The 56,072-nt window shown below is 61.4% G+C and carries 56 protein-coding genes, 1 tRNA gene and 1 riboswitch (2 of these 58 only partly in view); of the genes, 27 read left to right on the top strand and 30 right to left on the bottom strand.

The annotated features are described in order from the left end of the window. The 3 genes from EE36_RS11565 to EE36_RS11575 form a co-directional block, all read left to right on the top strand. Positions 1-657: the 3' portion of a carboxylesterase gene (locus tag EE36_RS11565; RefSeq protein ID WP_039911826.1), read on the top strand. The gene continues 93 nt to the left of window position 1, outside the view; 657 of the gene's 750 nt are visible here — the last part of the coding sequence; the start codon falls outside the window, past its left edge; it ends in the stop codon at positions 655-657. A gap of 35 nt (positions 658-692) precedes the next feature. Continuing rightward, positions 693-1,307, top strand: coding sequence for a hypothetical protein (locus EE36_RS11570; RefSeq protein ID WP_039912253.1), 615 nt, complete (start codon positions 693-695; stop codon positions 1,305-1,307). A gap of 65 nt (positions 1,308-1,372) precedes the next feature. After that, positions 1,373-2,083, top strand: a complete 711-nt coding sequence (locus EE36_RS11575) for an alpha/beta fold hydrolase (RefSeq protein ID WP_005852432.1) — start codon at positions 1,373-1,375, stop codon at positions 2,081-2,083. 21 nt (positions 2,084-2,104) lie between these two features. Here EE36_RS11575 and EE36_RS11580 read toward each other — a convergent pair whose 3' ends face one another. Then, on the bottom strand, positions 2,105-2,695 hold the full coding sequence (locus EE36_RS11580; protein WP_005852433.1) for a DUF6151 family protein: 591 nt from the start codon (positions 2,693-2,695) through the stop codon (positions 2,105-2,107). Beyond that, a complete protein-coding gene (phaZ, locus tag EE36_RS11585; protein WP_005852434.1) occupies positions 2,695-4,011 on the bottom strand; it encodes a polyhydroxyalkanoate depolymerase in 1,317 nt (438 codons plus the stop codon). Before phaZ ends, EE36_RS11580 begins: the two co-directional genes overlap by 1 nt. 104 nt (positions 4,012-4,115) lie before the next feature. Between phaZ and phaC the strand changes: the two genes are divergently transcribed. The 3 genes from phaC to phaR all read left to right on the top strand — a co-directional run bounded on the left by phaC (position 4,116) and on the right by phaR (position 7,216). Next, positions 4,116-5,921 carry an alpha/beta hydrolase gene (gene phaC / locus EE36_RS11590; RefSeq protein ID WP_005852436.1) on the top strand — a complete coding sequence of 602 codons (1,806 nt, stop codon included), beginning with the start codon at positions 4,116-4,118 and terminating at the stop codon, positions 5,919-5,921. A 151-nt stretch (positions 5,922-6,072) separates the two neighbouring features. Then, on the top strand, positions 6,073-6,516 hold the full coding sequence (locus EE36_RS11595) for a phasin family protein (protein WP_005852437.1): 444 nt from the start codon (positions 6,073-6,075) through the stop codon (positions 6,514-6,516). A 133-nt stretch (positions 6,517-6,649) separates the two neighbouring features. Beyond that, on the top strand, positions 6,650-7,216 hold the full coding sequence (gene phaR, locus EE36_RS11600) for a polyhydroxyalkanoate synthesis repressor PhaR (RefSeq protein ID WP_005852439.1): 567 nt from the start codon (positions 6,650-6,652) through the stop codon (positions 7,214-7,216). Positions 7,217-7,322: 106 nt separating this feature from the next. Here phaR and EE36_RS11605 read toward each other — a convergent pair whose 3' ends face one another. The 16 genes from EE36_RS11605 to EE36_RS11680 form a co-directional block, all read right to left on the bottom strand. Next, on the bottom strand, positions 7,323-8,501 hold the full coding sequence (locus EE36_RS11605) for a DegT/DnrJ/EryC1/StrS aminotransferase family protein (RefSeq protein WP_005852441.1): 1,179 nt from the start codon (positions 8,499-8,501) through the stop codon (positions 7,323-7,325). Between the two features lie 95 nt (positions 8,502-8,596). Then, the gene (locus EE36_RS11610) at positions 8,597-9,901 is read right to left on the bottom strand and encodes an FAD-binding oxidoreductase (RefSeq protein ID WP_005852442.1); all 1,305 of its coding nucleotides are present in this window, start codon (positions 9,899-9,901) and stop codon (positions 8,597-8,599) included. Positions 9,902-9,974: 73 nt separating this feature from the next. After that, positions 9,975-11,333: a glutamine synthetase family protein gene (locus tag EE36_RS11615; protein WP_005852444.1), complete on the bottom strand. Its 1,359-nt coding sequence runs from the start codon at positions 11,331-11,333 to the stop codon at positions 9,975-9,977. Beyond that, positions 11,333-12,013 carry a type 1 glutamine amidotransferase gene (locus EE36_RS11620; RefSeq protein WP_039911830.1) on the bottom strand — a complete coding sequence of 227 codons (681 nt, stop codon included), beginning with the start codon at positions 12,011-12,013 and terminating at the stop codon, positions 11,333-11,335. The genes EE36_RS11615 and EE36_RS11620 overlap by 1 nt, the downstream gene beginning before the upstream one ends. A 13-nt stretch (positions 12,014-12,026) precedes the next feature. Then, the gene (locus EE36_RS11625; protein WP_005852447.1) at positions 12,027-13,361 is read right to left on the bottom strand and encodes a glutamine synthetase family protein; all 1,335 of its coding nucleotides are present in this window, start codon (positions 13,359-13,361) and stop codon (positions 12,027-12,029) included. A 97-nt stretch (positions 13,362-13,458) separates the two neighbouring features. Further along, positions 13,459-14,265, bottom strand: coding sequence for an ABC transporter permease (locus EE36_RS11630; protein ID WP_005852449.1), 807 nt, complete (start codon positions 14,263-14,265; stop codon positions 13,459-13,461). Beyond that, positions 14,262-15,143 carry an ABC transporter permease gene (locus EE36_RS11635; RefSeq protein WP_081781238.1) on the bottom strand — a complete coding sequence of 294 codons (882 nt, stop codon included), beginning with the start codon at positions 15,141-15,143 and terminating at the stop codon, positions 14,262-14,264. Before EE36_RS11635 ends, EE36_RS11630 begins: the two co-directional genes overlap by 4 nt. Before the next feature lie 109 nt (positions 15,144-15,252). Continuing rightward, positions 15,253-15,987: a transporter substrate-binding domain-containing protein gene (locus tag EE36_RS11640; protein ID WP_005852453.1), complete on the bottom strand. Its 735-nt coding sequence runs from the start codon at positions 15,985-15,987 to the stop codon at positions 15,253-15,255. Positions 15,988-16,023: 36 nt separating this feature from the next. Further along, positions 16,024-16,800, bottom strand: a complete 777-nt coding sequence (locus EE36_RS11645) for an ABC transporter ATP-binding protein (protein ID WP_005852455.1) — start codon at positions 16,798-16,800, stop codon at positions 16,024-16,026. Between the two features lie 127 nt (positions 16,801-16,927). After that, positions 16,928-17,368: a TerB family tellurite resistance protein gene (locus EE36_RS11650; RefSeq protein WP_005852457.1), complete on the bottom strand. Its 441-nt coding sequence runs from the start codon at positions 17,366-17,368 to the stop codon at positions 16,928-16,930. Positions 17,369-17,405: 37 nt separating this feature from the next. Further along, a complete protein-coding gene (locus EE36_RS11655; protein WP_005852459.1) occupies positions 17,406-17,843 on the bottom strand; it encodes a TerB family tellurite resistance protein in 438 nt (145 codons plus the stop codon). A 149-nt stretch (positions 17,844-17,992) separates the two neighbouring features. Continuing rightward, a complete protein-coding gene (locus tag EE36_RS11660) occupies positions 17,993-18,286 on the bottom strand; it encodes a DUF1330 domain-containing protein (RefSeq protein WP_005852461.1) in 294 nt (97 codons plus the stop codon). Between the two features lie 10 nt (positions 18,287-18,296). Continuing rightward, positions 18,297-19,079 (bottom strand): 23S rRNA (adenine(2030)-N(6))-methyltransferase RlmJ, encoded by a 783-nt coding sequence (rlmJ, locus tag EE36_RS11665; protein ID WP_005852463.1) that lies wholly within the window; start codon positions 19,077-19,079, stop codon positions 18,297-18,299. 24 nt (positions 19,080-19,103) lie between these two features. Then, positions 19,104-20,753, bottom strand: coding sequence for a CTP synthase (locus EE36_RS11670; RefSeq protein ID WP_005852465.1), 1,650 nt, complete (start codon positions 20,751-20,753; stop codon positions 19,104-19,106). Between the two features lie 177 nt (positions 20,754-20,930). Continuing rightward, positions 20,931-21,299 (bottom strand): preprotein translocase subunit SecG, encoded by a 369-nt coding sequence (secG, locus tag EE36_RS11675; RefSeq protein ID WP_005852467.1) that lies wholly within the window; start codon positions 21,297-21,299, stop codon positions 20,931-20,933. 119 nt (positions 21,300-21,418) lie between these two features. Further along, positions 21,419-21,814 (bottom strand): DUF6524 family protein, encoded by a 396-nt coding sequence (locus EE36_RS11680; protein WP_005852469.1) that lies wholly within the window; start codon positions 21,812-21,814, stop codon positions 21,419-21,421. Between the two features lie 215 nt (positions 21,815-22,029). Here EE36_RS11680 and EE36_RS11685 point away from each other — a divergent pair, with 215 nt between their 5' ends. Further along, positions 22,030-23,325: an adenylosuccinate synthase gene (locus EE36_RS11685; protein WP_005852471.1), complete on the top strand. Its 1,296-nt coding sequence runs from the start codon at positions 22,030-22,032 to the stop codon at positions 23,323-23,325. A 54-nt stretch (positions 23,326-23,379) separates the two neighbouring features. Beyond that, positions 23,380-23,610, top strand: coding sequence for a DUF2842 domain-containing protein (locus tag EE36_RS11690; protein WP_005852473.1), 231 nt, complete (start codon positions 23,380-23,382; stop codon positions 23,608-23,610). Between the two features lie 105 nt (positions 23,611-23,715). Here the strand turns inward: EE36_RS11690 and EE36_RS11695 are convergent, their stop codons facing one another. Continuing rightward, positions 23,716-25,965 (bottom strand): hypothetical protein, encoded by a 2,250-nt coding sequence (locus tag EE36_RS11695; protein ID WP_005852474.1) that lies wholly within the window; start codon positions 25,963-25,965, stop codon positions 23,716-23,718. A gap of 137 nt (positions 25,966-26,102) precedes the next feature. Between EE36_RS11695 and EE36_RS11700 the strand changes: the two genes are divergently transcribed. Next, complete coding sequence (locus tag EE36_RS11700) at positions 26,103-26,795, top strand: thiamine diphosphokinase (RefSeq protein ID WP_005852476.1); 693 nt, start codon at positions 26,103-26,105, stop codon at positions 26,793-26,795. Here the strand turns inward: EE36_RS11700 and EE36_RS11705 are convergent. Then, positions 26,728-27,654 (bottom strand): DMT family transporter, encoded by a 927-nt coding sequence (locus tag EE36_RS11705; protein ID WP_037944977.1) that lies wholly within the window; start codon positions 27,652-27,654, stop codon positions 26,728-26,730. The two genes, EE36_RS11700 and EE36_RS11705, sit on opposite strands and share 68 nt — an antisense overlap. A gap of 108 nt (positions 27,655-27,762) precedes the next feature. After that, positions 27,763-29,178 carry a diguanylate cyclase gene (locus tag EE36_RS11710; protein ID WP_005852480.1) on the bottom strand — a complete coding sequence of 472 codons (1,416 nt, stop codon included), beginning with the start codon at positions 29,176-29,178 and terminating at the stop codon, positions 27,763-27,765. 89 nt (positions 29,179-29,267) lie between these two features. Between EE36_RS11710 and EE36_RS11715 the strand changes: the two genes are divergently transcribed. The 5 genes from EE36_RS11715 (at position 29,268) to EE36_RS11735 (ending at position 34,011) form a co-directional block, all read left to right on the top strand. Next, positions 29,268-29,561, top strand: a complete 294-nt coding sequence (locus EE36_RS11715) for a DUF3572 domain-containing protein (RefSeq protein ID WP_005852482.1) — start codon at positions 29,268-29,270, stop codon at positions 29,559-29,561. Continuing rightward, complete coding sequence (locus EE36_RS11720) at positions 29,552-30,271, top strand: HAD family hydrolase (RefSeq protein WP_005852484.1); 720 nt, start codon at positions 29,552-29,554, stop codon at positions 30,269-30,271. The genes EE36_RS11715 and EE36_RS11720 overlap by 10 nt, the downstream gene beginning before the upstream one ends. 118 nt (positions 30,272-30,389) lie before the next feature. Next, complete coding sequence (locus EE36_RS11725; protein WP_005852486.1) at positions 30,390-30,986, top strand: heme NO-binding domain-containing protein; 597 nt, start codon at positions 30,390-30,392, stop codon at positions 30,984-30,986. 44 nt (positions 30,987-31,030) lie between these two features. Next, the gene (locus EE36_RS11730) at positions 31,031-32,032 is read left to right on the top strand and encodes a GGDEF domain-containing protein (protein ID WP_005852488.1); all 1,002 of its coding nucleotides are present in this window, start codon (positions 31,031-31,033) and stop codon (positions 32,030-32,032) included. A gap of 230 nt (positions 32,033-32,262) precedes the next feature. Then, positions 32,263-34,011: a sugar phosphorylase gene (locus EE36_RS11735; protein WP_005852489.1), complete on the top strand. Its 1,749-nt coding sequence runs from the start codon at positions 32,263-32,265 to the stop codon at positions 34,009-34,011. A gap of 24 nt (positions 34,012-34,035) precedes the next feature. Here EE36_RS11735 and EE36_RS11740 read toward each other — a convergent pair whose 3' ends face one another. Both EE36_RS11740 and EE36_RS11745 read right to left on the bottom strand, forming a co-directional pair. Next, on the bottom strand, positions 34,036-35,256 hold the full coding sequence (locus EE36_RS11740; RefSeq protein WP_005852492.1) for a glycosyl transferase: 1,221 nt from the start codon (positions 35,254-35,256) through the stop codon (positions 34,036-34,038). A 13-nt stretch (positions 35,257-35,269) separates the two neighbouring features. Then, positions 35,270-36,049 carry a mannosyl-3-phosphoglycerate phosphatase gene (locus EE36_RS11745; protein ID WP_156785532.1) on the bottom strand — a complete coding sequence of 260 codons (780 nt, stop codon included), beginning with the start codon at positions 36,047-36,049 and terminating at the stop codon, positions 35,270-35,272. Between the two features lie 367 nt (positions 36,050-36,416). Between EE36_RS11745 and EE36_RS11750 the strand changes: the two genes are divergently transcribed. From EE36_RS11750 to EE36_RS11780, 7 genes are all read left to right on the top strand, one after another. Continuing rightward, positions 36,417-37,007: a helix-turn-helix domain-containing protein gene (locus EE36_RS11750; RefSeq protein ID WP_005852495.1), complete on the top strand. Its 591-nt coding sequence runs from the start codon at positions 36,417-36,419 to the stop codon at positions 37,005-37,007. 70 nt (positions 37,008-37,077) lie between these two features. After that, positions 37,078-38,667, top strand: coding sequence for an ABC transporter substrate-binding protein (locus tag EE36_RS11755; protein WP_005852497.1), 1,590 nt, complete (start codon positions 37,078-37,080; stop codon positions 38,665-38,667). A gap of 92 nt (positions 38,668-38,759) precedes the next feature. Further along, on the top strand, positions 38,760-39,869 hold the full coding sequence (locus EE36_RS11760; RefSeq protein ID WP_005852499.1) for a Xaa-Pro peptidase family protein: 1,110 nt from the start codon (positions 38,760-38,762) through the stop codon (positions 39,867-39,869). Beyond that, complete coding sequence (locus tag EE36_RS11765; protein ID WP_005852501.1) at positions 39,863-40,870, top strand: ABC transporter permease subunit; 1,008 nt, start codon at positions 39,863-39,865, stop codon at positions 40,868-40,870. Before EE36_RS11760 ends, EE36_RS11765 begins: the two co-directional genes overlap by 7 nt. A 1-nt stretch (position 40,871) precedes the next feature. Further along, positions 40,872-41,777 (top strand): ABC transporter permease subunit, encoded by a 906-nt coding sequence (locus EE36_RS11770; RefSeq protein ID WP_005852503.1) that lies wholly within the window; start codon positions 40,872-40,874, stop codon positions 41,775-41,777. Positions 41,778-41,780: 3 nt separating this feature from the next. Beyond that, positions 41,781-42,758 (top strand): ABC transporter ATP-binding protein, encoded by a 978-nt coding sequence (locus EE36_RS11775; RefSeq protein ID WP_005852505.1) that lies wholly within the window; start codon positions 41,781-41,783, stop codon positions 42,756-42,758. Next, complete coding sequence (locus EE36_RS11780) at positions 42,755-43,726, top strand: ABC transporter ATP-binding protein (RefSeq protein WP_005852507.1); 972 nt, start codon at positions 42,755-42,757, stop codon at positions 43,724-43,726. Before EE36_RS11775 ends, EE36_RS11780 begins: the two co-directional genes overlap by 4 nt. Before the next feature lie 39 nt (positions 43,727-43,765). On the opposite strand, the gene EE36_RS11785 is transcribed toward EE36_RS11780, so the two are convergent. Next, on the bottom strand, positions 43,766-44,653 hold the full coding sequence (locus tag EE36_RS11785) for a 2-dehydro-3-deoxygalactonokinase (protein ID WP_005852509.1): 888 nt from the start codon (positions 44,651-44,653) through the stop codon (positions 43,766-43,768). Between the two features lie 172 nt (positions 44,654-44,825). On the opposite strand from EE36_RS11785, the gene EE36_RS11790 reads away from it, so the two are divergent. The 6 genes from EE36_RS11790 (at position 44,826) to panC (ending at position 50,542) form a co-directional block, all read left to right on the top strand. Then, the gene (locus tag EE36_RS11790) at positions 44,826-45,749 is read left to right on the top strand and encodes a choline ABC transporter substrate-binding protein (RefSeq protein ID WP_005852512.1); all 924 of its coding nucleotides are present in this window, start codon (positions 44,826-44,828) and stop codon (positions 45,747-45,749) included. An 84-nt stretch (positions 45,750-45,833) separates the two neighbouring features. Further along, entirely contained in the window at positions 45,834-46,667 is an 834-nt protein-coding gene (gene choW / locus EE36_RS11795; protein WP_005852514.1) for a choline ABC transporter permease subunit, read from the top strand. Further along, on the top strand, positions 46,664-47,704 hold the full coding sequence (gene choV, locus EE36_RS11800) for a choline ABC transporter ATP-binding protein (protein ID WP_037943871.1): 1,041 nt from the start codon (positions 46,664-46,666) through the stop codon (positions 47,702-47,704). The genes choW and choV overlap by 4 nt, the downstream gene beginning before the upstream one ends. Before the next feature lie 69 nt (positions 47,705-47,773). Continuing rightward, positions 47,774-48,715, top strand: a complete 942-nt coding sequence (locus EE36_RS11805) for a DMT family transporter (protein ID WP_005852518.1) — start codon at positions 47,774-47,776, stop codon at positions 48,713-48,715. 157 nt (positions 48,716-48,872) lie between these two features. Further along, positions 48,873-49,700 (top strand): 3-methyl-2-oxobutanoate hydroxymethyltransferase, encoded by an 828-nt coding sequence (panB, locus tag EE36_RS11810; protein ID WP_005852519.1) that lies wholly within the window; start codon positions 48,873-48,875, stop codon positions 49,698-49,700. Continuing rightward, positions 49,697-50,542, top strand: a complete 846-nt coding sequence (gene panC / locus EE36_RS11815) for a pantoate--beta-alanine ligase (protein WP_005852521.1) — start codon at positions 49,697-49,699, stop codon at positions 50,540-50,542. The genes panB and panC overlap by 4 nt, the downstream gene beginning before the upstream one ends. Before the next feature lie 60 nt (positions 50,543-50,602). Here panC and EE36_RS11820 read toward each other — a convergent pair whose 3' ends face one another. The 6 genes from EE36_RS11820 to EE36_RS11845 form a co-directional block, all read right to left on the bottom strand. Next, positions 50,603-52,120 (bottom strand): catalase, encoded by a 1,518-nt coding sequence (locus EE36_RS11820; RefSeq protein ID WP_005852523.1) that lies wholly within the window; start codon positions 52,118-52,120, stop codon positions 50,603-50,605. Positions 52,121-52,224: 104 nt separating this feature from the next. After that, a complete protein-coding gene (locus EE36_RS11825) occupies positions 52,225-52,992 on the bottom strand; it encodes an ABC transporter ATP-binding protein (RefSeq protein WP_005852524.1) in 768 nt (255 codons plus the stop codon). After that, the gene (locus EE36_RS11830; protein WP_237279937.1) at positions 52,989-54,017 is read right to left on the bottom strand and encodes an iron ABC transporter permease; all 1,029 of its coding nucleotides are present in this window, start codon (positions 54,015-54,017) and stop codon (positions 52,989-52,991) included. The genes EE36_RS11825 and EE36_RS11830 overlap by 4 nt, the downstream gene beginning before the upstream one ends. 20 nt (positions 54,018-54,037) lie before the next feature. Next, positions 54,038-55,054 (bottom strand): ABC transporter substrate-binding protein, encoded by a 1,017-nt coding sequence (locus EE36_RS11835; protein ID WP_005852527.1) that lies wholly within the window; start codon positions 55,052-55,054, stop codon positions 54,038-54,040. A gap of 143 nt (positions 55,055-55,197) precedes the next feature. After that, a riboswitch (cobalamin riboswitch) is annotated at positions 55,198-55,397 on the bottom strand. A gap of 122 nt (positions 55,398-55,519) precedes the next feature. Further along, positions 55,520-55,594: transfer RNA gene (locus EE36_RS11840), tRNA-Glu, on the bottom strand. A gap of 184 nt (positions 55,595-55,778) precedes the next feature. Next, on the bottom strand, positions 55,779-56,072 hold the 3' portion of the coding sequence (locus tag EE36_RS11845) for an SDR family oxidoreductase (RefSeq protein ID WP_005852529.1). The gene runs 654 nt beyond the window's last position; the window shows 294 of its 948 coding nt (coding positions 655-948); its start codon lies off the right edge, out of view; the stop codon is at positions 55,779-55,781.

Here is a 56,072-nt window from a genome sequence, read left to right on the forward strand (position 1 = left end):
GGTCTGAAATCCGACATGATGGGCACCAAGGCGGTGTTCCTTGAAGACTGGGCCAAACGCGAGGGGCGGGCGTTCTTGCGGTTCGATTACTCGGGTCACGGGGAATCCTCTGGAGCGTTCACAGATGGCTGCATTGGTGATTGGGCCGAAGACACATTGGCCGCGGTAGAAGCGTTGACCGAGGGGGCTATTCTGCCGGTGGGATCATCCATGGGCGGCTGGCAATCGCTGCTGCTGGTGCGCGCGCTGCCCGCGCGGATCGCGGGGCTGGTTACCATCGCCGCGGCCCCTGACTTTACCGAAGACGGCTATTGGGCCAGCTTCACCGAGGCGCAGAAAAAGACTTTGGCCGAGACGGGGCAGGTCGAACTGCCGTCCGATTATATGGAGCCTTACATCATCACCCGCCGGATGATCGAGGACGGGCGCAAGCAGCTGGTGCTGCGCGATCCGCTGCATCTGCCGTTCCCGACGCGCTTTCTGCAAGGCACCGCAGACACCGCTGTCAGCGTTGCCACAGCCGTGCGTCTGCTGGAACATGCGCAGGGGCCGGACATGCAGTTGCAACTGGTCAAGGATGCGGACCACCGCTTTTCCGACGACCGCTGTCTGGAACTGCTGATCCAAGCGGTGGAAGAGGTCTCTGCCACGGCCTGAGGATAAGGGGCTTTGCCATGCGTAAACCGGCCAGCATGTGGAGCCTTGAAACCTTTGGGCGGGTCCGGCTGTCGCGGCATTTCTTTATGCGCGATTTCATGTACTCAGAGATTTCGGGGTTTCACGGGCAGCCCAATATCCCCGACAATCCCGATCTTGCCATCGAAAACGGGCGGGCCTTCTGCACGACCCTGCTGGACCCGCTAGAGGAAACCTTTGGCCGCATCGCCGTGCGGTCGGGGTATCGGTCGGCGGCGCTGAATGCCTATGGCAACCGGCACAAGTTGAATTGCGCGGCCAATGACAACCCGATCGAATGTCACATCTGGGACCGTGGCGCAGAGGCGCAGGCGATTGCGGGGGCGACCATCGTGATCCCGTGGTTTGCCGACCAGTATGATCAGGGGCGCGACTGGCGTGATCTGGCGTGGTGGGTGCATGACCATCTGCCCTATTCCGAGATGTGGTTCTTTCCCAAGCTCGCCGCCTTCAACCTGACGTGGAGACCGCAGCCGCTGCGCAGCATCTCGAGCTATATCGCGCCGCGCGGGATGCTGTTGCGCGGCGGGAAGTCGCCGTCGGAGCCCGTGGCGCAGCGCCGTGCGCGCTATGGCGATTTTCCGCCCTTGCGTGGCATCGCCTATCCGTGATGAGGTGCGGCGCAGCAGCAGTGTCCCGAAGTGACGCGAATTTATGACTAGTGACAGGGACATACATGGCTGACCCTCTTGTTCTTCTGCCGGGCCTCATGTCTGACGCGCGGGTGTTCTGGCCGCAGATCGCCGAGCTGTCGGCGAAAACCGCTGTGACTGTCGCCCCGATTACCCAAGGCGAGCGGATCGAGGAAATCGCCTCTGGTCTGCTGGACCAGTTGCCCAAGCGTTTCGCGCTGGCAGGCTTGGGGTTGGGCGGTGCTGTCGCGCTTGAGATTTTGCGCCGTGCGCCGGATCGGTTGACGCGGTTGGCGTTGATCGATGCCAGCCCGCTGGCCGAAACGCCGCAGAGCGCCGCCGCGCGCGAGATGTTGATCGTCAAGGTCAAGTCGGGGCGGCTGGCCGATGCCATGCGCGAAGAGCTGAACCCCGTCTGGCTCGCCCCCGGTCCGGACCGCGCGGCGATTTTGGAGATTGCGCTGGATATGGCCGACACGCTGGGGCCGGAAGTCTATGTGCGCCAAGCCCGCGCCTTGCAACGGGCCCGTGACCAGCAGGCGGTATTGCGCAAGTGCAAGGTGCCGACGCTGGTGATGTGTGGCGAGGTGGGCAGGCTCAATCCCGTCAAACGCCATGGTTTCATGGCCGAACTGCTGCCTTATGCGATTTTGCGCGTGATCGAGGGGGCAGGGCATCTGCCTACGCTGGAACAGCCCGAAGCCACGACTGCCGCGATCAAGGAATGGTTGAAGATGCCCCTGACCCCTGCGTGATCGGGGCTGGTCAAGTGCGGGTTAGCGCAGCGCCTCGGTGATTGCCTTGCGCTGGTCACGCGGAACGATATGCACGGGGCGTTTGGGCGTTGCCGTGTCCGGATCGATAAAGGGGTTCACCTTCCAGCGGCCTGTCACCTTGGCCCCGGCCGCCCGCGACAGCGCCCCCCAGATCAACCGCGGCAGCCCTTCGTTCCGCAGCTTGCCCGAGGGCGTCGGGATATAGCCGGTGCCGACGATCGGCCCAAGCGGGGCAGGGTCGGACAGGGTGCGGGTCATGATGCTGGCAAAGGCGAGCTTGGGCTTGCGCAGCGTGTTGAACATCGGCGTGCCACAGCAAGTGGCATACCAGCGCAGCAGATTTGTCTCCCCGAAGGAAAACACCGACAATTTGTCGAAACCCTGATCGAAGTGGAATCTGTCGGGGGTGGTCTGGAACAGTTGGATCGCCCGTGGCGCGGGGTCGGGCTGGTCGAGGTAGACCTCGGCCGCGCGGCAATCGATGCAGTGGCATTGGGCGTGGCTGCCGCGCGCGGGTGTCACGCCGCGCAAGGTCCCTTTGACCGTGCCGCAGGCACAGGCAAAGGGCAGGTCACGCGGCGCGGCGGGCATTATGCCGTCGACTTCTGTGCGGGGATCGAGGTTTTACCCGCGCTGGCCGGGGCCGCAGGGGCCTTGGGGGCTGTCGCCTTGGCCGTGCGCTGGTTGTCGTCGATGAACTTCAGCACCAGCGGGCGGATATTCTCGCGCCAGCTTTTGCCGGCAAAGATCCCGTAGTGCCCTGCGCCGTCTTCAAGGTGGCTTGCCTTTTTGTCGTCGGGCAGGCCAGTGCAGAGGTTCAGCGCCGCGATACATTGACCGGGGGCCGAGATATCGTCCTTGGTGCCCTCGACCGTTTTGACGGCGACATCGGTGATCTTGCCGATGTCCACGGGCTGACCCTTGATCGAGAAGCTGTTGGTGCCGATCTCGTTGTCCTTGAAGATCCGCTGCACGGTGGAGAGGTAGAATTCAGCGGGCATGTCCATCACGGCGAGGTATTCGTCGTAGAACTTGTTGTGTTTGTCGTGGTCGCCCGCCAGCCCCTGTGCGACGCGCATGATCTGGTCGCGGAAGGCCTTGGCATGGGTTTCGGCGTTCATTGTGATAAAGGAATTCAGCTGCAGCAGACCGGGATAGACCTTGCGGCCGACGCCTTGGTGCTGGAAGCCGACCTGCTGGATCATCATCTCTTGCAGCTGGTTCATGTTCACGCGGTGGCCGAAATCCGTCACCTCTGTCGGGCTGGCCGCGGTGTCGATGGGGCCGCCGATCAATGTAAGCGAGCTTGGCTGCGCCTTGGGGTCCTGTTCCGCCAGATAGGCGGTCGCGGCGAGGGTCAGCGGGGCGGGTTGGCACACGGCGATGACATGCACGTCGGGGCCCAGATGGCGCATATAGTCAACGAGCCGCAGGGTATAATCCTCTACGTCGAACTTGCCGGCGCTGACGGGGATGTCGCGGGCATTGTGCCAGTCGGTGATATAAAGGTCCGCGTCAGGAATTAGGCTGATGACGGTCGACCGCAGCAGCGTCGCATAGTGGCCCGACATGGGCGCGACCAGCAGGATCTTGCGCTTGGGCGCATCGCGGCCCTGTACGACGAAATGCACCAGATCGCCAAAGGCACCTTCCAGCTCTTTCTCGATCAGGACGGGATGGTCCGCACCATCAACGCCCACGGCGGGGGGGATATCCCAATCAGGTTTGATCACCATGCGCGAAAAGCTGCGTTCGGTCACTTCGCCCCATGCGGCCATCCAGTTCAGCGCAGGGTTCGGGATGGCGGCAAAAGCGGGATACGATGCCATCGCCAATGCCGTGGCACCCAGCCACTGGTTGGTGTTTCTCATCGTTTCCATTAAATCGTAAGATGCCATATACTTCATGTAAGGGGTCTCCTGTTGGGGGCCTTGTGCCCGGCATCATGTCAGACCCTCCCCCAAAGGTCGGCGCGATGCTGCAGGTGCAAACATAGGGAGGAACGGTTACTATGACAATAAAAACAACCAAGACCGACGCAGAGAGCTCCAAGGCACAGGAACGTATGGAGGAAAACCTGCGTAAGGTCGAAGCGCTTGGCGCGCGGCTGTCGCAGATCATGGTCGGGCGGGACACGCATCAGGCGAGTTTGGACGGCCCGAATCAAGAGCTGTTTGCAAAGGCCGCCGCGTCCTACTGGACCGAAGCCGTACAGAACCCTGCCAAGATGATCGAACAGCAGGTGTCCTACTGGAGCAAATCCGTCGGCCACTTTATGGAGGCGCAGCAGGCGCTGGCCAAAGGCAAACTGGCCGCGCCGGAAGATACCTCGCCCGAGGATCGCCGCTTTGCCAACCCGCTGTGGAAATCGCACCCCTATTTCAACTTTGTCAAACAGCAGTACCAGATCAACGCAGAGGCCTTGGGCCAAGCGGTGGATCATGTGGCCGATCTGGCCCCGCATGAAAAGAAACGGCTGCAATACTTCAGCCGCCAGATCATCGACATGATGAGCCCGACCAATTTTTTGGCCACCAACCCCGATGCGCTGGAACGCGCTGTGGCGACCGAGGGCGAAAGCCTGATCCGCGGGCTGGAGAACCTGATTGCCGATCTGGAGGCGAATAACGGCGAGTTGATCGTGCGGCTGGCCGATGAAAGCGCGTTCGAACTGGGCCGCAACATCGCCACATCCCCCGGCAAGGTCGTCTATCGCAACAATCTGTTCGAGCTGATCCAATACAGCCCCAGCACCGAAAAGGTCGATGCCACGCCGATTGTGATCTTCCCGCCCTGGATCAATAAATTCTATATCCTTGATCTCAAGGCCCAGAACAGTCTGGTGAAATGGATCGTGGATCAGGGCTATACGCTGTTTATGGTGTCATGGGTCAATCCGGACCAAAGTCATCGTGACATCGGCATGGGCGACTATATCGAGGACGGGTTCCTGACCGCGATCCGCGAGGTCAAGGAGATCACGGCGCAGGAACAGGTGCACGCCGTAGGCTATTGCATCGCGGGGACCACGCTGTCGCTGACGCTGTCCTTGATGAAGCAGCGCGGCGATACATCCGTCAAATCCGCGACCTTCTTTACCGCGCTCACCGATTTTTCCGATCAGGGGGAGTTCCAGCCCTTCCTGACCGATGACTTTATCGACGGGATCGAGGCAGAGACCAAGGACAAGGGGATCCTGCCTTCGGTCATCATGGCGCGGACCTTCTCTTTCTTGCGGTCGAATGATCTGGTCTATGGGCCCGCGATCAAAAGCTACATGCTGGGCGACACGCCGCCGGCCTTTGATCTGCTGTATTGGAACGGCGACGGGGCGAATCTGCCGCAGCGCATGGCGATGGAGTATCTGCGCGGGCTTTGCCAACAGAACAAGCTGGTCGAGGGCGGCTTTGAACTGTTGGGTCATCGTCTGAAGCTGGAGGATATCGACGTGCCGCTGATCGCCATCGGCTGCGAGACCGACCACATCGCGCCGTGGAAAGACAGCTATCGCGGCGTGCGCATGATGGGCAGCGCGGACAAGACCTTTGTGATGACCCAATCGGGCCATATCGCGGGGATCGTGAACCCGCCGAGCAAAGGCAAATACGGCCACTACACAAACGACAACCTGTCGCTGGATCACGAGGACTGGCTGGAGGGGGCAAAGTTCCACGAAGGGTCGTGGTGGCCCCGCTGGGGCGCGTGGCTCGAGAATCGCTCTGACGGGAAAGTCGATGCCCGTATTCCGGGTGAAAAGGGCCGTGACACCCTGGGCGAAGCCCCGGGTACCTATGTGGTGCGCAAGGCAAGGGGCTGATCTGATTAGTCAATTTTTTATGGGGCGGCGGGTTGGAACGGTCCGATGCTGCATCGCAGAAAAAACTTGCAATGCCGCACCGCAGCATCTATCTATGGGGTAGTCATAACGTAGCGGTAGACGCCGCTTGACCCCAGAAGGAGAGTTTACCATGACGAAGACACCAGATTTCGCCGCGATGATGAAAGACATGATGGGTGCATTCCCAGTTGACACATCCGCAATGAACGACGCGTTCAAAACAACCGCGACACTGAACGAAAAGCTGTCCGGCGTAGCACTGAACGCTGCCGAGAAATCCGCCGAGATTTCCAGCAAATGGACAAAAGACACTCTGGCAAAAATGTCCGAGATGTCGAAAGCCAAGCAAGAGCCAGCAGATTACGCCAAAGCAATGACCGAGTTCACCTCGGCCTCTGCTGAAGTCGCGTCCGAGCATATGGCCGCTTTCGCTGAAATCGCGAAGAAGGTCCAGATGGACACAGTCGAGCTGATGATGGCTGCGGGCAAAGACATGTCCGAAGAAGCAACCGCTGCTGTGAAAAAAGCGACATCCGACGCGACAGCCGCCACAAAGAAAGCCGCTGCGAAGTAATCGCACCGGCCTTTGGTTCAGGTAAAGATTGATCAGGGCAGACTTTGCGGTCTGCCCTTTTTTGTGGCACCTATCTTTTTCATTTAAGCTGCCCTAAGCTGCAATGCAGCATGCTATTTGGGAAGGATCTACCGTGACCGAAACAGTCAAGCCCCTGCTTATCAAACGATATGCCAGCCGCCGCCTGTATAATACCGAAACCAGTGACTATGTGACGCTGGATGATATCTCGGGGTTTATCCGCGACGGGCGCGAGGTGCAGATTGTGGACCTGAAATCAGGCGACGATCTGACCCGCCAATATCTGCTGCAAATCATCGCCGAACATGAAAGCCGCGGTGAATCCGTGCTGCCCGTGGATGTGCTGAACGATCTTGTGCGCAGCTATATGTCCCCCGATGCGAGCGTTGTGCCGCAGTTCCTCAAGACATCGTTTGACATGCTGCGCGACGGTCAGGCGCGGGTGCTTGAGAACATGAACACGATCAACCCGATGGCGAAGATGCCCGGTTTCGAGGTCATGCAGGCCCAGCAAGAGGCGTTCATGAAGGCGATGACCGGCAATATGCCAACGCCTTGGAACGGCATGGGCAAGACCGATCAGCGCCCCGCCAGCGCCAAGGGCGATGACGCCGAAAGTCTGGATGCGATCAAACAACAACTGGCCGAGCTGCAGGAAAAACTTTCCAAGCTGAAGTGACGGCGATTGGCCCCCGTTTGAACGGTTAAAGCCCACCCGCTGACGGGTGGGCTTTGGTGTGTCTGCCGGATGCCTCCGGCGGGAGTTTATCTGGCAAAATGAAGCCTCAGGCCGCGGCAGATTTCGTCACCGTTGCCAGCGCCCCGAGCAGCACATTCACAATCGCGTCGAGCTCGGCTGGTTGCAGTTGCACGGGCAGGCGCACGTCGCAGGCGGTCATCAACATGGCGCGGGTCCGGGGCAGGTCGGGCAGGTCCTTGATGAACTGCCAGTTCCAGAAGGCGCGCGCGTTATCGGTGCTTTGGCCGAAGACCTGAACCTTGACGCCGGCCTTGGCGCTGGCTTCGGCGAAGGCGCGGATGGCGGCATCGTCCAGCCCGACCAGATTGAACTGGATGGAATCCGGCGCGCGGGTTTCGGGGGGCAGCGGGGCGGGGACGTCGATCTGGGGGGCGGCGTTCAGCTTGGCCGCGACATAGTCATGATTGCGCAGCCCGTCGGCCACACGGCGGGGCAGTTCGGCCAGTTGGGCCCGCACCAGAACCGCTGACAGGTTGTTAAGACGCAGGTTATAAAGCGGCAGTTTGTTTTGCCAGCGCGCGCAGGCGTCCGCGATGCCGGGGTGTTTCTTCCAGTTATGTTCATAGGCACCGGACATGATGATCGCACGGGCCACCAGATCGGCGTCGTCGGTGATCAGGATGCCGCCTTCGCCCGCGTTTACCATCTTGTAGGACTGGAAGGAAAAGCAGCCGATCTTGCCGATGGTGCCGATCTTGCGGTCGTGCCAGAGGGTGCCGAGCGAATGGGCCGCATCCTCGATCACCGGCACGTTTGCGGCATCGCACAGCTGCATGATTGCATCCATATCCGAGGTATGCCCCCGCATGTGGCTGATGATCACCGCGTCAACGCCCGGCAGCTTGGCGGCGAAATCCTCTATATCGATCCGGTAGTTTTCCCCGACCTCGCAGAGCACCGGCGTATAATGGGCGTGGATCACGGCAGAGGGCACGGCCGCGAAGGTAAAGCCGGGGATCAGCACCTTGGCGTTCTGCGGCAGGTCCAGCGCCAGCAGCGACAGAAACAGCGCGGCAGAGCAGGACGACACCGCCAGCGCATAGCGGCTGCCCATCATCTGCGCAAACTCGGCCTCCAACAGGGACACCGGCGCATCGGCCGCAGCGGTGTAGCGAAACAGATCGCCGCTTTGCAACAGCTGCTCTATCTCGGCGCGGGCTGTGTCGGGAATGGCTTCGGCGCTGTGCATGTCGGGCAGGGTCATATTTCAATATCCTGAATGTTTGTTTTCAGAATGGTAAAACAATGCGCCTATGGGACCAAGCCTTTTCCCCGTTCCGCTTCATGAATGTTTTGTGACTATATCCCCAGACGGTCGCGCAGGCTGAACCAGCTCATGGCGAGCGCAAGCAGCGGGCTGCGCAGCGCGCCGCCGCCGGGGAAGGTCGGCGTGGGCAGGGCGCTCATCGTGTCAAAGCCGTCGCCATCGCCCTGGATCGCACGGGCCATCAGCTGCCCTGCGTGGATCGCGGTGCCGACGCCGTGGCCGGAATAGCCCGAAGCCGACAGGATGTTCGGGGCCACGCGGGCCAGAAAGGGCAGCCGTTTCATGGTGATCGCCAGCGTGCCGCCCCAGGCATAGTCGATCTTGACGTCGCGCAGCGCGGGGAAAACCTGGCCCATGGGTTTGCGCGCCTTGGCGGCGAGGTCGCTGGGGAAGCGGTAGCCATAGCTTTCGCCGCCGCCGAACAGCAGCCGCCCATCATGGCTGAGCCGGAAATAATTCACCACGAATTTGCTATCGGCCACGGCGACATCCCGGGGCAACACGTCTTTCACGCGGTCGCCCAAGGGTTCGGTAGCGACGATAAAATTGTTGATCGGCATGACCTTGGCCGCGACCTTGCGGTTCAGCCCGCCCAGATAGCCGTTGCAGGCCAGGATCACATGGTCCGCCGTCACCCGCCCGCCGTCGGTCTGCACAGTGGCGGGGCTGCCTTCGGTGATCTGATGCACGGCGCTGCGTTCATAGATCTCGACCCCTGCCGCCTGCGCCGCCCGTGCCAGCCCGAGGGCGAGGTTGAGCGGATGCAGATGCGCGGCCCCCATATCCAGAATACCGCCGCGATAGGCGGGCGACGCACAGACGTTGCGCAGCGCGTCGCGGTCCAACACCTCTATCTGGTCGTAGCCATAGCGGTCCTGCAAGAAACCGGCATAGGCGTGCAGATGCTCTACGTCACCGGCAGAACTGGCGGTCCAGGCGACGCCGGGCTTGAGGTGGCAATCGATGTCGTGAGTCTTGATCAGGCTTTTGACAAGCGCTTTGGCGTCCTGACCCAGATCCCATAGTCGCGTTGCGGTGTCGCGTCCGACCATCTTTTCCAGCGCGTCCTGTTCGACGCGCTGACCACTCCCCAATTGGCCGCCATTGCGCCCCGAGGCCCCAAAGCCCACGCGCTGCGCCTCGACCAGCACGACGCGGCGACCGGCCTGTGCCAGATGCAGCGCCGCCGACAGGCCGGTATAGCCGCCCCCCACAACGCAGACATCCGCGCGCTGATCGCCCTTGAGCGTGGGGTAGGCATCGGTCGGGGTTGCGGTCGCGGCGTACCAGCTGTCTGGATAGCGCCCCGGCGCGTCGTTTGCGTAAAGCAGGTTCATTGCAGATCGGCCCCCTTGGCCGCTTCCAAATGGTCTTAAATCCTCGCCGAAGGCTCCCGCGGGTGCGGCGGGCCTAGACGTTCATCAACAGGTGCTCGCGTTCCCAGGGGGAAATCACATGCAGGAACTCTTCGTATTCCGCGCGTTTGACGATGGCGTAGACGCGGGCGAACTCGGGGCCCAACACCTCGTGCAGGGTCGTGGCCTCTTCAAACAGATCCAGCGCGGATCCCAGCACCTGCGGGATATCCCCGTCGCCGTCATAGGCGTCGCCCTTGAATTCGGCTTTGGGCTTTTTCTGTTCAATCAGGCCCAGATAGCCGCAGGCGAGCGAGGCGGCGATGCCGAGGTAGGGGTTGCAGTCCATCCCGGCGAGGCGGTTCTCGACCCGGCGCGACGCGGGGCCGGAGAGGGGCACGCGGATGCCGGTGGTGCGGTTGTCGCGGCCCCATTCCAGATTGATCGGCGCGGCATGGTCTTTGACGTAGCGCCGGTAGCTGTTCACATAGGGCGCAATGACGGCCAGCGCGTCGGGCATGTGGTTCTGCATGCCGGCGATAAAGTGGTAAAACGCGTCCGTCTCGCCCCCTTGCGGGCCAGAGAAGATGTTCTTGCCCGTCGTGGCATCCAGCACCGAATGGTGGATATGCATGGCGCTGCCGGGTTCGTTGGCGATGGGTTTCGCCATGAAGGTGGCGTAGCAATCGTGGCGCAGGGCGGCTTCGCGGATCAGACGTTTGAAATAGAACACCTCGTCGGCCAGCCGCACCGGGTCACCGTGGATCAGGTTGATCTCAAGCTGGCCCGCGCCGCCTTCCTGGGTGATACCGTCAATCTCGAATCCCTGTGCCTCGGCAAAGTCGTAGATGTCGTCGATCACGGGGCCGAATTCATCGACGGCGGTCATGGAATAGGCCTGACGCGCGGCAGCAGGGCGGCCGGAGCGGCCCATCATCGGTTTGATCTCATGCGCGGGGTCAAGGTTGCGCGCGACCAGAAAGAATTCCATCTCGGGGGCGACAACCGGCTCCCACCCTTGCGCGCGATAAAGATCGACAACGCGTTTCAGGACATTGCGCGGCGAATATTCCACCGGATTGCCGTCGCGGTCAAAGGCGTCGTGGATCACTTGCAGTGTCCAGTCGCCGGTCCAGGGGGCGGCGGTCGCGGTCGAGATATCGGGGCGCAGGATCATGTCTTTTTCGATGAACCCATCGGCACCGGCGGCGTCGCCCCATTCACCGGTGATGGTCTGGTAGAAGATGCTGTCGGGCAGGTGAAAATATTCCTGCCGTGCGAATTTTGTGGCGGGCACCGCTTTGCCGCGAGCAATGCCGGGGAGGTCGGGGATGATACATTCAACTTCGTCGAGCCGCTTGCCCTCCAGATATTCGCGTGCTGCGGGGGGAAGCTCTTCAAGCCAGTCGGACATCATAATCTCTCTTTCTTGAGGAAATCTGCAATATGGTCGGCAATTTTTGCATTGTCGGTGGGGGCGTCCAGCAGGGCAGAGGCCGCCTGAAGCTGGTGATCGGGCACCACGCCCTTGCCGCGGGTGCGGATCAGCCCGTCGATAAAGTCTTGGGTAAATTCGGGGTGGGGCTGGATGGTCCAGATCTGATCATCATATAGCAGGGCCGCATTGGCGCAGAAGTCTGAAGCGCCGACCACCTTGGCCCCGTCGGGCAGTTTTGTGACCTGATCCTGATGCCAGGCGTTCAGGGCCAGGGTCTCTCCGTCGATGGTATATTCGGTGCGGCCCACGGACCAGCCGCCGGCGAATTTCTCGACCTTGCCGCCAAGGGCCTGTGCAATGATTTGGTGGCCAAAGCAGATGCCGACCAGCGGGCGGCCTGCTTCGCGGATGGCGCGGATCAGCTGTTCCAGCGGGGGGATCCAGTCGTGATCCTCGTAGGCACCGTGTTTCGATCCGGTGATCAGCCAGCCGTCCGCATCCACCGCCGAGGCGGGAAAATCGCCATCGACCACGGACCAGATCTGGAAGTCGAACCCGTGCCCGCCCAGCAGTTTGACAAACATATCGCCATAATCGCCAAGCGCGTCTTTCATGTTGTCGGGGGAGTGGCCGGTTTGAAGGATACCGATTTTCATGGGGGGCATCTGATTACACCGTGTCCAGATAGATTTCGACCTGCTCTTGCGGGGTCAGTTCTTGCATATAATGCAGCTCTTGGCGCTTGGTGAGGATAAAGTTGCGCACCATTTCGGGGGCAAAGATACGCTTTACCTCGGCGGAGTTTTCAAAGGCGTCGATCGCGGATTTCCAGTCGCCGGGGATTTGCGGCAGGTCGGCGGCATAGGCGTTGCCGGTGATCGGGGCGGGGGGCTCTGCCCCGTCCTCGATGCCGTTCATCGCAGCACCCAGCACGGCGGCCAGCATCAGATAGGGGTTCACGTCGCCGCCCGACACACGGTGTTCGATCCGCCGCGCCTTGTGGCTGCCGGACGGGATACGGATGGAGGAGGTGCGGTTCTCGTAGGCCCAAGAGATCCCTGTGGGGGCGTGGGCACCGGGCACCATACGGTCGAAGCTGTTGGCATGGGGCGCAAAGACCAGCGCGCAGCCGGCCATGGCATTCATACAGCCCGCCACAGCGTGACGCATGATCGCCGTGCCCTGGGGGCCGCCGTCGTCAAAGACGTTGTTACCGTTCTTGTCGAGCACCGAGAAATGCGTGTGCAGGCCCGACCCGGGGTAATCCTCGTAGGGTTTCGCCATGAAGCTTGCGGCAAAGCCGTGGCGGCGGGCGAGGCCCTTGACCAGCATCTTGAACAGCCAGGCATCATCGGCGGCGCGCAGGGCGTCGTCGCAATGCATGAGGTTGATCTCGAACTGGCCCAGACCCGCTTCGGAAATGGCGGTATCGGCGGGGATGTCCATCTCTTCGCAGGCGTCATAAAGATCGGTGAAGAATTCATCGAACTGGTCCAGCGCGCGGATCGACAGGGTTTCGGCGGCCTTGCGGCGTTTGCCCGACCGGGGCGACAGCGGCACCTGCAGTTTGCGGCCCGAATCGTCGATCAGGAAGAATTCAAGCTCGACCGCGCAGACCGGCGTCAGCCCGCGATCCTTGTAGCGTTCGACCACCGCGCGCAGGGCATGGCGCGGGTCGCCGCCATAGGGGCGCCCGTCTTCGTGGAACATCCAGATCGGCAGCAGGGCCGAGGGCGCATCAAGCCAGGGCATTGGCAGAAAGCCGCGTTCGGTCGGGTGCAGGATGCCATCGGCATCGCCGCTTTCAAACACCAGCGGGCTGTCGTCGATGTCTTCGCCCCAGATATCGAGGTTCAGCACCGACATCGGAAAGCGCGTGCCGTCCTCTACCACCTTGTCGGCAAAACGCGTGGGGATGCGCTTGCCGCGGGCCTGACCATTCAGGTCGGCGGCGGCCACACGGATTGTGCGGACCTGAGGATGTTTGCGGAGCCAGTTTTTCATATCACACCTTGCAAGCGGCGGGCATGAACGGCGTTCTTACAACGTGAAAACCGGGGGTAGCGCCCACGCGCTAAATAATTTGATCAAAAAACAGATACTACCGGATCAGATTTAGACGCAAGCGAATTTTCCGCACCGCAGCCTGAGGCACGTGGCGGTTCAAACGGCGGTTGATCAGCCCGAAGATGGCGATGATCACCAGCGTCAGCAAAATGAAGTAGCCCGCCAGAATGGGGTAGGGGATAAACGGGTTAAACGTCTTGTCCGCGAAATAGCTGGCGTAATACAGCGCGTCCCCGCGTTGTTGCAGCGCCGGAAAACCGGTGAAAAACACCAGCGTTGTCGCATGAAACAGGAAGATCGCCTCGTTTGTATAGGCGGGCCATGCCAGCCGCAGCATGGTGGGCCAGATGATGCGCTTGAATCGCGGCCAGCCGGAAATGCCGTAGGCATCGGCGGCTTCGGTGTCGCCCTTGGGGATGGATTGCAGCGCGCCATAGAAGATCTCGGCCGAGTAGGCAGAGGTGTTGAAGAACAGAACAATCAGCGCCCCAAGCCACGCAGAGGTGAACATATCAAAGAACGGGTGCACAGATTTTAGGCTAAGGAACAGGAAATAGCCAAAGAAGAACTGGATGAACAAGGGCGAGCCGCGGAACAGGAAGATGAACCATTCGGCCGGTTTGCGCAGCCAAGGGCTGGGGTGGGCCTTGGCCACGGCCAGCGCCGTCGCCAGCAGGAAGCCGCTGACCAGCGCGAAAAAACCGTAGTAGACGTTCCAGATCATGCCCGACCCGATCAGGGTGAACTGGTCACATAGCGTAAAGTCGCTGCGCGGCAGCAGCCGTTCGCCATAGCCAAGCGAGCGCAGCCCGTAGGATTGGATTGTTTCCCAACAGGTCATGCCGCTGCCTTTCGCTGTGCTTCGCCGCCGGCGGTGGCCTGACCCTTGGTCAGACGGCGCATCAGCCGGTCGAGCACGATTTCAGACACACGGGTAAAGCAGAGGTAGAACACCAGCAGCGCCAGAAAATACCACATGCGCCAGTCGGGGTGGGGGTAATCGGTAAAGCGCGGGGTCTTGGCTCCGCCCAGATCGCGCGCCCAATAGACGATGTCCTCGACGCCCAGCAGGAACAACAGTGGGGTTGCCTTGATCAGCACCATCCACAGGTTTCCCAGACCGGGCAGCGCATAGACCCACATCTGCGGCACAAGGATACGCCAGAAGGTCTGGCGCGGGGTCATGCCATAAGCCTCGCCGGTCTCGATCTGGGCGCGGGGCACAGCGCGCATCGCGCCATAAAGCACATTGGCGGCAAAGGCCCCGAAAACGATGGCAAAGGTCAGCACCGCGAGCGAAAAGCCATAGGCCTCGTGGACCCATTGGGCAGAGTTGCCAAGCGGCATCTTGGCGGCCTGACAGACGATAAAGTCGCTGCCCTGACGGATCGGCTGATCCCAGTCGGGGCATTTCACCTTGTGGCGCAGGTATTCGATGCCCTGATCCAGCGCGATGACGAAGAACAGGAAGAAGGCGATGTCGGGCACGCCCCGCACAATGGCGATATAGGCGCGGCCCAGCCATGACAGCGGCGCAAAGGGCGACCGTGCGGCCATCGCGCCGCCAAAGCCAAAGGCAAGTGCTGCGGGGGCGGTGATGGCGAGCAGCAGCAAGACGGTGCCGAATGCACCATAAAAGGCCAAATGCTTGCCCGTGGTCAGGTAGCACGTCAGCCACGACAGGCCGGAAAGCGTTTCTGGGTCGGTGCAGGCAAAAATGGCGGAATGTCCCGGTGGTATGCGCCCTTTGACGAGCGTCTGGATTTGGGTCTTTAGTCAGATCGGCAGGCAGAGAAAAGGGGCGGCCTCTGCGCCGCCCCGATCATGATCAGAATGTATTGGCGTCTTCGCCGAACCATTTGATGATCAGCTTGTTCAGGCTGCCATCGTCCTTCATGGATTGGATCGCGGCGTCGAATTTCGCTTTCAGCTCTGTGTCGCTTTCGCGCAGGCCAAGGCCGATGCCGCCGCCCAGTGGCACGTCGTCACCAACAAAGACCATCTCGCCGCCGGATTCCTCGACCGTGGGGACCAGCGCGTCCTTGTCGGCGAAAACCGCATCCGCTTCGCCATTGTTCACGGCTGCGACGGTTTCATCATAGGTGGCGAATTCCAGTAGGGTGGCACCGGATTCAGCCACGTGACCGGCCTGGATCGTGCTGGTCTGCGCTGCAACAACACCGCCCATCACATCCGCATCCGCCGATTTCGCCGCATAGGCGGAAGCCGCGGGCGGGAAGTAGTTCTGTGTGAAATCAATCACTTCTTCACGCTCGTCGGTGATGCTCATACCGGCGATGATGGTGTCATAGTTGCCCGATGTCAGGTTCGGGATAATGCTGTCCCATTCGTTGGTGACCCATTCGCAGGTCAGTTCGGCACGGGCGCAAAGCTCGTCACCGACTTCGCGCTCGAAGCCGTCTACTTCGCCCGCGTCATTCAGGAAGTTATAGGGAGGGTAGGCCCCTTCGGTCCCCATGCGGATGGTCTTGCCGTGGGCGTCTGCCATGGCGAAACCGGTGCTGAGCGCGAGTGCGGCGGTTGCAAGAACGAGTGTTTTCATTTTTGAAGTCTCCCAGTTTATTGTTTTTAGGTGGTTTTACTCTGCGTGAGTGGCCGAGAGGAACCCGCGCAGACGTTCTGATTTAGGGGCGCCGAACAGGTCTTCGGGGGCCCCTTGTTCTTCGATCAAACCCTGATGCAGGAACACGACGTGATCCGAGACATCGGCCGCCAGTTTCATATCATGGGTTACGATCATCATGGTCCGCCCTTCGGCGGCCAGATCCTTGATGACTTTGACGACCTCTTGCTCAAGCTCGGGGTCCAGCGCCGAGGTCGGTTCGTCGAATAGCAATGCTTCGGGCTCCATACACAGTCCGCGTGCGATGGCGGCGCGCTGTTGCTGGCCGCCGGACAGTTGCGCCGGAAAGACATCGCATTTGTCGCCGATGCCCACCTTGTCGAGATAGGCCCGCGCGGCGGCCTCAACCTCGGCACGGTCGCGGCGCAGGACGGTCAGCGGGGCCTCCATCACGTTTTGCAGGATCGTCATATGGGACCACAGGTTGAACTGTTGGAACACCATCGACAGGTTCGTGCGGATGCGCAGCACCTGTTTGGGATCGGCAGGGCGGCGGTGGTGGCCGGTGCCTTTCCAAGTGACGGCCTCGCCGTTGAAGCGCAAATCGCCCTCTTGGCTGTCTTCCAGCAGGTTGCAGCAGCGCAGCAGCGTCGATTTGCCGGAGCCGGACGACCCGATGAGCGAGATGACGTGCCCGCGCGGGGCCTTGACCGACACCCCCTTGAGCACCTCCAGAGGGCCATAAGCCTTGTGAAGATTGTTGATCTCAATAACGGGGGGCTGATCTGTCACTGTGCTGCCTTATTGTGCATTCCGCAGCAAGTTAAGGTGATTTCAAGGGGGATTTGCAATCCAGAACTTGGGTTTTGCCCAATAATTCAACGGTTGACCCCGCGTAAATTCACCGCCTGCGCGTAAACTAGTCTTTGTCTTCAATCTGCTTGCGCACGATGGCGCTGTCGGTGTCTGTGACCCCCAGCAAGTTGGCCACCAAACGCAGCAATGCGTTTTCCTCGTCAGAGCGGCTGCCATCGGCCAGCACGACTTCCCACAGGGCTTTGATCACGGCAAGGCGGTCGTCATAGGGGACGGCATCCTTGATCGCGCGGGTAAAGCGGACGGTATCGGGGGCTTCGGCCTCCAGCGCTTCGGCGTCTGCCCGCAGGGAGGCGGTGCCATCTGCGTCCAGCGCATAGCGTTTCGCGATGATCTGGTCGATGCGCGCGCGCTCGGACGGGGCGTATTCATTATCCGACTTGGCGATGCGCACCAAAAGCGCGGTCAGCGCAAGGCGGGCATCCCCATCGGGAAGCTGGGCGGGATCAGGCTGGGTCAGCCGTTTGATGAATTCTGCGAACATGGGCGTGATATAGAGCGGTTGCGGCGCAAGGCCAAGGTCACAAAGCGTTCAGCGCTTTTTCGCGGGCGGCGGTCATGTCGGCGTCGCTAAGGCCAAGCGCGGTCTCAATCGCCAGCAGCTGGATCTCTTCGTCGTCGTCACGTGCCCCATCGGCCAGCGCCACAGACCACATCGCATCGCCAAGCGCCTTGCGGTCCTCATAGGGGACTTCCTCGCGCAGGATCTGGGCGAATTCTGGCGTACCGGGGGCGTGGCGTTCCAGCGCTTCGCAGGTGGCGCGCAGTTTCGCGGCCTCGATCGGTTTCAGGCCAAAGGTCTGCGCGAGGATACGGTCGATCTGCCCCACTTCGGCAGCGCGGTAGGTGCGGTCGGCCAGCGCCACACGCACCAGCAACGCGCCAAGGGCAAGCTGGGGGGTCGGCTGTGGCAGCGGCTTGGGGTCCGGCTTGCGGCGGGGGAATAGACGTTCAAACATGGCAACTCTTTATCCTTACGGGCACATGAGGCTAACCCGATTCCGCGCGCAGCGTTCCGTTTTTCCCATATTCGCAAAGGGGTGATGTATAAAAAGCGCAATGCCGCAGGGGCAGGCGGAGCGGGGGCGTCGGGGGGCCTGTCGCGGCCTTAGGCGTCATACCCTTCGACGATGACCAGATTCCCGTCAGAGACGGAGGACCGGATATCCTTGGCCGCCTGATAGCCCTCGCTTTCATAGCAGGCCACCGCATCGGCCAGCGAGGCAAATTCGATCACCACGATGCGCGGGTGCGACGTGCCTTCGCGGATGTCGGGCGCGGCCCCACGCACCAGAAACTTCGCCCCGAAATCGGCAAAGGGCTTGGCGTTGGCGGCGCGGTATTTGTCGTAGACTTCGGCATCATGCACGTCGACGTTAGCGATCCAGTAACCTTTGGGCATCGGGGGCTCCTTAGCGGGGTAGGGTTTTGAACTTGGCCGCCAGACGGGCCGCTTCTTCTTTCAGCCCAAAGGGCGGGTTCAGCACGAACATGCCTGAACCGACCATCCCGTGACCGGGGCGGGCAGGGGCAAAGCTGACCTCGTGACGCAGGGCCTCGGGGTGGGCCCCCATCAGCGCGCTGAGCATCGGTTGATGCGCTTTATTGGTCAAAATCGGATACCACAGCGCGATGATGCCGACGTTCCACGCGCGCGCCAGCTTGCCAATGTGGCGCGGGATATCGGCGTAGTCTGTCTTGATCTCGAAGCTGGGGTCGATCAGCATCAGGCCACGGCGCGGGGTGGGCGGGGTCAGGGCGAAAGCCATGTCGAACCCGTCGCGGTGGTGGCATTTGACGTCGTAGGGCGACATTGCCAGATCAAGTGCCGCATGTTCGCCGGGGTGCAGTTCGGCCAGATGGATGCTGTCGCTGTCGCGCAGCAGCTTGGCCGCCAGCAGGGGCGAACCGGGGTAGGCGTCTGCGCCATGTTCAGCGGTGATCTGGTCAAGCACCTTTGCGTAAGGATGCGCATCGTCGAACCAGCCGCGCACGCGGCCAATGCCCTGCGCCGCCTCGCCTGTTTTCAGCGCAGGTGTGTCGGACAGGTCATACAGCGCGCGCCCCGCATGGGTTTCCATATAGGACAGCGGTTTGTCCTTGCGGGTCAGATACCCCAACATCCACGCCAGCAGGCTGTGTTTGTGAACATCGGCCAGATTGCCGGCGTGGTAGATATGTTGGTAGCTGAGCATGCCGTTGGCCGCCTTTCGCGAGGGTCAGACCAGCCGCGACATTTCCTTGGCGGCGCGGATGAAATCCTTGAACAAGGGGTGCGGATCAAAGGGCTTGGATTTGAGTTCGGGGTGGAACTGCACGCCGATGAACCACGGGTGATCGGACCATTCCACGATCTCCGGCAGCATGCCGTCGGGCGACATCCCCGAGAAGGTAAGACCCGCTTTTTCAAGCTGTTCGCGGTAGGCGGTATCGACCTCGTAGCGGTGGCGGTGACGTTCGTCGATCGACGTGGTGCCATAGACTTTGGCCACGTTCGACCCTTCTTTCAGCGTCGCGTCATAGGCGCCAAGGCGCATGGTGCCGCCTTTGTCATCGTCGACCTTGCGTTCAACCTTGTGGTTGCCCTGCACCCATTCCTTAAGGTGGTAGACCACGGGCTCGAACCGTTTCTTGCCGGTGGATTCGTGGTCGAATTCTTCCGAGCCTGCGGTCGTCAGACCGGCCACGTTGCGCGCGGCTTCGATCACGGCCATCTGCATGCCCAGACAGATCCCCAGATAGGGGACTTTCTGCTCGCGGGCATATTGCGCCGCCTTGATCTTGCCCTCGGTGCCGCGTTCGCCAAAGCCGCCGGGCACGAGGATCGCGTGGAACCCTTCGAGGTGGGCCGACACATCATCGCTTTGATCAAAGACCTCGGCATCGACCCAGTCGATCTTGACCTTGACGCGGTTGGCCATGCCACCGTGGGTCAGCGCCTCTGCAATCGACTTATAGGCATCTTCCAGCTGGGTATATTTGCCGACGATGGCGACGTTCACTTCGCCTTCGGGGTTGTGCACGCGGTCAGAGACATCGCGCCAGACCGACAGTTCGGGCTTGGGGGCGGGGGAAATATCGAAAGCATCCAGCACGGCCTGATCCAGCCCCTGCGCATGATAGGCCAGCGGCGCGTCATAGATGGTTTTCAGGTCATAGGCCGCGACCACGGCCTCTTTGCGGACGTTACAGAACAGGGCGATTTTTTCGCGCTCTTTCTCGGGGATGGGATGTTCGGAGCGGCAGACCAGAATATCGGGCGCGATCCCGATGCTTTGCAGTTCCTTGACGGAGTGTTGCGTCGGCTTGGTCTTCAGCTCGCCGCTGGCCGCGAGATAGGGCAGCAGGGTGAGGTGCATGAAGATACACTGGCCGCGTGGCTTGTCGTGGCTGAACTGGCGGATCGCTTCGAAGAAGGGCAGGCCTTCGATATCGCCGACGGTGCCGCCGATTTCGCACAGCATAAAGTCGACCTCGTCATCGCCGACGTGCAGGAAATCCTTGATCTCGTTGGTGACGTGGGGAATCACCTGAATGGTCTTGCCCAGATAGTCGCCGCGCCGCTCTTTCTCGAGCACGGTGGAATAGACCCGGCCCGAGCTGATCGAATCCGTCTTGCGCGCGGCCACGCCGGTAAAGCGTTCGTAGTGGCCCAGATCCAGATCGGTTTCGGCGCCATCGTCGGTGACGAAAACCTCGCCATGTTCAAAGGGCGACATCGTGCCGGGATCGACGTTCAGATAGGGGTCCAGTTTGCGCAGACGGACGGAGTATCCGCGCGCTTGCAACAAGGCCCCCAACGCCGCAGAGGCAAGGCCTTTGCCAAGGCTGGAAACCACACCACCGGTGATGAAAATATAGCGTGCCATGTGATGAAGGCCCCCGTGAGTTCAGATTTGATGCGGCAAAAGCCAAGCAATTGAGCTGCGGAAAACCGCAGCATCACGGGACTTAAGCCTAACAGGATTCGGATGGAAAAAGCAAGGCCAAGCCGCAACATCCTGTTGCGTATCTTGGCCCAACCTCAAGCTGTTGTAGTGTCTGGATTAATCCGCAGTCGGCACTTGCGGTGTATTTTCCGCAGGTGTCGGTGGCAGCAGCGCGTCGGCATCGGGCAGCGCTGGTGCGTCACCCTGGTTCAGCGCGGGTGGCGTGCCGCCCAGACGATCGATGACCGAAGACCCGGCAGATTTTTCAGCCGCGATGATGGTCAGCGTGATCGAGGTCACGATAAAGGCCGCGGCCAGAACCCAGGTCAGTTTGCCCATAGCCGTGGCTGCTGCACGACCGGAAACGGCCCCGCCGCCACCGCCGCCGCCCATGCCAAGGCCGCCCCCTTCGGACCGTTGCAGCAACACGACTGCAATCAGGCCAAGGGCCAGAATGAGATGGACAATCAGGACTACATTTTCCATGGGTACCTACGGCTCTGCGTTTTGGACTTTGGGCGTGTCTAGGCAAGTTTGCCTATGGGGGCAAGGGAGGATTGGCACCCGCGGTGCCGCTTGGGCGGAAAGCCCGTGTGAAAGCCGCCTCAGGTTTCCACATCGTCCACGTCTGCCTGACCGGATACCGCCCTGCGAAAGATGCTCCAGCTGAGGCCGATGCCCAGCACAAAGCTCAGCGCGACAAGGCCGAGCCAGAGGTTAAAGCTGCGGTTGTCCAGCCGCAGGATGCCCAGATCATAAAGCACCCAAAGGCTTGACCCCACCAACGCCAGCACCAGCAGCATCCCCAGCCCGCCGATAGAGCGTAGCGTCGCGCGGAGATAGATCACGTAGCCGATGAACAGCAAAAGCCCCAGCAGCACCGCGATGGACAGGTTCATATGCCCGTATCGCTGCGCCCAGGTGACATAGTTGTAGGGGGTCGGGTTAAAGGTCGCGGCCAGCAAGACAAAGGCGCAGGCCCAACGTATGATGAATCCCATCTGCGGTACTTCCTTGTTTGATCCGGCATGGAATATCGGTGCAGCCCAGGCAAAGTCTATGGCCCGTTGCGAAGTTTCACGGCCCCAAGCTGATAAATGCCCAGAAAAATGACGCGGCGGCGTTTTGTCTGCATTTTACAGTTTCGGTCCCCGACGGTCGTCGCTATACCTCCACGGGTTTGCACGGTTATTTGAACTGTTAAAGGAATATCTTCATGGCCAACGTCGTAGTCGTAGGCGCCCAATGGGGCGACGAAGGAAAAGGCAAAATCGTGGACTGGCTCAGCGAACGGGCCGATGTCATCGCGCGTTTTCAGGGCGGCCATAACGCGGGCCACACATTGGTCATCGACGGCAAGGTCTACAAGCTGCACGCGCTGCCCTCGGGCGTTGTCCGCGGCGGCAAGCTTTCGGTCATCGGCAACGGTGTTGTGCTGGACCCGTGGCACCTGCTGAAAGAGATCGAGACGATCCGCGCCCAAGGCGTAGAGATCACGCCGGAAACGCTGATGATCGCGGAAAACACACCGCTGATCATGCCCTACCACGGCGAGCTGGACCGCGCCCGTGAAGAGGCCGCATCAAAAGGGACCAAAATCGGCACCACCGGCCGCGGCATCGGCCCGTGCTACGAGGATAAAGTCGGCCGCCGCGCCATCCGCGTCGCCGATCTGGCCGATACAGCCACGCTTGAAGCCCGCGTCGACCGCGCGTTGCAGCACCATGATCCGCTGCGCAAGGGTCTGGGCGTCGAAGCCATCGACCGCGACGGGCTGGTTGAACTGCTGAAAGAGATCGCACCGAAGATCCTTGAATACGCAGCACCTGTCTGGAAGGTGATGAACGAAAAGCGCAAGGCCGGTAAGCGTATCCTGTTCGAAGGCGCGCAGGGCGCGCTGCTGGACATCGACTTTGGCACCTATCCTTTCGTCACCTCGTCGAACGTGATTGCGGGGCAGGCGGCGACCGGCGTCGGCATCGGACCGGGCGCGATCAACTATGTGCTGGGCATCGTCAAAGCCTATACCACCCGCGTCGGCGAAGGCCCGTTCCCGACCGAACTGCATGATGCGGACGGTCAGCGTTTGGGCGAGCGGGGCCATGAATTCGGCACCACCACCGGGCGTAAGCGTCGTTGTGGTTGGTTCGATGCGGCTTTGGTGCGCCAGACTTGTGCGACCAGCGGCGTCACCGGTATCTCGCTCACGAAACTGGACGTGCTGGACGGGTTTGAAACGCTCAAGATCTGCACCGGCTACGAGCTGGACGGGGAGCAGTTAGACTATCTGCCCACAGCGGCCGACCAGCAAGCCCGCTGCACCCCGATCTACGAGGAAATGCCCGGTTGGTCCGAAAGCACTGAAGGCGCGCGCAGCTGGGCCGATCTGCCCGCGAACGCGATCAAATATGTGCGCCGCGTCGAAGAGCTGATCCAGTGCCCCGTGGCGCTGCTGTCCACCTCGCCAGAGCGGGAAGACACGATTCTGGTTACCGACCCCTTCGCCGATTGATCTGACACGCCGGGGCCCTTTGGGGCCCTTGGCACGTGATGAAAGGACGACACAATGGCCCTTGGATATAAAGCACGCCGCCGGTGGGCGCTGGTCATTCTGCTGATTGGGCTGCCGCTCTATATCATTGCGGCGGTGGTCACCGTGTCGCTGTTTGACCGGCCCCCCTTCTGGATCGAACTGGTGATCTATATCGCGCTTGGCGTGGTCTGGGCGATCCCGTTCAAATTTGTGTTCAAGGGGATCGGTCAGGCGGACCCGAACGCGGATCACGACGCAGAATAACCCGTTTCGCCTGCACGTCTTACAGTGTTGCTGATCACAGTTATCGCATAAAAAAACGGCCCCCTCGGGGGCCGTTTTTCGTTTCGGTTATCCTGTCTTGCCCGCTTAGCCAGCGGCGCGTGCATCCGGCTGGAACCCGATCTGTTCGGAGGCCTTGAAGCGGCCACCTTCCAGCTTTTGCAGCTTGCCGGTGCGCAGCAGCTGACCGAAGGAGCGTAGACCTTCCTCGCGGCTGAAATCCTCGGCACCGCCTTGGCGTACGGTGTTCATCAACTGCGGACGCGAGAAATCGTCCATGCCTTCGACAAAGGCCATATAGGCCGCGGCCGCCTCCAGCAGGTCGGGAAGCTGGGTCGCGCCCATTTCTTCGGCGAACTCGGCAAAGCCACCGGCTTGCGGCACCGGCGCGGGGGCCACTGCGGCCACGCGGCGGGGGCGTACGGGGGCCACATTGCGCGGCTGGTCCGTGTCGATCCGCTGTGCCGCTACCAGTTTCAGCGGGGCAGGGCGCGGTTCGGCGGGCCGTTCGGTGCGGGCCGTGGTGGACGCGGGTCGGCGCGGTTTCACCACCTCGGCCAGATCGCTGCGGTAGGCGTTGTTTTCGCGTTCCGCAGCATCGGGCGCACCAAGGGCCATATCGGCCTTTTTCGCGGCAACGGCGGCGCGCAGATGGGTGATCGCGTCGCGGCGTGTAGCGGCTTCGGGTTCGTCCATCTGGTTGTCGGTTTCCGCCAGCAGACGGTTCATATCCGGGCCGCTGTCCGCGTCGAGCGTTGGCAGGCTGCGGCGTTGCGGGGCGGCTTTGGGGGCTTCGGCCTCGGGCTCTGCCGCGGTTTCGGCTTGGACCTCGGCCTGTACCTCTTCGGCGTCATCCTCGGAAACATCAATGTCGACGGTTTCTTCTTGGGCCGTGTCCTCCTGCGAGGCTTCCTCGGCTGTGTCTTCCTCGGCTGTGTCTTCCTCGGCGGTCTCTTCTTCGGGCGCGTCGTCCTCATCGGCGACGGCTTCCTCGGCGTCCTCAGGCGCGTCGGTCAGCGTGTCGGCAGCGGCGGAGGACAATGTTGCCTCAAGCTCGGCCAGCTCGCGGGCCAGATCTTCTTCATCCTCGTCAGAGAGCGTCGATTCGGGGTCGCGCTGGATACGCAGGGCGGGCTTCTCAGGCTCTTCCAGAACCGCAGGCGCGTCTTCTTCGACCTCTTCCAGCTCGCCTTCGGCGATGGCACGGTCGATGTCGGCGCGTTTGACCTTGAGCACGCGACCACGGGGCGCTGTGTCTTCTTCGGCTTCTTCCGTTTCCTCAGCGTCAACCTGCGCGGCGTCAGATTCTGCCACTTCATCAGCCGCAACGTCTTCGTGCTGTTCTTCGGCCTCTTGTGCAGCGGTAACGTCTTCTTCAGCTTCGAGGTCGGAGGATTGTGCCATGTCTTCGACCGTATCGTCGGCGTCCAGCGCGCCCTGAATGTCGTTGATCGCGTTCGCGATGACGTCGTCGGTGCTGTCTTCCGCGTCGATTGTGTCCTCGTCGTCAAAGACCTGAGGCTGCGGTGCGGCGGGGGCGTCCTGATTGGCAACCACGGCGCGGATGCGCTGCAGTTTGGCCGCGATGCTATCAACGACAGGGGCAGCAACGGGCTGGATTTCGGCGTCTTGGTCGTCGACGGTCACCTCGTTGCGCGGGCTATCGGCGAAAAACGCTTCGACATCTTCGTCGGGTTGGCCGGGGACGATATCCACCTCGGGGGCGGGGGCCGCAGAAGCAGGGGCCGCAGAAGCAGGGGCCGCTTCGGCTTGCGTGGCTTCAGGCTTTGGCGCGGCAACATCACGGCTGACCACCTCGTCGCGCGGTGCGGCGGCTTCGGCCTGAGGCGCGGGTGCGGCCTCTGGCGCTGTCACTGGCTCGGCAGATTTCAGCGCGTTGATGCGGTAGGCGTCATAATAGGCAGAGATTTCCTTGGGCCGGCGCGGCGCGAAGGAAGTCGACACCACCGACGGACCGGCGGCGGTGCTGCTGACCTGCGGCTGCGGTGCGGCAGGAGCCTTGGGTGTTTCGGCTGCTTCGGGCGCAGGGGCGGGCTGCGCTGGCGCTGCGGGTTCTTCCGGGGTCTGCGCGCTCAGGACGATCTGACCGTCCTGCTGGCGCGCCTCGACGCGGCGCGAGATTTCTTTCTGGGCGATATGGGCCAGCATCTCCGCATCGGGCTGTGCGGGTTCCGCACCGAAATACCGATCCTCCGACGACAGGTCGCGGAAATACTCTGCGATGGCCTTCATGGTGCCGAATGAATCGTCAAAGCCTTCCAACGTGCACGAGAAAGTGCCGTATGAGACCGTCAGAATTTTGTTGTTATTCATCATCGGATGGTCGTCCTCTGCCTATTTGCAGCTTACTGTTTACCATAAGGTTCAAGACCAATTCGGCTCGAATCTGTGCCCTGCAACGTATCATTTAATGTCAAAATTGCGGCATTGTTTCCAATTTGAGGTAAAACCGCGTGAAAACAACCATTGTGGCAAGCCGCAGCCCTGTCACCGTCATCGGGGGCGGGCAGCCCGGCCCGAACGACCTGAACGAGGCGTTGCAGCTTGCCCCGATGTGTGTGGCGGTCGATGGCGGGGCAAATCTGGCCCGCGACGCAGGCGTAGAGATCGCGGCGCTGGTGGGGGATTTCGATTCTGTCACGCCCGAGACCCTGTCGCAAATCCCGCTCGCGCGGCAGTTCAAACTGGCAGAGCAGGAAACCACCGATTTCGACAAGGCGCTGCGGTCGGTGGCCGCGCCGTTGATCGTGGCGGTGGGGTTTTCGGGCGGGCGCGTGGACCATCAGCTTGCCGCCCTGAGCTCTCTGGCGCGGCATCCGCACCAACGTTGCCTGCTCATCGCCGGAGAGCAGGTGATTTTCCTCGCGCCGCCCCGGCTTGATCTGCCGACACGGGCGGGGGATGTGGTGTCGATATACCCGCTGGCGGCGGTCCACGGGGAAAGCAGCGGGCTTGAGTGGCCGCTTGACGGGCTAGAGCTTTCGCCGCTGGGGCGGTTGGGGACATCGAACCGTGCGACGGGGCCCGCGACCCTTAGGGTCGATCGTCCCGCTGCGCTGGTGATGGTGCCCAGGGTGCTCATTCCGCAGGTTGCACAATCGCTGCTGCAGCCAGACGCCGCTGCGTGGCCCGCTCCCTCAGAATAATATAAAGACCGGCGGCCATGGTGATCCCCATCCCGAGCGCCGCCAGCGCATTGGGCAGATCGCCAAAGACGATCAACCCGACCAGCGTCGCCACGGGAATTTCGAGATATTGCATCGGTGCCAGCGTGGCCGAAGGGGCGTAGCGCAAGGACCATGTCATCAGCAGATGTGCCACGCTGCCAAGGACGCCGATTGCGATCAGCAGCATCCAGGCGTTCGCGTCAGGGACGCGCCAGCCCAAGGCGGGCACCGCTACGGTTTGCCCCAGACCCAGCAAGGGCAGCAGTATCACCACGGCGATAAACCCGCTGACCGTTTGCAGGCTGATCGGGTCGGTGTGTTTCGCGATCTGCCGTGTCACCAGCATAAACAGCGCAAAGTTCAGCGCTACGCCAACGGGTAGCAATGCGGGCCAGCCCACCTCTGCAAAGCTGGGTTGCACCACCAGCAGTGTGCCGCAAAAGCCGACGATACAGGCGAGAAGCCGGCGGGTGCCGACCTCTTCCCCCAGCACGTATTTGCCGAGCAGAAGCATAAAGAAGGGCATGACAAAGATAATCGCCACCGCATCGGCCAGCGGCAGGTATTTCAGCGCGGTGAACATCATCGCGATCCCGATGACATGCAGCACTGTGCGCACAAAGGCGAGCCACAGCGTTCGGCCCCGCATCGCCAGCGGCCTGCCCGTCAGCAGCACGAGCGGCAGCAAGATCAGCAATTGCACGGCAAAGCGGATGAACACGACCTGACCCAGCGGCACGGACGACCCCAGCAGTTTCGCAATCGCATCACCCACAGGGGCAACGATGCAAAAGCCAAGCATCATGGCAATACCGGTCATCGGTTTATCGGGCAGCATGGCAAAGCCTTTGTCGAGGATCAGGGGGATACGCCCCAGATGTGCAGGCATATCGCGGCGAGAGTGGCGGCATTTTTCCGGCTTTGCAACCGTGGGGAGAGGATGATTTCACGCCGCTGACCTGATCAGACCGACGCGATCGCGCCCGCGGTGTTTCGCACTGTATAAAGCTTGATCCGCGCGGTCGATCAGCTCTGCCGCGATGGCCGAGGCATCAAGTGGGGCGGGGAAGGCGTCGCCGGTTTCAGGCTGTGCGGTACATAGCCCGATGCTGATCGTGGCATGGATAGGCTGCGCGCTGGCGGGGATGGTAAATGGCGTCGTGCGGTAGGCTTCGCATATGCGTTTGGCCATACGGGTGGCCTCTGCCTCTGTGATGCCCGGGAGGATGAGTAAAAATTCCTCCCCTCCGATGCGGGCGGCAACGTCAAGCGGGCGCAGACATGATTTCAGCCGGCGTGCTGTTTCGACCAACACGGCGTCCCCCGAGGCGTGGCCGAATGCGTCATTCACGCGTTTGAAGTGGTCTATGTCTGCCAGCATCACGGCCAGCGGTATCCCTTTGCGGCGGGTGCGCACGGCAAGCCGCGCGACCTCTGACAGGGCGTGCCGGCGGTTGTAGATCCCTGTCAGCGGATCAAAAACCGCTTCGCGCAGGCGCGTATCGACATCACGCCGGATCGTGTCGCCCTGCTGTTTGCGCGCTAGGAGCCCGGTCAGCCGCAGCGAAAGTTCATCGATATCAAAGCCATGCTGCATCAGATCGTCGGCCCCGAGATCCAGCGCATGGGCGGCACCGGCGGGGTGGGGGCGGGATTGGAGCACAAGAATACCGCAGTGCCGCGTTGTCGTATTCGCCCGCAGGGTCGAGATCAGGCGCAGTTGCGCCTCGTCGCGCGTTTCGACACCGGTCAGGGTCAGGATGAAGACATCGGGCAGCGCGTTCTGCCGGATACCGGTCAACGCGTCGCGGATGGTCGTCTGGCTGACAGCCCCCCGCAGACGTTTGCGTAGCTGGGTGACATGCACCTGTGTCTCTGCCTTGTCATGGCTGACGACCTGGAACGTGCCCGGGCGGGTGAAGGTGGCAGCGGTTTCTTCCAGCCCGAGCGGGAGGCACATCGCGTCCCGCATCGCCGTGGGGCTGGCCCCGTGGCCCGCGCGTATCATGCTGCGCACCCGTCCCAGAAACAGCTTGTCGCAGACAGGTTTGACCATCGCTTCCTGTGCGCCATTCGCCAGCAGGTGCAAACACAGTGCCGCGCCACCGCCATCGGCCAAGGCAAAGACAGGTATCCGTGATGTCCGCGGCGACCCCGCGAGCATGGTGCATAGGGCCGTCGCATCTTGCCCGTCCAGATGATGCGCCGTGATGACCAAATCAGGCCCCGACCGGCGCGAGACGTCGACAGCCTGGGCCACGGTGGACGCCTGCCATACCTCGTAGGAGGCGGACGTGAGTTTGGTTTTCAACGCGATGCGGTTGGTCACAACCGTATCCACAATCAGGACTTTACCGGGCACTTGTCTTCATTCTCCACTCACGTGTAACTGGCTTAAGCGCCCTTTGTTGCCGTGATTGGTTAACAAAGGGTTTCGTTTGGGAAACCGTGATGGAAATTAATATGATGAAGCAAGATGCCGCCGAGACGGTCGCCCTGCAGGCATTGGCCTGGCTGGCCGCGAACGAAGACCTGATGCCCACCTTTATGGGATCAACGGGCGCATCTGCCGAAGATCTGCGCACGCAGGCCGGTGATCCGGTGTTTCTTGGCGCAGTGCTGGATTTCATCATGATGGATGACGCCTGGGTCACGGGATTTTGCGATACGGTGAACATCCCTTACGACCGCATCATGCAAGCCCGTCAGTCGCTTCCGGGTGGCGCGCAGATGAATTGGACCTGAAAGTGATCAAAGCGCTACTGTTCGACAAAGACGGAACCCTGTTCGACTTCGCCGCCACATGGGAGGCATGGGCCAATGCTTTCCTGACCCGGATCAGCAAGGGAGACGGAGAGAGAGCGGCTTTGCTGGGGCAGCAGATCGGCTTTGATTACGGGACGCAGAGATTCTCGCCCGACAGCATCGTTATTGCGGGCACACCGGGGGAGGTCGTAGATGCGCTGGCCCCCCATGTGGTCGAGATGGCGAAGACGGATCTCTTGGACCTGCTGAACCACGAGGCCGAAAACGCCCCTCAGGCAGAGGCGGTGCCGCTGGTTGCCTTGCTAGAGGCGTTCAAGGCACGCGGGCTGGTGCTTGGCGTCGCCACCAATGACGCCGAGGCACCCGCCCGTGCGCATTTGGGCGGCGCGGGGGTGACCGGATATTTTGACTTTATCGCCGGTTTCGATAGCGGCCACGGTGCAAAGCCCACGCCCGGGCAGCTCTTGGCGTTTGCCAAAGCCGTGGGGGTGGACCCGTCGGAAGTCGCGATGATCGGTGACAGCCTGCACGATATGGCGGCGGGCCGTGCGGCGGGTATGGCCTGCGTTGCGGTGCTGACGGGGCTGGCCACACGTCAGGATCTGGAAGGGGCCGCCGATGTGGTGCTGCCCGACATCGGCCATCTGCCCGCGTGGCTGGACGGGCAGAGGCATGACCCGCAGGGCTGACAGCTAGTTTGCATTTGAGACAAAACCAAAGCGCATTCCGCCGCGTCGGAGGTTTAGCCTTCGGCCTTTGTTAACTCTCCTCCGCGATCTTCCCCGTGAAACGGCGGAAAGGGGCGCGATGCACGGGCTGATCAACCATACGATCCAACGGTTCGTGCTGGATAGCTTTGGCCACCGTGTCTGGGCGCAGGTCGCCCTGCGCGCCGATCTTTGCGCCGTGATGGGCACGGCGGATTTCGAACCGATGCTCACCTATGACGATGCCATCACGCCGCGGGTTATCAACCGCTTGTCTGCCGTGATGAAACGCGCGATCCCCGATCTTCTGGAAGATCTGGGTGCCTGGCTTGTGTCCAACCCCGACCGCGAAGGCGTGCGGCGCTTGCTGCGCTTTGGCGGCGACGATTTTGAAGAGTTCTTGCATTCTCTCAACGACTTGCCAGAACGTGCCACCCTCGCCGTGGAAGACCTGCAACTGCCCCAGATGGAGGTCGCGCAGCTTGATGACTGGCGCTTTACGCTGACCTGTCGCGGGAAAGTGCAAGGCTTTGGCTATGTGATGATGGGCGTGATGCGGGTGATTGCGGATGACTATGGCACATTGGCCCTGCTCGATTGCAAAGCCGCCCCACCGGAGGGGGAGGTAATTACCGTCACGATTATTGACCGGCACTACGCGCAGGGGCGCAGCTTTGATCTGGGTGCACGCGGGTGACAGGTGGGGCAGCTTATGAGGCGGCATTGGATGTGCTATGCCCGATGCATGTGATCGTGCAGTCCTGCGGACGTATCCGGCATGTGGGCCCCACCATCCACAAACTGCGCCATCGTGGCACTTGGATCGGGAGCAATTTTTTCGACCAGTTTGTCATGCGCCGACCGAATATGGCCGACAGTATTGCGCAAATTCGCCCGATGGCGGGGCGCAAGCTGCATCTGGCGTTGCATGACCGGCCCGAGCAGATTTTTAAAGGGGTTCTGGTCCCACTGCCTTGTGGCGAAGATCAGATGGAAGGCTCGGAAACCGACTGTCTGATAAACCTGTCATTCGGGATATCGATCCTGAACGGCGTCCGCACCCATCGCCTGAGCAATGCCGATTTCGCGCCGACCGACCTCGCGGTCGAGATGCTTTATCTGATGGAGGCGAAATCGGCGGCGATGGCGGCGTCGCGTGCGCTGAACCAGAAGCTTGAGGTCGCAAAGATCGCGGCGGAGGAGCAAGCGTTTACCGATACGCTGACTGGCTTGAAAAACCGGCGCGCGATGGATCACGTGCTGTCACGGCTTATCGCGGGGAACAAGGGATTTGCCGTGATGCAGATCGATCTGGATTACTTCAAGGCGGTGAACGATAGCCTGGGCCATGCGGCGGGGGATCACGTGTTGCAAACCGCGGGCCGGATCATGGTGGAGGCAACAAGGGACATCGACACCGTCGCCCGCGTCGGCGGTGACGAATTTACCCTGCTGTTGCCAGGCGTTGCCGGCAGCGCGCATCTGGCACAGGTCGCCGAACGGATTATCACGCGACTGGAGCAGCCGATCAAATTTGATGGCGCGGCGTGCCAGATCTCTGCCAGCATCGGCAGCATATGGGTCAAAGCGGGGCAGGACGCCGTGGCCGAAGATGTCCTGTCGGACGCCGATGCGGCGCTTTACCGCTCTAAGCAAGCTGGGCGTGCGCGGCACACGGTGCACGGTGAAGCTGTGTCAGACGCCATGCAGAAGGGGAGGGAGAAACCACACGCGCTGCAGTAGATGACGGCGCGCGCTGGGCGTGCTGGCTTTGGTACGCGTCATAATTGCGGGGCCTTTAGATCTGCGGGCGTTCAATCTGCGCAATGCTTCAAGATTGTGCAGCTTGCCTCAAAACGCGCCGCAGGGGGCTGCGGTGCCATGATTATGGGGGCACCGCTTTTGGCTGCTCGTCACACGGGCGCGGCTGCGTTAGGGTTTTGGGAAAGGATATTCAGGCAAGGCAGGACATCATGACGGACAGTGCCCGTTCTCTCGGCTCTCGGCTCAGCGCGGTGTTGGCAGAGGTCTATCCCGATCTGGATGCCGACATCCTTTCGAGCATGGTGCTTGATGCCTTCTGGCCCGAGGGGACAACCCGCCGCAAAAGAGGCCGGATTGCCGGCAATACGCTTTGGTCGGAACGGGATGCGCTGCTGATCACCTATGGCAACTCTATCGTGGACGGGGCGCATAAGCCGCTGGATTTGTTGAACGACTTCTTGCACCGCTACCTGCGCGGTACATTGAACAGCGTGCATATCCTGCCGTTCTTCCCCTATACCTCTGACGACGGGTTTGCCGTCTCCGATTTTCGCGCGGTGAACCCGCAGCTTGGGGATTGGCCTGATATCAACCGCATCGCCGCCGATTTCACGCTGATGTCCGATCTGGTGCTGAACCATGTGTCGAGCCAGGGGAACTGGTTCAACGCCTACCGTCAGGGGCAGGCCCCCTATGACAAGTTCTTTTTCGAAGCCTCGCCGCAGGATGATCTGCGCGAGGTGGTGCGCCCGCGCACGACGCCGCTGTTGCAAGAGGTAGAAACCTCAAGCGGCCCGCGCCACGTCTGGTGCACTTTCAGCCATGACCAGATCGACCTTGATTTCCGCAACCCCGAGGTGTTGCTTGAGTTTTTGCGGATCATCCGCCTGCATGTGGATAATGGCGTGCAGATCATCCGGCTGGATGCGGTGGCGTTCTTGTGGAAGCAGATCGGCACCCCGTCGATCCACCTGCCGCAAACCCATGCGATTATCCGGCTGATGCGGTTGCTGTGCGACTATGCGCCGGAAAAGATCATCCTGCTGACCGAAACCAATGTGCCCAAGGCCGAAAACCTCAGCTATTTCGGGGCAGGGGACGAGGCCCATGCGATCTATAATTTCCCGCTGCCGCCGCTGATCTTGCATGCGATGATGTCGGGCAATGGGGCGCATCTGAGGCGCTGGCAACGCACGATGCCGCCGGCCCCCATGGGCTGCGCCTATCTGAACTTTACCGCCAGTCACGACGGGATCGGCATGCGCCCCGCCGAAGGGTTGCTGCCCGAGGATGAAAAACAACAGGTCATTGATACGGTGCTACAGGTCGGCGGTTTGGTGTCGATGCGCAGCCTGCCTGACGGCGGGCAAAGCCCGTACGAGCTGAACACGACCTTTTACGACGCGCTGTCGCGGACCTTTAAGGGCGAGGATGACCATCATCATGCGCGGTTCATCTGTTCGCAGACCATCGTCATGTCGCTGGAGGGGATACCCGCCTTCTACATCCACGCCATGCTGGCGACGCCCAATGATCACGCGCAGGTCGAACATCGCGGGATGAGCCGCGCGATCAACCGACACCGCTGGGACTATCCGAGCTTGCGCGACCGGCTGGCCGATGGGTCCAGCGCGCAGGCGCGCGTTTTGGGCGATCTGTCGGCGCGGCTAAAGGTGCGACAGAAACAAAAGGCGTTTCACCCCAATGCGACGCAATTCACCGTGAACCTGCAAGATGACCGCGTGTTCGGCGTGTGGCGTCAAAGTCTGGACCGCAAACAGTCGATCTTTGCGCTGCACAACGTCAGCGACGCCTCTGTCGCGATTTCGGCGGCGGCGCTAAACCTGATCGAGGATCAACCCTGGCTGGACCTGATCAGCGGTGATTTGATTGACGCCAGCGCGGATCACATCACGCTGGCCTCCTATCAATGCATGTGGGTCACAAACCGGTTCTGACCCAGCAGCCCGCGCGGCCCTCAGCTAGTTGTATTCTGCGTCATCCGCTGCGGCGGCCTCGCGCAGATTGGCAAGGAACTCGGGCGCGGCGGCGTGGACGCGGTTCCACGTGGGGATAAAGGGGGTCTCGTGCGGGTTATCGAGAAAGAAGTGTCCCGCCCGCATGATATTCTCGGTAAAGAGCTCGATCGCGCGTTCTTCCTTGTGGCGGTCGATGCTCAGCCCGTTCATCTTGGCGTCGTTGTAATAGGCATCCAGCAGGTCGAGCGCACAGCGATAATAGGTCGCCTTGAGCGTGCGAAAGACATTGGGTGTGAACACCGTGCCGTCTGCCGCCAGCTTGCGGAAAATAGCCTTGCAGATGTCGGTGGACATGCGGTTCAACCCCGCATCGGCGTCGGCCTCGCTCAGATCTTGGTGCTTGTGGTCATAGTCGTCGGCGATTTCGACCTGACAGACCGATTTCGGCGCGAGGTTGCGCCATGCCTCTGACAGCACGCCGATCTCCAGCCCCCAGTCGGAGGGGATGCGCAGATCGGGCAAGATATTGGTGCGCATGGCAAATTCACCCGAGAGCGGATAGCGGAAAGCGCGCAGGTAATCGATATAGTCACGGTCGCCCACGACCTTTTTCAGCGCGATCAGCAGCGGGCTGACCAGCAGCCGCGTGACCCGCCCGTTCAGCTTGTCGCTGCCCACCCGCGCGTAATAGCCTTTGGCGACCTGATAGGGGAAATTCGCATTGGCGACAGGATAGATCAGCCGCGCCAGCAGGTCGTTGGTATAGGTCACGATATCGCAATCATGGATCGCCATCACCGCGCTGTCCTGACAGGCGATCAGATAGCCGAGCGAGGACCAGACGTTCTTGCCCTTGCCTTGTTCGGCGGGGGCGAGGCCCATGTCTTTGAGCTGCGCGCCAAGCGCCAGCATCCGCGGGCTGTCGTTCCAGATCACGATATGGTTCTGGTTGAGGCCCTTGAAGAACTCTTTCGCATGGCGGAACTGTGCCTCGTCGGCGCGGTCCAGACCGATGATGATGCGGTGCAGATAGGTGACCTTGGACAGCTCGGCCAGAATGCGGGGCATCGCCTCGGTCTCTAGCTCGGAGTAGAGACAAGGCAGGATCAGCGCCATTTTGCGGGTCTGGGCAAACGTCTCAAGCTCGTAGGTCATTTCGTCCAGCGAGCGGGTGCGCAGATTGTGCAGGGTCGCGATATTCCCGTTTTGATGAAAATCAGCCATGCTTTGTCATTCCTTAGTTCAGGTTAAGCCGCGCGATCAGGTCCAGCACGGCACCGTTCCATCCGGCAGGGCCGGGGAGCGTGGTGCGGGTGATCCTGCCGATGTCCTCACCGGGCAGCGGGGGCAGGGGGTCGCGGTGCGGGTTGGCGACAATGACGCCAAACTCGGCCGCTTGCAGCATCTCTATGTCATTGGGGGCATCGCCAAGCGCCAGCGTATGGCGCGGCGCAAAGGCGTCGGTCAGCGCGGCCATCTGGTCGGCTTTGGTGCGCCCGTAGGAAAGGGTCAGAAACCGCCCACCTTCGCGCGCATGGATACCGTGATCATGCAGGGCGTCGATAAATGCGCCGCGCAACTCGGCGCTGCCCGACCAGATGCCGGGTTCGGAAAAGGCCCGCTCTGCCGCGTTGGCGGCGTCATTATGCGACAGGCCGGTGATCTGCGCGATCTGTGCCACCGTCATATCGCCGAACCCGCAAAACGGGTCGCGCAGATCGGCGGGCAGGCTGTCGAGCGCGTGGCGCAGGCGCACGTAACTGTCCGTTTTGGGCATGTCAGTGCTGTCGGGCGGTAAAATACCGGCACCGTTTTCGATGATCGCGGGGCAGTGATCCCATGCCAGTTCGGCGCGAATCTCCGCGATCTCGGGCGCGGTTTTCGAGCTCGCCAACACCACTGCGGCCCCGATATTGCGCAATGTATCCAAGGCCGGTGTGGCCGCATCCCAGCGATAGGAACTATGTGACAGCAACGTGCCATCAAGGTCCGTAAACACCAGCAGGGGTAAAGACATAGCCATAGATCAAGCGTGTGGTGCGGGACCGATTGTTGCAACTGGGTACAAGTGTTCATCGCGCGGTTTGCATTGTTTTTCTAGCTTTTGCCTAAAAAATGTGCAGAAACTGGACTGCGTGGATGCGCACGTATAAATAGAATCACATGGGCGCGTTCGGGGGGAGGGTCCGGTGTAAAAGAGGTCAGGTGACGTCGCGACCAAGGGCTCTGTTTTCACTCTGACAATAATTTTTATTGTTGACGTAAACAAAGTTGCGCGACAGTCTGAGCGCCAAGATACGCCAAAGCGTGCTTCGGGGGATTATTTGTCAACAACTGCGATACAGGCGGCGGCGCTTTCGCCGCCAGAGGGATTAGGCGACCGCATGCGGATGCAGCGTCATCGGATGGCGATGACATTGCAGCAGCTGTCGTCGGCCTCCGGTGTGTCGGTGGGCTATCTGAGCCAAGTGGAACGCGGCAACGCGACACCGACGCTTGGCACGCTGAGCCAAATCGCTGCCGCGCTTGACGTTGATGCGGATTTTTTCGTGCGGACCCCGCGCACGGTCGACAGCCTGACCCGCGGTGCCGCACGGCCCCGTTTCGCGGTGGCAGGATCGTCGATTGAATATGAACAGATCGGTGCCGAACGCGCGGGCCACGAGATGACATCCTATGTGATGAACGTGCCGCCCGGCTATGAATCCGAAACGGTGACCCATGTTGGCGAAGAGATCATCTATATCCTCGAGGGTGAGATCTCGCAGATGGTTGGCGAACGGGAGTATCTGATGACGGCGGGCGACAGCCTGCATTATCTGGGTACCACGCCCCATTGCTGGGCCAACAGAACAGACCGGCAGGCCCGCATCTTATGGGTCGGTCGCATGAAATACGATAAGTCCGGGGAAATCGGACAGAGTGAGGCCGCGCCGGCAGAGAGCTCGCGCGAAATGTTACCCCTCAGGCGTTAACCCTATCGCCCTCATCGGCCCAGAGAGGCCGTGGGGAGATAACACTTTACCAACTAGGAGAGTAAATCGAATGTCTTTCAAGAAAATCATGGCCACGGGCCTGCTGCTGAGCACGCTTGGCGTTGCGGCGCAGGCGCAGTCGCTGGTCTATTGCTCGGAAGGGTCGCCAGAAGGCTTTGACCCGGCCCTGTACACCGCAGGCACGACCTTTGATGCGTCCAGCCACCCGATCTACAACCGCTTGGCGGAATTCAAGGTCGGTACCACCGAAACCATTCCCGCGCTGGCCGAAAGCTGGGAGGTGTCCGAAGACGGCAAGACCGTAACATTCAAGCTGCGCAAAGGCGTCAAGTTTCACAGCAACGCCCAGTTCACGCCCACACGCGATTTTAACGCCGATGACGTGATCTTTAGCTTTGACCGTCAGGGCAACGCCGACAACCCCTACAACCAAGTATCGGGTGGCACCTGGGAATACTACGGTGCGATGTCGATGCCTGATCTGATCGAAAGCATCGAAAAGGTTGACGATTACACCGTTCAGTTCAACCTGACCCGCGCCGAAGCGCCGATCATTGCCAACATGGCAATGGACTTTGCCTCGATCGTGTCCAAGGAATATGCCGACGCGATGCTGGAAGCCGGGACGCCGGAAATGCTGAACCAGGCACCTATCGGTACCGGCCCGTTCACCTTCCAAGCCTACCAGAAAGACGCCGTGATCCGTTACGTGCGCAACGACGAATACTGGGGTGACCCGGCGAAAGTCGAAGCGTTGATCTTTGCGATCACACCGGATGCCTCCGTGCGCTACCAGAAGGTACAAGCGGGCGAATGCCACGTCATGGCCTATCCGAACCCTGCGGACGTGCAGGCGATGAAAGACGCCGAAGATGTCGTCGTGATGGAGCAAGAGGGCCTGAACGTGGGCTATCTGGCGTACAACACGCAGATGCCTCCGTTCGACAACGCCAATGTGCGTAAAGCCTTGAACATGGCGATCGACAAGCAAGCGATCATCGACGTGGTGTTCCAGGGCTCCGGCGAAATCGCCAAGAACCCGCTGCCGCCGACAATGTGGTCCTATAACGATGCGATCGAGGATGACAAATACGATCCGGAAGCCGCGAAAGCCGCGCTGGAAGCCGAAGGCGTATCCGACCTGACGCTGAAAATCTGGGCGATGCCGGTCCAGCGTCCCTATAACCCCAATGCCCGCCGTATGGCCGAGCTGATGCAGGAAGACTTCTCGAAGGTCGGTGTCGACGTAGAGATCGTGTCCTACGAATGGGGTGAATACCTTGAGCGTTCCAAAGCAAAAGACCGCGATGGTGCCGTTCTGCTGGGTTGGACAGGTGATAACGGTGACCCCGACAACTTCCTCGCGGTTCTGCTGGGCTGCGACGGCGTAGAGAAATCCAACCGCGCACAATGGTGCAACGAGGAATTCGACGCGCTTGTTCAGGAAGCCAAGGTTCTGCCAACACAAGAAGAGCGTGCGCCGCTGTATGAAAAAGCGCAGGAAATCTTCAAGGACCAAGCCCCTTGGGCCACCATCGCGCATTCGGTTGTTTACATGCCAATGCGTCCCGAAGTTGAAAACTATGTTGTGCACCCGCTGGGTGGCCACATCTTCAACCAGGTTGGCCTGTCGCAATAACAGCGATGACAAAGCAATGGGGACGGTGCATGTCGCGCCGTCCCTTCCTTTATTCTAGGCCCCGGCCACGTTAACGAAAGGCGCAAGCCCCCGTGTCAAAGAACCTCTCTCAACGTCTTGCCGACTATGCCGCTGTGGCCGCCGATCTGGGCGTCGATGCCGTGGCGCTGGTGCCCGGACCCAATTTCTCGCGCGCCGTTGGCCATAGGTTTATGAGCAATGAGCGTCCCTTTGTTCTGGTGATCCCTGCGGATAAACCTGCGGCGGTGCTGTTGCCGAACCTCGAACTGGGCAGTTGGGACATGGTCGGATTTGACGGCGCGGTGTTTGATTGGCGCGACCAGACCGGCTATGCCGATGCATTTGCCGCGCTGACGCAGCATTTGGGCATCACGTCGCTGGCGGTCGAAGGGCAGGTGATGCGCGTCTTCGTGCACCATGCGTTCAAAGACGCACAGCCCGATCTGACCATCACCGATGCAGAGCGCGAAATCTCGGCACTGCGGATGATCAAAACCCCCGAGGATATCGCCGCCCTGCGCGAGGCGATCGGCATTTCCGAACGCGCCCTTCAACGCACGCTGGACAGCGTCAAGCTCGGCCAGAGCGAGAAGCAGATCGAACAGACGCTGGTGCAGGCGCTTTTCGCGGAAGGGGCGGATGACCTGTCCTTTGGTCCCATCGTGGCCGCCGCGGATGGCTCGGCCCGGCCCCATGCCCATGCGCGCGAGGATTACGCCGTCAAGGCGGGCGATGCGCTGCTGCTGGACTTTGGCGCGCGCAAGAACGGCTTTGCCGCCGACATCACCCGCACCGTTTTTCTGGATCACGTCACCGACGAGGGGCGCGATGTCTATGACACCGTGCTGCGCGCCAATATGGCAGGGCTTGCCGTGACGCGCGCGGGGGTGACCGCACATGACATCGACGATGCCGTGATCTCTGTGCTGGAAGCCTCGCCCTATGGGGACCGCATCCGCACCAAGACCGGCCACGGTCTGGGCCGCGAGGTCCACGAGGCCCCCTATATCATGCGGGGCAACCACATGGCTTTACCCGCCGGAACGGTTTACACCAATGAACCCGGCCTCTACGAGATCGGAAATTTCGGCGTGCGCATCGAGGATGACGTGCTGATTACCGACGACGGCTATGAAACGCTGACCAACTTCCCCAAAGAGCTGATGGTGATAAAATGCTGAACTATGTTCTGGGACGACTGCTGACGTTCATCCCGACTTTCATCGGGGTGACGCTGATCTCCTTCGGGTTCATCCGCGCGCTGCCGGGCGACCCCATCCAGGTGATGGCGGGCGAGCGCGGCATCTCTGATGAGCGCTATGCCCAACTGGCCAAACAATTCGGCTATGACCAGCCGATCTATGTGCAATTCTGGGACTATCTGACCGGCGTGCTGCAGGGCGATCTGGGCAATAGCTTTGTCACCAAGCGCCCGGTGTTCGACGAATTCTTTACGCTCTTCCCCGCCACGCTTGAACTAGCGGTCTGCGCGATGATCTTTGCCATCGCCCTTGGCCTTCCGGCGGGGGTGATTGCGGCGGTGAACCGGGGCAAGTTTTTTGACCGGGCGCTGATGTCGACGGCGCTGGTGGGCTATTCGATGCCGATCTTCTGGTGGGCGCTGCTGCTGATCATCGTCTTTTCAGGCAACCTGCAATGGACACCTGTGTCGGGGCGGATTGATCTGCTGTATTACTTCCCTAACCCCACCGGCTTTATGCTGATCGACAGTCTGGCGTCGGGGCAGAAGGGGGCGTTCCTGTCAGCGGTGCGCCATCTGGTTCTGCCAACGATCGTGCTGGGGACAATCCCGCTGGCCGTGATCGCACGCCAGACGCGGTCGGCCATGTTGGAGGTTCTGGGCGAGGATTACATCCGAACCGCCCGCGCCAAGGGCATGTCTCCGGGGCGGATCAACGGCATCCACGCCCTGCGCAACGCGCTGATTCCCGTGATCACCGTGATTGGTCTGTCGGTCGGCACATTGCTGGCCGGTGCGATCCTGACCGAAACCATCTTTAGCTGGCCGGGCATCGGCAAGTGGATGGTCGATAGTATTTTCCGCCGCGATTACCCCGTGGTTCAGGGCGGGCTGCTGCTGATTGCTGTGATGGTGATGGTCGTGAACCTGACCGTCGACATGCTTTACGGCGTCATCAACCCCAAAATCAGAAAGCGATAACATGGACGACGCACTCTCTGCCGAAGCCGCAATGGTCCAGGAACGTCCGGGCCGCTTGCGCGAATTCTGGTTCTACTTCCGCGAAAACCGCGGCGCTGTCATCGGGCTGTGGATCTTTGCGGTCTTTGCCTTTCTGGCCCTGTTTGGTCCTTGGGTCGCCCCCCATGACGCGACAGAGCAATTCCGCGCGGCCACCCTACAGCCCCCCGCGTGGCAAGAGGGCGGCAGCTGGACCCATATCCTGGGTACCGATCCGCTCGGGCGCGATATGCTGTCGCGTCTGATTGTGGGCGCGCGTTATTCCTTCTTTGTGGGGGTCGTCGTTGTCTCTATCGCGGCGACCGGCGGGATCATCATCGGGCTGATCGCGGGCTTTGCGCCCAAATGGGTCGATAGCATCATCATGCGTGTCATGGATATCGTGCTGGCGTTCCCGTCCCTGCTGCTGGCGTTGGTGCTGGTGGCGATCCTCGGGCCGTCGCTGACCAACGCAATGATCGCCATCGCGATTGTGTTGCAGCCCCACTATGTGCGCCTGACCCGCGCCAGCGTGCTGTCGGAACGTCAAAAGGATTACGTGACCTCGGCCCGCGTGGCGGGGGCAGGGATCTTCCGGCTGATGTTTGTCACCGTGCTGCCCAACTGCCTTGCGCCGATCATCGTGCAGGCCGCGCTGTCATTCTCGACCGCGATCCTTGATGCCGCGGCCTTGGGCTTTCTGGGGATGGGGGCGCAGCCGCCCACACCTGAATGGGGCACCATGCTGGCCGAAGCACGCGAGTTCATCCTGCGCGCCTGGTGGGTCGTGACCTTCCCCGGCGTGGCGATCCTTGTGACCGTGCTGGCGATCAACCTCATGGGTGACGGCCTGCGCGACGCGCTTGATCCGAAACTGAAACGGAGCTGAGCCATGACACTTTTGCGTATCAGAAACCTAAGCGTTGATTTCGCCACGGCCTCGGGCAAGTTCCGGGCGGTGGACGGTGTCGACCAGGACGTGAACGAAAGCGAGATCCTTGCGATTGTGGGGGAAAGCGGGTCGGGTAAATCCGTGTCGATGCTGGCGCTGATGGGGCTGCTGCCCTGGACCGCCACCGTCACCGCGGACGAGCTGACCTTTGACGGGCACAACCTGCTAACGATGGACGCCAAGGCGCGTCGCAAGATCGTCGGCAATGATCTGGCGATGATCTTTCAGGAGCCGATGTCATCGCTCAATCCCTGTTTCACCGTGGGCTGGCAAATCCGCGAGGCCCTGCGGGTGCATCTTGGCATGGGCCGCCGCGAGCGTCAGAAACGCGCGATCGAGCTGTTTGAACAGGTCGGCATCCCCGATCCCGAAAAGCGCCTGTCGGCCTTCCCGCACCAGATGTCGGGCGGGATGAACCAGCGGGTGATGATCGCCATGGCGATTGCCTGCAAGCCCAAGCTGCTGATCGCCGATGAACCTACCACGGCGCTCGACGTGACCATTCAGGCGCAGATCCTCGATCTGCTCGCATCCCTACGCGAGGAAACGGGCATGGGGCTGGTGTTGATCACGCACGACATGGGTGTTGTTGCGGAAACCGCCGAACGGGTCAGCGTGCAATATGCCGGCCAGAAGATCGAAGAACAGCCGGTGATCCCGCTGTTTGACGCGCCGCACCACCCCTATACCTCGGCGCTGCTGGATGCGCTGCCAGAACGGGCGACTGAAAAGCGGCTGCCGACCATTCCGGGCGTGGTGCCGGGGCAATTCGACCGCCCCGCAGGATGCCTGTTTTCGCCACGCTGCAAATTCGCCAACGCCAAATGCAAGTCCGAAGCGCCGCCCGCCTTGGGCGCTGATCTGGGCTATGCGCGTTGTTTCTACCCCTTGAACACAGACGAAAGGGTCGCATCATGACCGCACCTGTGATGACTGCAACGGCGCTAGAGCGTCACTATGAAGTCGGCGGCGGGCTGTTTCGCAAGCCGCGTACGCTCAAGGCCGTGGGCGGGCTCGATTTCGCGCTCTATCCCGGCAAAACGCTGGCCGTCGTAGGCGAAAGCGGCTGCGGGAAATCGACCTTGGCGCGGATGGTCACGATGATCGAAGACCCGACCGCCGGATCGCTGACGCTGGATGGCAAACCCGTGGTCCGCGAAGATTGGGCATCGCTGCGTAAATCGGTGCAGATCGTGTTCCAAGACCCCTATGGCTCGCTCAACCCGCGCCAGCGGATCGGCGCGATCCTCGAGGAACCTCTCAAGATCAACCGCCCCGACATGAGCAGCAAGGAGCGTACCGCCAAAGCGCGCGAGATGCTCGGTCTGGTGGGCTTGCGGCCTGAACATTTTGACCGCTATCCGCATATGTTTTCCGGCGGTCAACGCCAGCGGATCGCGATTGCGCGGGCGTTGATGCTGGACCCCAAAGTGCTGGTGCTGGACGAGCCTGTGTCCGCGCTGGACCTGTCGATCCAGAGCTCGGTGCTGAACCTGTTGGTCGATCTGCAGGAACGTCTGCAACTGGCCTATCTGTTCATCTCCCATGACCTGAGCGTTGTGCGTCACGTGGCGGATGAGGTGATCGTCATGTATCTGGGGCGCGCGGTCGAACGCGGTAGCCGCGATGATGTCTTCGGTGCGCCGTTCCACCCCTATGCCAAGGCGCTGCTGTCGGCCACGCCCCAAGCGGACCCACGCGGCGCGAAAGAGCGGATCAAGCTGCAAGGCGAACTGCCATCTCCACTGGCGATCCCCGATGGCTGCCCCTTTGCGCCACGGTGCTGGAAAGTGCGCGACAAATGCCGCGCCATGCGGCCAGAACTGCCGCAGGGGCATCATGCCGCGGCGTGTTTCTTTCCTGAAAACGGTGGCACCCCGGCCTAGGGCCGGGGGCGTCCTCGTTTATCTCGCGCGCGGGTCAGATCAACTGGCGCTTGCGTCGGCGCAAAGCTGCAGCCCGGCGCGCACATGGTCGCGGCGCGAGACGTGGCTGGCCGTCAGACCTTGGGCGGCAAGCCCGCGTGCATAGAGCGGGGCGAGGGGGCTGTCGGAGAGGATGACCACCTCGCGGCCCAGCCAATAGGCGCGGGCACCGGCCAGCTCTAGCCCGATCAACAAACCCATCAACCGTGACCAGCCTGCGTCCGTCGTGGGGCCGTCGATGGTGGCTTGCGCCGAAATCTCGGCCAGCGCGGTGGCAAAGATTTGCGGGCGAGCCATGACATCATTCACGGCGGCGTCGAAAGTATCCTCATCCAACCCACCACCGACAACCGCCTTGGAGAGCGGGGCTGTAGCGGACAACTGCGCGGCCATCACGGGGGTGAGAAAACTTTGAAAACTGACGACCTCGCGGGCGCTGATGTGGGCCCATGTGGACTGCGCGTCAAGGCAACAGATCACCCCGTCAAACTCGGGCGCTGCCTGAAGGTAGCCCGCAATCGCCGTCTCGGCCCCTTGCGTGATCTGGGGCGGGCTGGCCTGTTTCAGGCCGGGCACCGCGCACAGTTCCAGCCGCGGGTCATCAACCTCCAGGGCAAGCACCCCGCCCAAGGGCTCTGCCGGAACGGGGCGCAGGCTGCTGGCGGGCAGGGCGGGCAGCCCCGCGACGATCACCGGCAAACGCTGTTGGTCCGACAGATAGGGCGACAGCAAATCCGTAAGGGCCGCGACAAAGCCGTCTTCCGCAGGCAAGGCAGCGACCGGCCCGTCGGCCTGCGCCAGCACATCGCCGCGTGGATCATGCACCCACAGATGCATATGCCCATCCGCGACATCGACCCCGATCCACGCGGGGCTTGCACCGCTCACGCGTGGGGGCCTGTGAAGAGGGGAGTGGTGAAAGAGGGGGTGCCGATCATAGGGTGTCTCCTTGCCTGAGCCGCGTCTTGCCGCGCGGTCGTGTAGAAATCGGGTTGCATCAAAGGGCGCAATCGCGCTCTATTACGCGATCAACAATAAACATAACGGGAGTTCCTCTGCCATGAAAGTTCTTGCAGCAACCACCGCGCTTACCCTGTCCCTTGCCAGCAGCCTTGCTGCCGCAAGCTGTGACGAGATCACCTTTTCCGACGTAGGTTGGACCGACATCACCGCGACCACTGCCGCAACCACCGTCGTGCTGGACGCTTTGGGCTATGAGACAGACGTGAAAATCCTTTCCGTTCCAGTGACCTACACGTCGATGGCCGCAGGCGATGTGGATGTGTTTCTTGGCAACTGGATGCCCACGATGGAGGCGGACATCGCCCCCTACCGCGAGGATGGCAGTGTTGACACAGTGCGCGCGAACCTGACTGGCGCGAAATACACGCTGGCCGTGAACAAAGCCGCCGCTGACATGGGGATCAAGAATTTCGCCGATATCGCTGCCAATGCAGACGCGCTGGACGGTCAGATCTATGGCATCGAGCCGGGCAATGACGGCAACCGCCTGATCCAGTCGATGATCGACGATAACGCCTTTGATCTGGCCGAGTTCGAGGTCAAGGAATCCTCGGAGCAGGGGATGCTGGCACAGGTCAAACGCCTGTCCGCCAAGGGCGAGCCTATCGTCTTCCTTGGTTGGGAACCGCATCCGATGAACGCGAACTTTGATCTGACCTATCTGGAAGGCGGGGACGATTTCTTTGGCCCCGATCTGGGCGGTGCGACCGTTCATACCAACACCCGCGCCGGTTTTGTCGAGGAATGCCCCAACGTGGGCAAGCTGCTGACCAATCTGGAATTCACCCTCGCTATGGAGAACGAGATCATGGGTGCCATTTTGGATGACGGCGAAGAGCCCCGCGATGCGGCGACGGCCTGGATCAAGGCGAACCCTGATGTGCTCGACACATGGCTGGACGGCGTGACCACCGTGGACGGTGGCGACGCGATGGCGGCCGCCAAGACCATCGTCGAGTAATCCACCCTTAGGATGTGAAAAGGGCCTGCCATCGGGCGGGCCCTTTTTGCCATCATCGCATGATACCAGCCTCCGGAGGTTCCCATGAACTGGCTCACCGATAACAAGATCCCGATTGATGACGCCGCAGAGGCGGTTTTTGATTGGCTGCTGATCAACGCCGGTTGGCTGTTCGACGGGCTGGCCGTCGCGATGGAGTGGTTGATTGACGCGATCCTCTGGGTGCTGCAAACGCCACATCCGCTGATCGTTATCGCTGTCTTTGGCGCGTTGACCTGGGCGATCCAGCGCAACTGGAAAACCCCGCTGCTGATCATGTTGGGGTTTTTGTTCATCCTCAATCAGGATTACTGGGAAGAAACCACCGAAAGCCTGACGCTGGTGCTGTCGGCCTGTGTGGTCTGCATGGGCGTCGGTGTTCCCATCGGCATCGCCGCGGCGCATCGACCGCGCATGTACCGCTATATGGCACCGGTGCTGGACTTGATGCAGACGCTGCCCACCTTCGTCTATCTTATTCCCGCGATTGTCTTTTTCGGCATCGGCATGGTGCCGGGGCTGATCGCGACGGTGATCTTTGTCCTGCCCGCGCCGATCCGGTTGACGCAGCTTGGTATCGCCTCCACCCCCAAGGCGCTGCTTGAGGCCGCGCAGGCTTTTGGCGCGAAGCCCAGCCAGACCCTGTGGAAGATTGAACTGCCCTATGCGCTGCCACAGATCATGACCGGTCTGAACCAGACGATCATGCTGTCGCTGTCGATGGTGGTGATCGCGGCCCTCGTGGGGGCGGATGGTCTTGGCGTGCCGGTGGTACGCGCGCTTAATCAGGTGAACACGGGGCTTGGCTTTGAATCGGGGCTGATCATCGTCGTGGTCGCCATCATGCTGGACCGGATGCTACGGGTGACACGAAAATGAGCGATCAAATGACCAACCCCGCAAACGCCGTCGAATTCGACAATGTGTCCATCGTCTTTGGCCCGAAACCGGCAAAGGCGCTGCCCTTGATGGATGCCGGACAAGACCGTGCCGAAATCGAGGCCGAGACAGGCCAGATCCTCGGGGTGCATAACTGCACGCTTGATGTCAAGCAGGGCGAGATCCTTGTGCTGATGGGCTTGTCCGGCTCTGGCAAATCCACCTTGCTGCGCGCGGTCAACGGGTTGAACCCGTTGGTGCGTGGATCGGTGCGGGTGCATGATGGCGACTGGAGCTGTGACGTCACCGCCAGCTCTGCCGCTGATCTGCGCCGCGTGCGCCGCGAATGTGTGTCGATGGTGTTCCAGCAGTTCGGATTGCTGCCGTGGCGCACGGTGCGCGACAACGTGGCGCTTGGGCTGGAACTGGCCGATGTCCCCAAGCGCGAACGGCTTGAACGGGCAGAGGCGCAGCTTAGGCTTGTCGGTCTGGCCGATTGGGCCGATCGCAAGGTCAGCGAGCTGTCGGGCGGGATGCAGCAACGGGTGGGGCTGGCCCGCGCCTTTGCCACCGAAGCCCCGATCCTGCTGATGGACGAGCCTTTCTCGGCTCTTGATCCGCTGATCCGCACCCGTCTGCAGGACGAGCTGCTTGATCTGCAACGCGAGTTGAAACGCACGATCATCTTCGTCAGCCACGATCTGGACGAAGCCTTCAAGCTGGGCGGGCGCATCGCGATTATGGAGGGCGGGCGCATCGTGCAATGCGGCACCCCGCGCGAGATTTTTTCGAACCCCGCGTCGGACTATGTGGCGGAATTCGTGGCCAATATGAACCCGCTTGGCGTGCTGACGGCCCGCGATGTGATGGGCCCGCCCGCCGCGACATCGGACGGGGCCGTCGCCGCCGAGACGCCGGTGGCCGAGCTGATTGGCAAGATCGGCGATGATGCGCAGGCGATCCCCGTGGTCGAGGACGGAGAGACGATCGGCACCGTTACCGCAGGCAGTATCGTATCGCGCTTGCAGTCCGAATGATGCTTTGACCTCAGGCGCTTGGCGGGTCATCACTACGCCACAGGACCGCTCAGCGCAGGGGATGACAGGATGACGGATCAGGAAAGCTCGGGCCGCCAGAGCAATGCACTTGGCGTGGCAGGTGTGCTTTTTGCAGGCATTGTCTGGGGCACCACCGGCACCGCCGCGACCTTTGCCCCTGACGTGAGTGCTGCGGCGATCGGTGCCGCGGCGATGGGGATCGGCGGCATCGGGCAGGCGCTGCTGGCGCTGCGGGGCATCGCCCATGCGCGTGCGCAACTTTGGCAGCAGCGTGGGTTGCTGCTGCTGGGGGCTTTGGCGGTGATGATCTATCCGCTGGCGTTCTATGGCTCCATGCGGTTGGCGGGGGTGACCATCGGGACCGTCGTCACCATCGGCACCGCGCCCCTGTTTGCCGCGCTGATCGAATATGTGATGGAGCGTTCCTTGCTGACCCTCCGGTGGAGCCTTGGCGCGCTGGCGGGCGTCGCTGGCATGGTGCTGATCTGTCTGGCCGAGGGCGGGCATGGGGCCGTGGGGGGCACCAATGTGCCGCTTGGGGTCGTGCTGGGGCTGCTTGGCGGGTTTACCTATGCGCTTTATAGCTGGACGGCGCGCGCGATGATGCTGCGCGGCCTGCGGTCTTCGGTGGCCATGGGTGCCACCTTTGGACTGGGCGGGCTGATGCTGATGCCTGTGCTGTTGGCGACCGGCGGCCCGCTGCTGGCCTCGTGGGGGAACGCGGCGGTCGGGCTTTATATGGCGTTTGTGCCGATGTTTCTGGGCTATATCTGTTTCGGCTACGGGCTGTCGCGGGTGCGGGCCAGTACGGCCACGACCCTGACGCTGATCGAGCCGGTGGTCGCAGCGCTGCTGGCCGTTGTCGTGGTGGGCGAACGCTTGCCCTCCCTTGGCTGGGCCGGCGTGGGGCTGGTTGTGCTTTGCCTGCTGGTGCTGACCGTGCCCACGGGGCGGGGCGCGCAGCCGGTGGCCCCGATCCCGCCCAAGTAGTATCGGATTCGACTGACGCAGCGACATGGGTAAAATTCTTGCGCTTTTGCTACCTACATTGCGGCGTTTTAGTCTAGAAGCATCGCCAAGCCGCCCCATGCCCCGCCATGGCCCCGATAGATTGCAATGACGACCTTACCAAAAAGGACCGCCACAGATGAGCGCCACAGCCCGCAAGACCGCCCCCATGCCGACGGATATTCTGGCCCGCAAAGGGGGGGCTCCGCTGGTGAGCCTGACCGCCTATACCACGCCGATGGCGCAAGTGATGGATGGCATCTGCGATTTCGTGCTTGTGGGCGATTCAGTGGGGATGGTGCTGCACGGGCTGCCCTCGACGCTTGAGGTCACGATGGAGATGATGATCCTGCACGGTCAAGCGGTGCGGCGCGGGCTGACCCAGTCGATGCTGGTGATCGATATGCCCTTCGGCAGCTACGAGCAAAGCCCGGCCCAAGCCTTTGAGAACGCGGCACGTTTGATGCGCGAAACCGGTGCCGGTGCGGTCAAGCTTGAAGGGGGGGAGGTGATGGAAGACACCATCGCCTTCCTGACCAAACGCGGCATTCCGGTGATGGCGCATATCGGCCTGACGCCGCAGTCGATTCACACGCTTGGCGGGTATAAGGTGCAGGGGCGCGGTGCGGCCGCCACGCAGCTGATGGCCGATGCGCAGGCGGTGGCGCGGGCAGGGGCCTTTGCCGTGGTGCTTGAGAAAGTGCCGCAGGCTTTGGCGGACCAGATCACTGAAACGGTCGCCATTCCCACCATCGGCATCGGTGCGTCAGCGCAATGCGACGGGCAAATTCTGGTGGTCGATGACATGCTGGGGCTGTTCACCGCCTTCAAGGCGAAATTCGTAAAACGCTATGCCCATCTGGGCGATGACGCAAAGGCCGCGGTGCAGGCCTATGCCGACGAGGTCACGGCGCGATCCTTCCCCGGACCCGAGCATGTATTTTTTGACGAGGTTTCCAAAACATGACACCCGAAATTATCCGCACGCTGGTTGAACTGCGCAGCAAGGTCGCCGGATGGAAAGCCGCGGGCGAAAGTGTCGCCGTGGTGCCGACGATGGGCGCGCTGCATCAGGGGCACCTGAGCCTCGTGCGGGCCGCAAAAGAGGCGTGCGACCGTGTGATCGTGACGATCTTCATCAACCCCAAGCAATTCAACAACCCTGACGACTACAAGAACTACCCCCGCACCGAGGAAGAGGACGCGCGCAAGCTGATCGCGCTGAAGGCGGATGTCGTCTATGTGCCAGATGGGGAACAGATGTACCCCAACGGTTTCGCGACGACTGTGTCGGTCGAAGGCATCACCCAAGGGCTGTGCGGGGCGCATCGGGCAGGGCATTTCGACGGCGTGGCCACCATCGTGACCAAACTCTTTACCCAGACCCAGGCGGACAAGGCATTCTTTGGCGAAAAAGATTATCAGCAGCTTCAGGTGGTGACCCGTCTGGCGCGTGATCTGGACCTGCCGATAGAGGTGATCGGCTGCCCCACCATCCGCGAGGAAGACGGTCTGGCCATGTCCTCGCGCAACCTGCTGCTGTCGGATCGCGCCCGCACCTGGGCCCCCGAACTTCACCGTGCGATGGAGGAGATGTCAGAGGGGCTGCTTGCTGGTGGCGATCTCGAAACGCTCCGCGCGGCGGCAGTGTCGCGGGTGGAACGTGCGGGCTTTACGCAGGTGGAATACCTTGACCTGCGATCTGCTGACCAGTTGGAGCTGATGACCACGCCCGACCGCCCCGCACGTCTGTTGGCCGCCGCATGGCTGGCCGGTGTGCGGCTGATCGACAATATCGCCGTCGGTTAGACGAAGAAAAGCGGGGCCCGCTAAGGCCCCGCTGATCGTTTGGCTTGGAACGGTCCGGTGTTACTTGCCGCCGATGCTGAGGGCAGAGGCCATGCCGGGGGCTTTGGATTCCCCGCCCAGCTTCTCGCGCACACCGGCCTCGATCTTGTCGCCGGTGTCTTTGTCGATGTTGCGCCAGTATTCAAAGGCACGGACGAGCACCTTTTCGCTGACACCGTCGCACAGGTGCCCCACCACGTTCGATACCAGACGCGCGCGGGCATCGGCGTCCATCACCTCGCGGACGAGCTTGCCGGCTTGGCTCCAATCATCGTCATCGGGGCGCAGGGTATAGGCCTGACGCACCATGTCGCCATCGGAATACCACAGGCCCGCTTCATGCTGATGCGGCTGCGCGGAGGGCCCACCGTAGGAGTTGGGCGCATATACCGGATCAGACACTTTTTCAGTCCGGCCCGCGCCGTCTTTCGAATAGCTATGGGTCGGCGAGACGGGCTTATTGACCGGAATCTGTTTGTAGTTGACACCCAGCCGCGCGCGGTGCGCGTCAGCGTAGGAAAAACCCCGCGCCAACAGCATCTTGTCTGGCGACAGACCGACGCCCGGCACCATATTGTTTGGCTCGAACGCGGCCTGTTCGATCTCTGTATGGAAATCAGTGGGGTTGCGGTTCAGGGTCAGCTTGCCGACCTCGATCAGCGGGTAGTCCTCGTGCGGCCAGACCTTGGTCAGATCAAACGGGTTGATGCGATAGGTCTTGGCATCCTCGTAAGGCATGATCTGCCACTTGAGCGTCCAGCTGGGGTAGTTCCCGTCGCGGATGTTGTTGAACAGATCGGCGCGGTGGTAGTCGCCGTTGGTCCCGGCCAGCTTGTCGGCTTCATCCTGGCTAAGGTAGGCATTGCCGTCGCCCTGATCGGTGTGGAAGTGGAACTTGACCCAGAACTTTTCACCCTCGGCGTTGACCAGCGAATAGGTGTGGCTGGAATACCCGTTCATCTCGCGCCAGTTTTTCGGAATGCCACGGTCGCCCATAAGATAGGTCACCTGATGCGCGCTTTCGGGCGAGAGCGTCCAGAAATCCCACTGCATATCGTGGTCGCGCATGTTGTTATCCGCACGGCGCTTCTGGCTGCGGATGAACTGCTGGAACTTGATCGGATCGCGGACAAAGAAGATCGGGGTGTTGTTGCCGACCATGTCAAAGATGCCTTCGTCGGTGTACATCTTGATCGAGAAGCCGCGCGGGTCGCGCCATGTATCCGGGCTGCCGCGTTCGCCTGCAACGGTCGAAAACCGCATCACCACATCGCATTTCGCGCCGGGCTGGAAGATATTCGCCATCGTGTACTTCGACACGTCTTGCGTCGTCTCGAAGGTGCCAAATGCGCCCGAGCCTTTGGCGTGGGGCTGGCGCTCTGGAATACGTTCACGGTTAAAATTCGCCATCTGTTCAAGCAGATAGTGGTCATTCAGCACGATGGGGCCATCGGGGCCAACGGTCAGCGAATGTTCATCGCTTTGAACGCGAATGCCGGCGTCTGTGGTTGTGGGAGGGGTTTGCTTCTTGTCGGTCATCTGTAGCTACTCCTTCAGGGTCCACAGGCAAAACCTGTAGCGTGACGGATGGTTCCCGACCAAATGCGTAAGGAGTTGAATAGAAGTGTGGCCGCTTGGCGCGCTTAATGGGTCGCCGTGTGAAAGCGGATCACCTGCGCGTTATCCGCCGGATCGACAAGGAAATGCCCGCAGACGCCAAAGACCTCGCGCAGTAGGGTTTCGGTCATGATCTCGGAGGGGGTGCCGATGGCGCGCAGCTTGCCATCTTGCAAGACGCAGATCCGGTCGCAAAGGGTGGCTTGGTTCAGGTCGTGCAGGGCGATGATCGCCGTTGTCGGCAAGCGCTGGATCAGCTCAAGGATCGAAAGCTGGTGGCGGATATCCAGATGGTTCGTCGGCTCGTCCAGCAGCAGCACTTGCGGCCTTTGGGCCAGTGCACGGGCGATATGCACGCGCTGTTGTTCACCGCCCGACAGCGTGTGCCAGTGTCGGTCGCCAAACCCCGACAGATCCACATCCGCCAGCGCCTGCGTGACGATGGCGTCGTCCCCTGCGCTCCACCCGCGCAGGGCGGACAACCACGGGGTGCGGCCCAGTTCAACGGCATGGCGCACGGTGATGCGATCTGCGGTATCGGCGTGTTGTTCAACCAGGGCCAGTCGCTGCGCGATATCGCGCTGGCGCATCTTTGCAAGCGGTGCGCCGTCCAGCTCGACCCGCCCGCGCGAGGGTTTCTGAATACCGGCAAGCATATGCAGCAACGTGGATTTGCCCGACCCGTTCGGCCCGATCAGCCCCAGCTTTTCGCCCGGACGCAAGGACAGGGACACGTCATTGACGATGGCGCGGTTGCGCACCCGCCAGCCCAGTTCGTGACAGGACAGAATCATGGCGACGTCCTTTTGCCAATCAGGATCAGTGCAAAGACGGGCGCGCCGACCAAAGCGGTCACCACGCCGATGGGCAGCACTTGGCCCGGTACGATCACTCGCGAGATCACATCGGCAAAGACCAGAAACACCGCCCCCGCCAGTGCGGAAGCAGGCACAAGGATCGCATGACGGTGCCCCACGACGATGCGCATGGCATGGGGGATCACCAGCCCGACAAAGCCGATCGCACCCACCACCGAGACCATCACCGCCGTGACCAGCGCCGCCGTACCGATCAGCAGCAGCTGCACGCGGCGCACCGGAATGCCCAAGGACGCGGCGCTGTCGCTGCCGAAGGTAAAGGCATCCAGCGCGCGGGCGTGCCACAGACAGGCCAGCAGACCGATCATCGCCGCGGGCAGGGCGCTTAGTACATCGGGCCAGCGCACGCCCGACATATTCCCCAAAAGCCAGAACATGATGGCACGGGCCTGTTCGGCATTGGCCGATTTCGTGATCATCAGCGCGGTCAGGGCGTTGAACATCTGGCTGCCCGCAATACCGGCCAGCACGATCACGCCCGCGGCCCGCAGGCCCACACCGCCCCCCGCCGCCTGCGCCAGCAAGGCGACAAAAGCGAAAGCCACCAGCGCCCCGCTGAACGCACCGATAGACAGCGAGATGGCACCACCCCCCAGCCCGAGGATGGTCACTGCAACAGCACCCGTGGACGCCCCCGCAGAGATGCCCAGCAGATAGGGATCCGCCAGTGCATTGCGCAGCAGTGCTTGCAACACGACGCCCGACAGCGCCAGACCGGCGCCACAGCACATCGCCACCACGGCCCGCGCCATGCGGTAGTTCCACACGATGCCCTCGTCGATCTTGTCCACCGCATAGCCCGCGTTCAGCGCCTTGTTGGCCAGCACCTTCAGCACCACCAGCGGCGGGATAGAGACCTCGCCGATGGCCGCACCAAATAGCAGTGCGGCCAGCAGCACCGGCGGGATGATCACCCACCAGTGCCACTGCGGCCTGCGCATCACAGAGCGGTCGATTGCGGTCATTCGGCCAGATCGAAACCGGACAGCGCGTCAGCCATCGTTTCCAGCGCATAGATCGCACGCACGGTGGGGTCCATCGCATGGGCGTCCATGGTGATGATGCGGCCCTCTTTCACCGCGGTCATCTCGCGGGCGACGGGGTCGTTCATCAGGAAGTCGCGCTTTTTCTCGATGTCATCCGCGGGGAAGCGGCGACGGTCCATTTTGGCAAGCACGATGAAGGTCGGGTCGGATTTCGCCAGAGTCTCCCATCCGACCAGCGGCCATTCCTCGGCCGAGGTCACGACGTTTTCAACGCCAAGCTTGTCCATCATATAGGCGGGCACACCCTGTTGACCTGCCACATAAGGGTCCGCCGCCATCTCGGACGACGAGAACCAGAACAGCGCCGAGGTGCCTTGCGGCAGGTTCAGCGATTTGGCTTTCTCGACCGCCTTTGCCTCGCGCGATTGCAGGTCTGCCAGCAGCGTGGCACCGGCGTCTTGCGCGTTGTAGATGCGGGCGAGCTCTTCGATGCTGGTATACAACTGCTGGGTCGTGAACAGTTCAGATCGCGTGCCGTCCGCGCCGACAGAGTTATCCTTGGCCGCGCAATCGGTGGGCATCACATAGGTTGGCACGCCCACCTCGTGAAAGCTGTCGCGGGTGCCGACCATACCTTCGGGGCCGACGTGCCATTCATACATCACGGTGACCAGATCGGGGCGTTTGCCCAACACGCTTTCAAAGCTGGGATCGTTGTCCGCCAACCGTTCAATCGCATCGTTCGTCTCTTTGAACTCTGGCAAAACGGGGCTGAACCAGACAGAGGTTCCCGCGATCCGGTCCTGCTGGCCCAGCAGATACAGGATCTCTGTCGTGGATTGCCCGATGGTCACGGTGGTCTGGGGTGCCGCGTCAAAGCTGAGCGTATGGCCGCAGTTGTCGATCGTCAGCGGATAGTCTGTCTCTGCGCCAAGCGCGGTGCTGCCCGCAAGGCTCGCAATTAGGGTCAGGCTGGAAAAAAATGGTTTCATATCAAGGGCTCCGGTTGGTCCGATGCCGGGGTCTTTGAATAGAAAGAGAAGGGGCCAGCCAAACGGCGCGCGGGCGCATTTTGGTCTGCGCGTAAGGTAAGATCCGGTCCCATCATCATCCTCTCCCGAGCAACCCCGCCCGGTGTTTCAGGTTCAGTGTCGGCAGGTCTCCTGACTGACGGATCGCGGCTGTCCCCGCCTTCCCGGACCTTTAGGCCCAGTGGCATGATGGAGGTAGCTCACCGTCTACAGTTGCGGGGGCAGTTCCGGTTCATCCACACCAAAGGGCGGATGGCGAATTCCCTATTATTTCCCGAAGGAAACCGACCCGGTTTCGATGACAGTTGTCCGCCCACCCGTCAAGTTGCGTTTTTGCGGTCGTCATCGCGTGACAAAGGCAAATAACGCAGGCCACGGTTCCGCAGAACGGACGAGAGGCAAATAACAAACGGATGGAAAACCAAGTGGCAGCCCGTAGGGGAGTCGAACCCCTCTTTTCAGGTTGAAAACCTGACGTCCTAACCGATAGACGAACGGGCCACTTAACTTGTGAGCGCTTCTTTAGGCAAAGCCATCGGCGGGCGCAAGTGCAAGCCGCATGAGAAAGCGGGGAAATACGGCAAAAAAATCACAGATTTTGATGCCGTATTCAAAGGGGCGTATGGCGAGAGGGGATCGTCGCGTGAAAGGCGCGCCGCGCGCGGGATGAGGGCGCGCGTTTCCCTTAGATTTCCCAGTGAAAACCTGTCGCTTTTTCGGAGACGGTCCAGAGTTTCTCCATCACGGGTTTGTCGTAGGCATGGGGGTTCAGCGTGCCTTTGCCAACGGGCCCTCCGGTTTGCAGCCATCCGGTCGGGCCATAAAGCGCGCGCTGCGCCAACCCGTCTTCGGTCGCGCACATGACCTCGGGATACGCGCCTTTTTCGGCGGATTGCACCATTGGCGTCTTGCTCATCATCCACCAGGTGACCCGTGTGAAAAGCCCGCCGCTTGTGCTGATCAGCGAGGTCGCCGACGC

This window comes from Sulfitobacter sp. EE-36, assembly GCF_000152605.1.
Lineage (GTDB): Bacteria > Pseudomonadota > Alphaproteobacteria > Rhodobacterales > Rhodobacteraceae > Sulfitobacter > Sulfitobacter pontiacus.

What these genes read in the sequence shown, in the direction of transcription:
- EE36_RS11770 (WP_005852503.1), top strand. Translation starts at nt 40,872, where the DNA reads ATGGACGACGCACTCTCTGCCGAAGCCGCAATGGTCCAGGAACGTCCG.
- EE36_RS11730 (WP_005852488.1), top strand. Translation starts at nt 31,031, where the DNA reads ATGCATGTGATCGTGCAGTCCTGCGGACGTATCCGGCATGTGGGCCCC.
- EE36_RS11595 (WP_005852437.1), top strand. Translation starts at nt 6,073, where the DNA reads ATGACGAAGACACCAGATTTCGCCGCGATGATGAAAGACATGATGGGT.
- EE36_RS11755 (WP_005852497.1), top strand. Translation starts at nt 37,078, where the DNA reads ATGTCTTTCAAGAAAATCATGGCCACGGGCCTGCTGCTGAGCACGCTT.
- phaC (WP_005852436.1), top strand. Translation starts at nt 4,116, where the DNA reads ATGACAATAAAAACAACCAAGACCGACGCAGAGAGCTCCAAGGCACAG.
- phaZ (WP_005852434.1), bottom strand. Translation starts at nt 4,011, where the DNA reads ATGAAGTATATGGCATCTTACGATTTAATGGAAACGATGAGAAACACC.
- EE36_RS11690 (WP_005852473.1), top strand. Translation starts at nt 23,380, where the DNA reads ATGGCCCTTGGATATAAAGCACGCCGCCGGTGGGCGCTGGTCATTCTG.
- choV (WP_037943871.1), top strand. Translation starts at nt 46,664, where the DNA reads ATGAGCGATCAAATGACCAACCCCGCAAACGCCGTCGAATTCGACAAT.
- EE36_RS11575 (WP_005852432.1), top strand. Translation starts at nt 1,373, where the DNA reads ATGGCTGACCCTCTTGTTCTTCTGCCGGGCCTCATGTCTGACGCGCGG.
- EE36_RS11605 (WP_005852441.1), bottom strand. Translation starts at nt 8,501, where the DNA reads ATGACCCTGCCCGACATGCACAGCGCCGAAGCCATTCCCGACACAGCC.
- EE36_RS11625 (WP_005852447.1), bottom strand. Translation starts at nt 13,361, where the DNA reads ATGAAAAACTGGCTCCGCAAACATCCTCAGGTCCGCACAATCCGTGTG.
- EE36_RS11580 (WP_005852433.1), bottom strand. Translation starts at nt 2,695, where the DNA reads ATGCCCGCCGCGCCGCGTGACCTGCCCTTTGCCTGTGCCTGCGGCACG.
- EE36_RS11630 (WP_005852449.1), bottom strand. Translation starts at nt 14,265, where the DNA reads ATGACCTGTTGGGAAACAATCCAATCCTACGGGCTGCGCTCGCTTGGC.
- EE36_RS11750 (WP_005852495.1), top strand. Translation starts at nt 36,417, where the DNA reads ATGCGGATGCAGCGTCATCGGATGGCGATGACATTGCAGCAGCTGTCG.
- EE36_RS11830 (WP_237279937.1), bottom strand. Translation starts at nt 54,017, where the DNA reads ATGCGCAGGCCGCAGTGGCACTGGTGGGTGATCATCCCGCCGGTGCTG.
- rlmJ (WP_005852463.1), bottom strand. Translation starts at nt 19,079, where the DNA reads ATGCTCAGCTACCAACATATCTACCACGCCGGCAATCTGGCCGATGTT.
- EE36_RS11820 (WP_005852523.1), bottom strand. Translation starts at nt 52,120, where the DNA reads ATGACCGACAAGAAGCAAACCCCTCCCACAACCACAGACGCCGGCATT.
- EE36_RS11695 (WP_005852474.1), bottom strand. Translation starts at nt 25,965, where the DNA reads ATGATGAATAACAACAAAATTCTGACGGTCTCATACGGCACTTTCTCG.
- EE36_RS11655 (WP_005852459.1), bottom strand. Translation starts at nt 17,843, where the DNA reads ATGTTTGAACGTCTATTCCCCCGCCGCAAGCCGGACCCCAAGCCGCTG.
- EE36_RS11660 (WP_005852461.1), bottom strand. Translation starts at nt 18,286, where the DNA reads ATGCCCAAAGGTTACTGGATCGCTAACGTCGACGTGCATGATGCCGAA.
- EE36_RS11735 (WP_005852489.1), top strand. Translation starts at nt 32,263, where the DNA reads ATGACGGACAGTGCCCGTTCTCTCGGCTCTCGGCTCAGCGCGGTGTTG.
- EE36_RS11615 (WP_005852444.1), bottom strand. Translation starts at nt 11,333, where the DNA reads ATGTCCGACTGGCTTGAAGAGCTTCCCCCCGCAGCACGCGAATATCTG.
- EE36_RS11650 (WP_005852457.1), bottom strand. Translation starts at nt 17,368, where the DNA reads ATGTTCGCAGAATTCATCAAACGGCTGACCCAGCCTGATCCCGCCCAG.
- EE36_RS11765 (WP_005852501.1), top strand. Translation starts at nt 39,863, where the DNA reads ATGCTGAACTATGTTCTGGGACGACTGCTGACGTTCATCCCGACTTTC.
- EE36_RS11745 (WP_156785532.1), bottom strand. Translation starts at nt 36,049, where the DNA reads ATGTCTTTACCCCTGCTGGTGTTTACGGACCTTGATGGCACGTTGCTG.
- EE36_RS11685 (WP_005852471.1), top strand. Translation starts at nt 22,030, where the DNA reads ATGGCCAACGTCGTAGTCGTAGGCGCCCAATGGGGCGACGAAGGAAAA.
- EE36_RS11680 (WP_005852469.1), bottom strand. Translation starts at nt 21,814, where the DNA reads ATGGGATTCATCATACGTTGGGCCTGCGCCTTTGTCTTGCTGGCCGCG.
- EE36_RS11805 (WP_005852518.1), top strand. Translation starts at nt 47,774, where the DNA reads ATGACGGATCAGGAAAGCTCGGGCCGCCAGAGCAATGCACTTGGCGTG.
- EE36_RS11705 (WP_037944977.1), bottom strand. Translation starts at nt 27,654, where the DNA reads ATGCTGCCCGATAAACCGATGACCGGTATTGCCATGATGCTTGGCTTT.
- panB (WP_005852519.1), top strand. Translation starts at nt 48,873, where the DNA reads ATGAGCGCCACAGCCCGCAAGACCGCCCCCATGCCGACGGATATTCTG.
- EE36_RS11775 (WP_005852505.1), top strand. Translation starts at nt 41,781, where the DNA reads ATGACACTTTTGCGTATCAGAAACCTAAGCGTTGATTTCGCCACGGCC.
- EE36_RS11670 (WP_005852465.1), bottom strand. Translation starts at nt 20,753, where the DNA reads ATGGCACGCTATATTTTCATCACCGGTGGTGTGGTTTCCAGCCTTGGC.
- EE36_RS11740 (WP_005852492.1), bottom strand. Translation starts at nt 35,256, where the DNA reads ATGGCTGATTTTCATCAAAACGGGAATATCGCGACCCTGCACAATCTG.
- EE36_RS11825 (WP_005852524.1), bottom strand. Translation starts at nt 52,992, where the DNA reads ATGATTCTGTCCTGTCACGAACTGGGCTGGCGGGTGCGCAACCGCGCC.
- EE36_RS11620 (WP_039911830.1), bottom strand. Translation starts at nt 12,013, where the DNA reads ATGAAAATCGGTATCCTTCAAACCGGCCACTCCCCCGACAACATGAAA.
- choW (WP_005852514.1), top strand. Translation starts at nt 45,834, where the DNA reads ATGAACTGGCTCACCGATAACAAGATCCCGATTGATGACGCCGCAGAG.
- EE36_RS11790 (WP_005852512.1), top strand. Translation starts at nt 44,826, where the DNA reads ATGAAAGTTCTTGCAGCAACCACCGCGCTTACCCTGTCCCTTGCCAGC.
- EE36_RS11715 (WP_005852482.1), top strand. Translation starts at nt 29,268, where the DNA reads ATGGAAATTAATATGATGAAGCAAGATGCCGCCGAGACGGTCGCCCTG.
- panC (WP_005852521.1), top strand. Translation starts at nt 49,697, where the DNA reads ATGACACCCGAAATTATCCGCACGCTGGTTGAACTGCGCAGCAAGGTC.
- EE36_RS11570 (WP_039912253.1), top strand. Translation starts at nt 693, where the DNA reads ATGTGGAGCCTTGAAACCTTTGGGCGGGTCCGGCTGTCGCGGCATTTC.
- EE36_RS11610 (WP_005852442.1), bottom strand. Translation starts at nt 9,901, where the DNA reads ATGAACCTGCTTTACGCAAACGACGCGCCGGGGCGCTATCCAGACAGC.
- EE36_RS11640 (WP_005852453.1), bottom strand. Translation starts at nt 15,987, where the DNA reads ATGAAAACACTCGTTCTTGCAACCGCCGCACTCGCGCTCAGCACCGGT.
- secG (WP_005852467.1), bottom strand. Translation starts at nt 21,299, where the DNA reads ATGGAAAATGTAGTCCTGATTGTCCATCTCATTCTGGCCCTTGGCCTG.
- EE36_RS11780 (WP_005852507.1), top strand. Translation starts at nt 42,755, where the DNA reads ATGACCGCACCTGTGATGACTGCAACGGCGCTAGAGCGTCACTATGAA.
- EE36_RS11835 (WP_005852527.1), bottom strand. Translation starts at nt 55,054, where the DNA reads ATGAAACCATTTTTTTCCAGCCTGACCCTAATTGCGAGCCTTGCGGGC.
- EE36_RS11725 (WP_005852486.1), top strand. Translation starts at nt 30,390, where the DNA reads ATGCACGGGCTGATCAACCATACGATCCAACGGTTCGTGCTGGATAGC.